Consider the following 56015-nt stretch of genomic DNA (forward strand, 5'->3'; position numbering starts at 1 on the left):
ACCGTCGCGGCCTTCCGGTAGGCCAGCCCCGCGTTGTAGAACTGCAGGAAGATCCACTGCGTCCAGCGGTAGTAGTCGGGCTCGCAGGTGGCGAGCTCACGCGACCAGTCGATCGAGATCCCCCAGCGCTTGAACTGCCGGCGGAACGACTCGATCGACTTCTTCGTGGAGTCGCGCGGGTGCTCGCCCGTCTTGATGGCGTTGTTCTCGGCGGGCAGGCCGAAGGCGTCGTAGCCCATGGGGTTCAGGACGTGGCGCCCCGTGCGGCGGTGGAAGTGCGCGACCGCATCCCCGACCGAGTAGACCTTCAGGTGCCCGATGTGCGGCTCGCCGCTCGGGTACGGGAGCATCACGAGGACGTAGGACTTGTCCCGGCCCTCGACGTCGTTGGAGACCTCCCAGGTGCGCTCGTCCGCCCACACCTTCTGCCAGCGCGGCTCGATCTCCTCGGGGTCATACCTGTACTCGGTGCTCACGGCGCCGGAGTCTAGGGTCTGGGACCGTGTCCGCCCCGCCAGACCCCGCCGCCTTCACCACCCACCGGGCGCTCCTGCCGAGCGGGTTCGAGCTCGCCTACGTCCACGAGGGTGTCGGCGGCTTCCCGTTGCTGCTGGTCCACGGCTGGCCGGAGTCCAAGCGGCTGTGGTGGAAGGTCGCGGCCGACCTCGCCGCCGCCGGCTTCGAGGTCATCGCCCCGGACCTGCGCGGGTTCGGCGAGTCCGACCCCGACCTGGACGGGTTCCATGACCTCGCCGCGCATGCGCGCGACCTGCACGCGCTGGTCCGCGACGTCCTCGGCCACGAGCGCTGCGCGACCGCCGGGGGTGACCTCGGCGGCGGCATCATCCAGGACCTCGGGCTGCGATTCGACGGCTTCGTGGCCCGGCAGGTGCTCTTCAACTGCGTGATGCCGATCCTGCCGGACGCCTACGCGGCGGCCGGCCTGACGAGCGAGACGGCGCCGGTCGTCCGCGCCGCCGCCGACTACTTCCTGCGGCAGGCGAAGGACGCGGACGGCCTGGCCGCTGAGCTCGACACGCCCGCGCGCCGGCGCCGCTACATCGAGCAGTTCTACGGATCGCGGTTCTGGGGGACGCCGGGCGGGTTCACGCGCGAGGACGTCGAGTTCATGACCGAGCCGTTCGCGTCCGCCGACCACCTGCGGGCCGGCTTCGGCAACTACGAGTCGACCCTGGGCCGGCGCCCGCTGTCCGAGCGGCCGATGTGGTTCGCGGTGTCGGACGTCCCCACCCTGGCGTTGTACGGGCCGGACGACCACGTCATGTACCCGGATTGGCCGGAGCGGTGCGAGGTCGCGTTCACCGACCTCGTCGGCCCGTTCGTCGTGCCGCGGGCGGGACACTTCCTGCCGTGGGAGCGCCCCGAGCTGTTCGCGCGGGCGGTGACGTCGTTCCTGCGGGACCTGTTGCCGGCCACCACCGCCGACACACCGCCGCCGCCGCCTTCATCGGTCTGACGTCCAATTTTGGTCGTCCCTGCGACCAAGACTGGTCGTCAGACGTGCGACGCCCCCGGAGTCCGGCATGGTCGGGGTCTTGCGGGTCGTGGCGCGGGTGGGTCCTACCATCGTGGGTCATGTCCGCCGAGCCCCGCCCGCCCGCCACCACGGCGTCGGCGATCCAGGTCGCCTCCGACAAGGTCGCCGCGATCGTCGAGGCGGCCGAGAGCGCCGCCGCCGACCTGCGCACCCAGACCGAGCTGCGCTCGAAGGAGCGCATCGCCGAGGCGGACCGCGCCGGGGCCATGCGCGTCGAGGCCGCAGAGGCCGAGGCCGCCGAGATCCTCGCCGCCGCACAGGCCGAGGCGCAGCAGGCGCTGACCGAGGCCCGGGCGCAGGCCGAGTCCGTCGTGATCGAGGCCCACGCCCGGGCCCAGGCCGTCGCGACCGAGGCCGAGCGGGTCAGGCAGGAGGCGGACAACCACCGGCTGGTCGCCTACCAGGAGTCCGAGGAGGCGGCCCAGACGCTGCGCAACACCGCCGAGCGCGAGTCGGACGCCGCGCTCGCCCGGGCCCGCGAGGATGCCCGGATCATTGTGCGTGACGCCCGCGAGGCCGCCGCGCGGGTCCTGCGGGAGGGCAACGAGCTCTCCGGCAACCTGCGCGACCTCGGCGCCTCGCTGCAACGCAACGCGGGCCGTCTGCTCGGTGACGTGCGCCTGGCCCACGCGGCACTCACCGCGGACCTCGATCAGGTCGCCGACAGTGCCAGCGGCGGACCGTTCGTCAAGGACGCCCGCCACACGGCGCCGTCCGACACGCGGCCGCGCGCACGCCCGGCCGCGGACGACGAGCTCGACGTGCCGGAGTTCATCCCGCGCCGTCGCTGACGCGGCGCGGCGACCCGCTACGACCCGCAAGGAACAACCAGCGCGCGTTCGTTATGATGGCCGGGCAGGACACATGCGGGGCTGTAGCTCAGCTGGAAGAGCGCTTGGCTGGCAGCCAGGAGGTCAGGGGTTCGAGCCCCCTCAGCTCCATGTGAACACGAAACCCCCGCACTGCGGGGGTTTCGTCGTTCCGGGGGCGGCCGCGTCAGCCGGCCGCCGTGAAGGTGAACCCGACCTCGACGCTCGCCCGGAGCGTGATCTCGGACGGACTCACGGCGATCGGCTGCTGGTCCGGGTCGCCGGCCATCCCGGCGAGGGCAGCGGCCGCCCGCACCTCGATCCCGCCGCCCGCCGACCAGCCGTGCGCGTCCCCATCCGACTGCGCCCGCAGCCCCGGCTCCGCCGCCCACGCCACGGCGTCGACGCGCAGCCCCAGCCCGGCGGCGTAGGCACCGGCGCGACGGCGTGCGTCGCGAGCGGCAGCCGTCCGGACCTCCTCGTGCGCCGGGTTGGCCGGGTCCAGCGCCCACTCGGGTCCCGTGACCGCACCCTCGGCCGCCGTGAGCTCGGCGATCAGCGCCCCGAGCGCGGCCAGGTCCGTCACCTCGACGATGGTGGTGCGTTCCGCCCGCCACCCGGTGCGCACCGACTCGCCCTTGCGCCAGCGCGTCTTCGGGTGCACGACGATGGCGGCGGCCATGACCCCGCCGGTCGCGGCCGCGCGCCCCTCCAGCACCGCGTCGACGGCGTGAGCATGCTCCGCCGCCGCTGCGTAGGCCGCCGCCTGCGTCCCCGCCTCGCCGTCGACGGTCACGCGCAGGGACGCATGGTCGGGCATCACGTGCACCTCGGCGGTGCCGAGGACCATCAACTCAGCCGGCATGCGCGCAGCCTACGCCCGCGATCGCCGGGGTGGCGGTGCCAGATCGCGGAAAACGGGACCACGCACTGCCACCCCCCGCGCGGACCCAGGGGGTGGCAGTGCCAGATCGCGGGAACCGGGACTGCGCACTGCCACCCCGTGCGCGAAAGGCCAACCCCGACCGGCCGGCCGGAGGCGTCCGGTCGGCTCCCGCCGCCGTAGAACGACCTGATGCTCCCCACCCCCGCCGACGACCCGCGCAGCGACACGACCGCGCTCGTCGTCGCCGTCAGCGGCGTGATCGGGCCGGTCCCGTACGTCATGGCCGTGGCCGCCCTGCGGATGGCGGGCAGCCCGCGGCGCTCCCGCAAGGCAGCCGCGGCGATCGGCGTCGCGTCCCTCACGATCGTGGCGCACACCGTCTTCCTGGCCTGGCTCGCGCACCACCTGCTCACCTGACCGGGCGCGCGCACGTTAGGACGGCCTAACGTGTGTCGCATGAGCACCTCCGAGTCCCCCGCCGCACCCCCACGTCCCGCCGGCCGCCGCAACCGGCGCGCGACGGTCCTCGCGACCGAGACCCTCACCCCCCATCTGACGCGCATCGTGCTCGGCGGACCCGACCTCGTCGACTTCGGCGCCGGGGCGTTCACCGACCACTACGTCAAGCTGCTCCTGCCGCCCCCGGGCGCGTCGTACGCCGAGCCGTTCGACGCGGACGACATCCGCGCCCGCCTGCCGAAGGACGAGTGGCCGCGCACCCGGACCTACTCCGTCCGCAACTGGGACGCCGACGCGCAGCAGCTCACGATCGACTTCGTCGTCCACGGCGACACCGGCGTCGCCGGTCCGTGGGCCGCGAACGCCAAGCCCGGCGACGAGCTGCAGTTCAACGGCCCGGGCGGCGCCTACCTGCCCGATCCCGAGGCCGCCTGGCACCTGATGGTCGGCGACACGTGCGTGGTCCCGGCGATCGCGGCCTCGCTGGGCCGGGTGCCGCCGGGCGTCCCGGTCCACGTGCTGCTCGAGGTCGACGGCCCCGACGACGAGCTCGAGCTGACGTCCACGGGCGACCTGCGCCTGACGTGGCTGCACCGGTCGGCCCGCACGGCGCCGGACCAGGACCAGCTGCTGGACGCGGTGACCGCGCTCGAGTTCCCGCCGGGCGTCCCCCACGCGTTCGTGCACGGCGAGGCGAGCATGGTCCGGGCGGTGCGCCGGCACCTGCTCGCCGAGCGCGAACTGCCCCGCGAGGCGCTGTCGGCCTCCGGGTACTGGAAGCAGACGCGTACCGAGGAGGGCTGGCGCGAGGACAAGGCCGAGTGGAACCGCCTCGCCGAGCAGGACGTCGCACCCGCCTGACCGTGCCGCGTGGGCAGCGCCAGTGGCGCTGGACGGACGGGTGTGGCAGCGCCACGTGTCGAAAGACGACACCTGACGCTGCCACGCCCCATGAGCCCTGCGGCCGCGTAGGCCGACGAGCAGACCCCCCGGCGGCCTCAGCAGGTCGGCAGCGGGCGGCCGTCCTGCGCCCGCTCGCGCTCCCGCGCCAGGACCGCCCCCGCGTCCAGCGCCACGCGATCCGGCCGAGCGGGCCCACCGTCCAGCGTGAGCGACCAGCACCGGGCCAGGAACCGCAGCCGCGTGCGGGTCACCGCGACCGGTGCCGTGGCGATCCGCCGACCATCCAGGTGCTTGTCGATCCAGGCCCGCAGGCGCGGATCGCCCGCCGTCAGGCGGGCCCAGGTGGCCTGCGGCACCTCGATCGCGCCGTTGTACTCGCGCGGGACGTCGTCCAGCCCGCGAGCGCGCGTCTCCTGCCGCATGCCGTCGCTCGTGTGCAGCGTCAGGTCGAGCGGCAGCCCTGGGGCGACCTGGACCCGCAGCGTGGCCGGCGAGCACTGCACCGTGAAGTCACGGACCTCCGCCGCGGCACCGTCGATCGAGCCGGCGAAGCGGTGCGCGGCCGGGGACGCGGGCACCGTGCGCGTCCGCCGGGAGAGCGGCGACCCGACGAGCGGGCCGGTGACCGGCACGAAGCGCCAGCGCGGCGCCGCGATCGGCTTCTCCCAGTAGCCCGTCCGCCCGCCGCGCGTGCGACCGGCGATCCGCAGGACGCGGGCACCCGCCCCCAGGCCGGTCTTTGCGATCGTCAGCCGGTCGGTGACGGTGCCCGGCGGCAGCGGCTGACGGACCCAGGCCGGCGCCGGAAGCTGCCACCGCGCGTCGGACGCGGGACGGTCCTGCGCCCAGCTGAACGCACCGAACACCGTGTTCGCACCGGACACGTCGAAGTCGTAAAGACGCGTGAAGAGCTCGGCGCGGCGACTGACCGCAAAGACCGTCGACCCGCTCGCCGAAAGCGACGCCAGCGCCGTCGTCCCCCGCCGCGGTCCGCACACCTCGCGGCTCTCGTCGGACGGCAGCCACGGATCGAGGTAGGTGATCCGGCGTCCGCCGTCGCGCAGCAGGTACACGGTCGCCACCCCGATCGGGGTGCGCTCGCGGCCGGCGCTGTCGAGGAACCGCTCGCTCGAGGTGAACTCGGACGCCGCCCAGTCGGTGACGTCGGCGAACAGGCGCACGCCGAGACCGGTCCAGAAGTACGGGCCCCAGCGCCACGTCCACCGCTCGGGCGACACGTCGTCGCCGGGCATGTCGTGGGCGTAGACCTGCCGCGTCGCGTCGATCGCCAGCAGCAGACGGTGGTCGGCGGAGATCTGCCGGACGCGACCGGTCAGGCACGCCGGCGTCCTCAGGACACGCCAGGGCCTCCCGGCCACGCCGCGACCCTCGGTGGCGGGCCGCAGGTAGATGACGCCGTCCCGGACCGCGAACGCGTGCGCTCCCGCGAAGGTCTCCGTCGCGGTCTTGAAGACGACGTCGTCGGGCAGCGTGGCCGCCACGGCCGGGGTCGCCACCGGCCCGTACCCGCCCGGTCGCCGCGCGAGCGAGTCGGCCGTCGGCAGGCTCCCGCCGACGACGAGCAGCCCGGTGCTGCCGCCCACCAGCCCCAGGCAGCGCGGGTCGGTCGGGGGCGCCGCCTCCGCCACCCCAGGCGCCGCCGCACCTGGCACGGAGACGAGCAGCGCGGCGGCCGCCACCAGGGCGCCCGCCCGCCGGCCCCTGACCCCCGGGACGTGTCGCCGCACCGGCATCGGCGGTGCTCAGCGCTGCTTCGCCGCCACCGCGATGTTCCTGCCGCCGACCGTGACGTCGACGCGGTACGTCCCCTTGCCGACCCGCGGCGAGAACACGACCCTGGACCCGCGCCGCACGATCGTCCGGGCGGTCTTCGCCCCGCGCACGCGGATGACCACCCGAGCCGCCTTGCCGCCGGGCCGGATCACGGTGATCCGCGGCCGCGCGGTGCCGCGGGCCTCCGCGACGGTCACGACGGTCGCGCCGCGATCGGCGGTCGTCGACCGCACGGCGGCCCTGTCCTTCTCGAGGTCGGCCGCGCAGAACGGCGGCTTGACCCAGCGCTTGGCGCTGAACTCCTTGGTCTGATCGCTCGAGTGGACGGATGCCGGGTTGGCGGACTCGCCGTAGGTCACGAAGGTCCGGATGTCCGGGCAGCCCCGCTTGAGGTGGACGGCCTGCATGTACGACGAGCCGTGCACGACCTCCGTGTAGCCCTTCTTCGGGTTCCACGTCGGGGTGATCACGTTGAAGATGCCGCTGCCGCCCGGGCCACCGTGGATGGGGATCTGCTCCCCGCGCCGGGTGACCGTCTGCCCCTGCCGCGGCGTCGCGTCGAGCGGCAGCCCGGCACCCTGCATGTCCGAGACCGCCTGCAGCAGCGACGTCTGCACCGTCGGGTTCAGGACGTTCAGCCCGGCCGGCGTGTTGACGGCGTCGTCCGCGCTGAAGGCACCGCTGAAGGGACTGGCCGGGGCCGGCAGCGGGATCGGCAGCAGGCCCGTGAGCCGCGTGACGAACCGCTGCCAGAGGATGGCCCCCTTCGAGTCCAGGTCGTTGCGCAGGTCCCACGCGCGCAGCACCTCGCAGGCGGCGCTCGAGCAGCCGCGGACCAGGTCGTCCCGCCAGATCTCCCCGCTGTAGACGCGGTTGGACAGGCCGACCGTCATCAGGTTCGCGAGCGTGAAGCCCTTCCCGGGCAGGCCGTCGGTGCCGTCCAGACGCTGCTCGAGCTGCTTGATGCCGAGGCGCGTGCGCAGGGACCGCGCCGTCCGCTCGTCGCCGATGATCCGGCTGAAGCCCTCGAGCGGCTGCTTCGGGTTGCTCAGCCAGTACGAGTCGTTCATGTTCGACACGTGATCGGTGCGGCGCAGCGACGGCAGGTTGCCGCGGCCCAGGATCCCGGGCACCACGGCGTCCGGATCGCTCCCCGGCTTGCAGCTGCCGCGTGAGCCGTCGAGGACGGGCAGGCGCTGCAGCTGGTCGGTGACCAGCCCGAGCGCCGTCTGGCACTCCGTGTACTTCGACCGCGGGATGTTCGGCACGTTGCCGATGTCCGCGTAATACGCGTTCCCGGCGGTGTCGGCGGCGATCGTGTTGACCCACGGGATGCCCTGGTACTTCTTCAGGATCGCTTCGACGTCGGACACGGTCTGCGCCTGGTTCATGTCGAAGAAGTGGTTGAACAGCCGCCCGAAGTTCTCCTCGTTGCCGTCGTGCAGCGCGTATGCGGTCACGACATTCCACGGGAACAGCGGCAGGCCCAGGATCTGGGTGAAGATGGAGCCGTGCTCGCTCGAGTACAGCGTCCGGGTCCGCGACCGCAGCGACCCGTCCGGGCCGGTCACCTTGACCGTGACCTTCTCGGCCTTCATCCGCTTGACCTGACCGTCCTCGATGTAGGACGTCGGCGAGCCCGGGACGAGGGTCAGCTGGTACGGCACGAACCGCCGCGCCGTCGACACGGTATGGCTCCAGGCCATGCCCTTGGTGCTGCCGATCAGGACGATCGGGACGCCGAGCAGCGACCCGCCCATGACGTCGGCCTTACCGGGGACGGTCAGGTGCGCCTGGTAGAAGCGCTCCGGTCCCTGCCACGGGAAGTGCGGGTTGCCGTAGAGCAGGCCGCGGCCATCCTGCGAGCCGTCCTTCCCGATCGCGTAGGCGTTCGAGCCGAGGCCGCCGAGACGCCGGTCGAGCTCGCCCGGCGCGACGGCGCGGGCGGCGGCGATCGCGTCGGGCTCCGTCCCGCCCAGCAGCGGCTTGGCGTTCGCGATGCCGTCGATGGCGACACCGGCCGACGCGAGGATCGAGAGCGAGTAGAAGCGCCGGTAGACGTCCATCGTCGTGATCGGGCGCACCCACTCCTCCCCGCGGCAGGTCGGATCGGGGACGCCGTCGGTCCCGCCGACGTCGCGCAGCCAGGCGTTCCAGCCGGCCACGTAGCCGACGACCGCGTCCTTGATCTCCTTCTTGGGCCCGATGGGCGCCGGGACGGCGAGCAGCCGCTCGATCGTCCCGCGGTCCTTGATGCGCTGGTAGAAGAAGTCGCTGTTGAGGTTGTTCGCGTTCGAGCCGTTGCCGCGGATCGGATAGGACTTGTCGGATCCGAAGTAGCGCGCGCGCTCGCCGTTCACGGTCACGTACGACTCGGCGACGATGCAGGCGTTGTCCTGCGCCAGCGCGTATGCGTACCCGTATCCAAGCGAGGGGAAGTCCTTCGCCTTGATGTGCGGTATCCCGAACGCGGTTCGGGCGGTGGTGACGTCGTAGCGCGTGGCGGCCCCGGCGGTGGCAGGGGCCAGCAGCAGCGCCGCGCCGACCCAGGCGACAGCTCTCCTCATCATGCGCGCGACTCTACGCGAAGCCGGCCATTGGTGAACGCGAACGTTCGTCCACAACGACCGGCGGCCCGGATCCCGTCGTCGAAGACGGGACCCGGGCCGCGGTCAGGCATTGCTGAGCGGTGGCTCAGACGCCGGCGGTCTCCTCGCGCAGCGCCTCGGCGAGGCTGCCCGGGAGGATCCGGTAGGAGTGGAACTCCATCGTGTACGAGCCACGGCCCTGGGTCGCTGAGCGGATGTCGTTGGCGTAGCCGAACATCTCCGACAGCGGGACCTCGGACGTCACGGCGATGATGCCGCCGGGACGCGTCTCACGCTCGCCGACCAGGCCGCGGCGACGGGCGATGTCGCCCATGACCCAGCCGAGGCCGTCCTCGGGCACCGTGACCTCGACGTTCATGATCGGCTCGAGGATGACGGGCTTCGCGCGGCGGCAGGCCTCCTTGAAGCCGAGGCTGCCGGCCATCTGGAAGGCGATCTCCGAGGAGTCCGTGTCGTGCGACTTGCCGTCCGTCAGGGTGACCTTGATGTCCTCCATCGGGTACCCGGCGACGACGCCGGAGCTCATCGCGAGCTCGCAGCCCTTGGCCACGGCGGGGATGTACTCCGTCGGGACGTTGCCGCCCTTGACCTTGGACTCGAACTCGAAGCCCTTGCCGGGGTTCGGCTCGACGTTCAGGTAGACGACGCCGTACTGGCCCGAGCCGCCCGTCTGCTTGACGAACTTGCCCTCGATCTTGTTGGCCTCGGCCGTGATCGTCTCGCGGTACGCCACCTGCGGGCGGCCCGTGTTCGCGTTGACCTTGTACTCGCGCTTGAGGCGCTCGACGGTCACCTCGAGGTGGAGCTCGCCCATGCCCGAGAGCACGGTCTGGCCGGTCTCGTCGTCGGTGCGCATGCGCAGCGACGGATCCTCGCGCACGAGGTACGCGAGCGCGACGCCGAGCTTCTCCTGGTCCGGGCGCGACACCGGCTCGATCGAGACGTGGACGACGGGCGGGGCGAACGAGATCGACTCGAGCATGACCGGGGAGCCCGGGTCGCACATCGTGTCGCCCGTCGTGGCGTTCTTCAGGCCGATGGCCACGGCGATGTCGCCCGAGTAGACCTCGGTGACGTCCTCGCGGTCATTGGCGTGCATCATCAGCAGGCGGCCGATGCGCTCGGTCTTGCCCGTGGTGGCGTTGAGGATCTTGTCGCCGGCCTTCAGCGTGCCGGAGTAGACGCGGAAGTACGTCAGCGGGCCGGCCTGCGGGTCGCGCTGGATCTTGAACGCGAGCGCCGAGAACGGCGCCGAGTCGTCGGGGGCGCGGGTCTCGTCGCCCTCGGCTGCGGTGACCTCACCGCGGTCGAGCGGGCTCGGCAGGAAGCGCGTGATCGCGTCGAGCAGCGGCTGGACGCCCTTGTTCTTGATCGCCGAGCCGCACATGACCGGCTGCACGCCGTTGGCGAGCACCGCGGTGCGGATGGCGTTGGCGAGCTGCTCGCCGGTGACCGAGTCCTCGTCCTCGAGGTAGGCCTCCATGACCTCGTCGTCGTACTCGGCGACGGCGTCGATCAGCTCGTGGTGTGCGGCATGGGCGGCGTCGGCGTACTCGGCCGGGATCTCGCCCGTCTCGTAGACCATGCCGTCGTCGGCGGCGTAGGTGATCGCGACCATGTCGACGAGGTCGATGACGCCGCGGAACTGGTCCTCGGCACCGATCGGCAGCTGCACCGGGATCGCGTTCGCGCCGAGGCGGGCCTTCATCGTCTCGATGGCCTTTGCGAAGTCCGCGCCCTGGCGGTCCATCTTGTTGACGAAGCAGATCCGCGGGACGGTGTACTTGTTCATCATGCGCCAGACCGTCTCGGACTGGGGCTCGACGCCGGCGACCGAGTCGAACAGCGCGATCGCGCCGTCCAGGACGCGGAGCGAGCGCTCGACCTCGGCCTGGAAGTCGACGTGGCCCGGCGTGTCGATGATGTTGATGCGGTGGTCGACGGCCTTCTCGACGTTGGACGGCTTCCAGAAACACGTCGTCGCGGCGGACATGATCGTGATGCCGCGCTCCTGCTCCTGGTCCAGCCAGTCCATCGAAGCAGCACCCTCGTGCACCTCGCCCATCTTGTGGACCTTGCCGGTGTAATAGAGGATCCGCTCGGTGGTGGTCGTCTTACCACTGTCGACGTGGGCGGAGATCCCGATGTTGCGGGTGAGTTCGAGGCTGATCTGGCGGCTCATGGTCTTTCGGCTTTCGGCTTGTGAAGGTGAGGGATGGGAGCGCGTGGCTCCGGTTCGCCGGGCGGCCCGGTGGGCCGCCTGTGGTCATCCCGTCCCTGGCGATCGGGGCGCGGGCGGCAGCCGGCATCGCGCGGGGCACGCGGGCGTGGCTGCGAATCGGACGAAGCAGGTCTGGGCGACCGGCGCGACGTCCGTTCAGCGAAGCGCTGAACGAGAACCCGAACGGGCCCGAGCACGTCCGAACAGCACGCGCGGCGCGTGCTGGCGGGAATGCTTCAGTGCTGCAGAGACGACCATCGCTGCTAATGGTAGAGCACGCAGGTGATTTCGCACCGTCTGGTCACGATCCGGACACAACCAGCGCACCAACAGAACGGTTGCTATGTTCGTGCGCGTGATGCCCGATGTGTTCGGCGCGGTCCTCCCCGCGAACGGTGTGCCCGACGCGTCGCAGCTGTCGCCGCCGGCGCGGGTGCTGTACGAGGGGACCGTCGTCTTCGACCTTGCCCTGCGGACCGGGCTGGCGTCCGTCCTGGCCGGCGCGATGCTGCCGGGGGTCGTGACCCAGGACCAGCGCCGCGAGCGGCGGCGCCTGGACTTCTACCGCGAGCTGGCGGCGGGCAAGGACGCCGGCGCCGTCTTCGCGCCGCCGGACGGCGGCATCGCGGTGAAGGCCGATCGCCGCGCGCGCAGCCTTCCCCGCCTGGCCGGGGGCCATGCGGAGCTGCTGCGGTTCCGCAGCCCGTTCGTCCCGCTCCAGCCCGAGCTGCGCGGCCCGTACGCGAAGTCCGTCCCGAACCGGACCGCCTGGGCGCAGCACTGGCGCCACGACGACGGCCCCCGCCCCACGCTCTGCGTGATACACGGCTTCGGCGCGTCCCCGGACTGGTTCAACAAGGTCTTCTTCGAGCTCGGGTGGTTCTTCCGCCAGGGCTACGACGTCCTGCTGTACACGCTGCCGTTCCACGGCCGCCGGCGCAGTCGCTTCGCCCCGGTCAACGGCGCGGAGCTCTTCAGCCACGGGTTCGCGCAGTTCAACGAGGCGATGATCCACGCCGTCCACGACTTCCGGGCGTTCGTCGACTACCTGGAGGGGACGGGCGTCGATCGCGTGGGCGTCACCGGGCTGTCGCTCGGCGGCTACACGAGCGCGCTCCTGGCCGCCGTCGAGCCTCGCCTGGACTTCGTCATCCCGAACGCGCCGGTGACGTACATCCCGCAGATCCTGGCGGAGTGGTTCCCGGTCAACGCGATGGTCGGCGCGGTCTCGCGGACGCGGCTCGTGGACATCGAGCACGTGACCGCGTCGATCGCGGTCCACTCGCCGCTGAACTACGCGCCGGTCGTCCCGAAGGAGCGCCGGATGATCATCGGCGGGCTCGGCGACCGCCTGGCACCGCCCGAGCAGGCGCGGCTGCTGTGGGAGCACTGGGACCGCCCGAAGCTGCGCTGGTTCCCGGGCAGCCACATCCTGCACGTGGGCCGCGGGACGTACCTGCGCGAGATGCGCGACCTGATGGCCGCCCCGCCGCTGGCTGCATAGCCCGCGCTGGTCGTTCGCGCTGGACGCGTGTGGGTGATCGGGTCGGAGCGCTGACGCCGGGGGCCCGGTGGTCGAGGGTCGGTGGCGCTGGCGCCGAGGACCTGGTGGTCGGGGGTCGGTGGCGCTGACGCCGAGGACCGCCCCGGTCGCGCGCGACATCGGGGTCCTCGGAGGATGTGACGGGGCTTGCCCCCCAAAGCCTCCACGCGTCCTAGCCACGGCCGGGCAGCAGTGCCTCCTCGGAGGGTTCGGCGGGGCATACCCCCCAAACCCTCCACGCGTGGCACGACGCCCAGCCTGAGGACGCCGCTCCCGCTTGGCTGCCACCGCGGCCCGCCCGCGGAACAAAGCCGGTCGCGCCGTCGTTGAGGCTGTTTCGCGTCCTACGAGAGTGCTCGCGTCATCGTTACGAGCAAGACCTCGCAAAGCGCCGGGACAACCAGCCTGCTCCGGCACTCAGGCAGCCGGCGCGCCCCGCGGGCCTGGGATGTTGCGGAAGCCGAAGGCGTCGCTCTCGCGGCCGGCCTGGACGAACCAGCACTCGCCCGTCATGTCCCCGTCCAGGAGGCCCAGCACCGTGTCGGTGACCTGCGAGACCGGGATGATTGGCAGGTCCATGTCCGCGAGCGCGCCCTTGATCGGCGCGATGATCGCGGTGTCCGCGAAGCCCGGGCAGACCGCGTTGATGCGGATGCCGTCCGCGGCCAGCGACGGCCCGAGGGACCGCACCAGCCCCACGACCGCATGCTTGTTGGCCGAGTACAGCGGATCCATCGGGACCGCGGTCAGCCCGGCGAGCGATGCGGTGCAGACGATCACGCCGCCACCGCGGGCCTTGAGGGCCGGGACGACGGCGTTGATCCCGAAGACGACGCCGTCCAGGTTCACGCCCATCGCGCGGCGGTAGGCGACGAGGTCGAAGCCCTCCCCCAGCCCGGTCCCGCTGACGATGCCCGCGTTCAGGAACGCGATGTCCAGGCCGCCGAACGCGTCGACGGCGGCGGCCACTGCGGCCGTGCTCTGCTCGGGATCGCTGACGTCGGTCCGGAGGAAGGTCGCACCGGTCTCGGCGGCCACCGCCGCGCCGCCGTCCTCGTCGACGTCGCAGGCCAGGACGCGGACACCGCGCCCGGTCAGGACCCTCGTCAGGTCGCGGCCGAAGCCGCTGGCCGCGCCGGTGATCAGGGCAACTTGCTCGCTCATCGGCCGAGCGTAGTGGCCCGGCACCGACCGCGCCCGCTCAGTCGGCGGACGGCGGGGCGATGCCCGACGCCACCGCGGGCGGCAGGTCCAGCGTGATCCGCGGCACGTCGCCCCACAGCTGCTCGAGCCGGTAGAACCCACGCGTGTCCGGCGTGAAGACATGCACGACGACGTCGAGGTAGTCGAGCAGGATCCACGTCGCCTCGCCCGTGCCCTCCACGCGGCGCGGCAGGATGCCGTGCTCCTTCTTCATGCCCTCGTTAATCCCGTCGTGGATCGCCTTCACCTGGCGGTCGGTGTTCCCGGAGCAGATCAGGAAGACATCGGTGTAGCCCGCGACCCCGCGGAGGTCCAGCGCGATGGGCTCGATCGCCTTCTTGTCGGCGGCAAATCCGGCGATCGCCTGGGTGAGTTCCTCGGGGTTCATCGCTGAGGACGGTACAGGCCGTGGCCGTCGACGTACTCCGCGACCGTGGCGGGGACGAGGTAGCGGACGCTGAGACCGGCCGCGGCACGGCGCCGGATCAGCGAGCTCGAGAGGTCCATCCGGGCGACGTCGAAGAACCGCACGCGCGTCCCGTCGGGGTCCAGCGGCGCGAGCCGCGCGAGGATGTCCTCCCGGCCGATGCCCTGGCGCTCGGCCACGCCCAGGCTCGCCAGCGCGAGGATCTGCTCCGGCTCGCGCCAGGTGGGCAGCGAGTGGGCCATGTCGCCGCCGACGAGGAACGTGAGCTCGTCCCCCGGCTGCGCGGCGGCCAGCGCCCGCAGCGTGTCGGCGGTGTAGGACGGGCCGTCGTGGTCGATCTCCCACGTGGAGACCTCGAAGCGGCTGTCGCCGGCGACCGCCATGCGGCAGAGCTCGGCGCGGACCGCCGGCCCCGGGTCGGCGTGCAGCTCCTTGTGGGGCGGCGTGTTGACCGGCATCAGGACGACGCGGTCGAGCCCCAGCTGGTCGTGCGCCTCCTGGGCGAGGATCAGGTGCCCGACGTGCGGCGGGTTGAACGTCCCGCCGAGGATGCCGATCCGTGCCACGGCGCCGCCTACGTTACGGACGCACGTGGCCGTCGCCGCGCACGACGTACTTCGTCGTGCAGAGCTCGCGCAGCCCGATCGGCCCACGGGCGTGGAGCTTCTGCGTCGAGTTCCCGATCTCGGCGCCCATGCCGAACTCGCCGCCGTCGGTGAAGCGGGTGGACGCGTTGACGTAGACGCAGGCCGCGTCGACGCTGCGCTCGAACGCTCGCGCAGCCGCTACGTCGTTGGTGACGATCGCCTCCGAGTGACCGGAGCCGTGACGGTTGACGTGGGCGATCGCCTCGTCCACGGAGTCGACGATCCCGACGGCGAGCGTCAGCGCCAGGAACTCGGTGTCCCAGTCCTCGGCGGTGGCGTCGACCAGGCCGTCGGTGTCGGCGCCGACCAGCGCACGGGTGCGGCCGTCGACCCGCAGCTCGACCCCGGCCTCGCGCAGCGCGTCGATCGCGCGCGGCACGAACGCCGGCGCGATCGCCGCGTGGACGAGCAGCGTCTCGGCGGCGTTGCAGACCCCGGGGCGCTGCACCTTGGAGTTGAGCGTGATCGCGAGCGCGGCGTCGAGGCCCGCGGACGCATCCACGTAGACGTGGCAGTTGCCGGACGCGGCGAAGATCACGGGGACGGTGGCGACGCCCTTCAGCGCGTTCTTCAGGCCCTCGCCGCCGCGCGGGATGATCAGGTCGACGACGCCGGTCTGCGTGGCCAGCTCCGCGAGCTCCTCGCGGCCACCGCCGGCGACCAGGGAGATGGCGCCTTCGGGGACGCCGGCGGCCGTGGCGGCGTCGGCGGCGATCCCTGCCAGCACGGCGTTCGAGTGCGCGGCCGACGAGGACCCGCGCAGCACGATCGCGTTGCCGGACTTCAGGCACAGCGCGGCGGCGTCGATCGTGACGTTCGGACGGGCCTCGTAGACGACGGCGACGACGCCGAGCGGGACGCGGACCTTGGTCAGGTCCAGGCCGTTCGGCAGGCGCTCGCCGCCGACGATCTCGCCGACGGGGTCGGCCAGCGCCGCGATGTCGCGGACCTGTGCCGCGATGGCGGCGATGCGGTCCCCGGTCAGCAGCAGCCGGTCGAGCAGCGCGCTGGAGAGATCGGCCTGCTCCCCGGCCTCCATGTCGCGCGCGTTGGCCTCGAGGATCTCCGGCGTGCGGCTGACGAGCGCGTCCGCGATCGCGTGCAGCGCGCCGTCCTTGACCGTCGCCGGCACCGACTGCAGCGCGCGGGCGGCGGACTGCGCCTGCAGGCAGATGTCCGTGACGGAGGCAGCGGTCGTGGCCATCTGCAGAGAGTACCGGCGACTAGTCTCCCGCACCCTCCATCGCCCGGCGCAGCGCGCGCAGCTCGTCCACGTGCAGCGTCGCCGGGGCCGGGACGGCGGTCAGTCCGGCGCGCTCCGCATCTTCGAGCGCGGAGTTGAACGCCTGCACCGCGGGCAGCTCGTCGGAGCTGCGGTACTCGCGGGAGACGTCGCCGGCCACCGCCACCACGTACTCCTCGCCCGTCCAGGTCAGCACGACGCGCCGCGCGCGGCCCGCGCCGCCGGCCGACCGCGCCCCACGCGGGATCAGGAGCGGGGAGCGCATGAGCTGGATGGGAGTCACGAGAGGACGAAGTAGTCCCGGTGGACGGCCTCGTCGGACGCCCGGGGAAGGACCTCGCGCACCTGCGCGCTCTTGAGGCCGACGACCTGCCGCAGCTCGTCCGCGGTGTAGCTCGAGATCCCCTTGCCGATGACGCGGGCGCCCTCGGAGACCTGGACCGCGTCGCCGGCGTCGAAGCTGCCGCTGACGTCCGTGATGCCGACCGGCAGCAGCGAGGTGCCCAGGTCGCGGAGAGCGCGGGCGGCCCCGGCGTCCACGACGATCGTCCCGCGCGTGGGCTTGGCGTACTTCAGCCAGAGCTTGAACGACGAATGGCGGGCCTCCGCAGGGGCGAACCGCGTCCCTTCCTGCTCGCCGGCGAGCACCGCGTCGAGCGCACCCGGCCGGACGCCGTTGGCCACGACCGTGACGATCCCGGCGGCGCTCGCCATCTCGGCGGCCACCACCTTCGAGCGCATCCCGCCGCTGCCCAGGGGCGACGTCGAATGGCCGATGTCGAGGGCGCTCAGGCCGTCGAAGTCGGTGACCTCGCGGACGATCTCCGCGCCGGCGTTCAGGCGCGGGTCGGCGGTGTAGAGGCCGTCGATGTCGGTGAGCAGGACCAGCCGCTCGGCGCCGATCAGCACCGCGACCTGGGCGGCCAGGAAGTCGTTGTCGCCGAAGGAGATCTCGTCCGTCGTCGTCGTGTCGTTCTCGTTGATGACCGGGACGACGCCCCAGGTCAGCACCCGTTCGAGCGTGGCGCGCGCGTTGAGGTAGTGCGTGCGGGCCATCAGGTCGAAGAAGGTCAGCAACACCTGCGCGCTCTTGACCTCGTGCGCGGCGAGCTGCTCGTCCCAGACCCGGAACAGCTTCCCCTGGCCGACCGCGCTCGCGGCCTGCAGGTCCTCGATGACGGACGTGCGCCCGGTCCGGCCCATCACGCCCATGCCGTGCGCGATCGCCCCGGACGACACGATGACGACGTCGTCCCCCAGCGCCCGGCGCGCGGCGACCGCGGCGCAGACCTGGCCGATCACGTCCACGCGCGGCTCACCCGTCCGCTCGACGACGGTGCTCGACCCCAGCTTGATGACGACGCGCCCCACGACGTCAGGACGCGTCGAGCTCGAAGACGATGCCCGCGATCTCCACGTCGTCGCCCGGCTGGAAGCCCGCATCGTCGAGGGCCCGCAGCACGCCCATCTTGCTCAGGCGATGCTCGACGTGGGCCATCGCGTCCTCGTTCTCGACGTCGTGGCGGGCGATGAGCCGCTCGACCTCGGGTCCGACGACCCGCCAGACGCCCTCCTCGTCCAGCGGCTCGACCTCCCAGCCCTTGCGCGAGCGGGGCGTGTAGGTCTGGTGGGCGGGCAGGTCGTCGAGCTCGCTGCCCGTCAGCTTGTCGCCCGCTGCCGCGATCCCCGCGGCCTCGCCGGCGGCCAGCAGCGGAACGCGCCGGAAGAGGGCGAGCGTCAGCTCGTCGAGGCCGAGCCCCGTCGCCGCGGACGTCACCAGCACGGGCGTGGCCGCGAACGGGTCGTCCGGCTCCCACTCCTCGCGCGGCGGGACCTCGGCGTCGAACCGCGCCTGCCAGCGGGCGCGGGCCTCCTCGGCCTTCTCGTCGCTGACGAGGTCCGCCTTCGACAACACCATGATCCGCGGCAGGCCCGCCAGGCGCGGGTCGTGCAGCTCGAGCTCGCGCTCGATGGTCGTGTAGTTCTCCTCGGGGTCGCTGCCATCGAGGGGCTCGAGGTCCAGGACGTGCACGAGCAGGCGGGTGCGCTCGACGTGGGCGAGAAAGTCGTGCCCGAGCCCGTGGCCCTCCGACGCCCCCTCAATCAGCCCGGGGATGTCGGCGAGGATCAGCTGGCGCTCGGCGCCGTCGAGCGTGCCGAGAACCGGCTCGAGGGTGGTGAACGGGTAGCCGGCGATCTTGGGCGCGGCGCGTGTGAGGCGCGAGAGCAGCGAGGACTTGCCGGCGTTCGGGACGCCGACCAGGCCGACGTCCGCGAGCAGCTTGAGGCGCAGGTCGATCCAGCCCTCCTCGCCGTCGATGCCCCGCTCGGCGAACCGCGGCGCCTGGCGGGTCGAGGACACGAAACAGCGGTTCCCGCGGCCGCCCGAGCCGCCGCGCGCGACGACCACCTTGCGGCCCGGGACGATCAGGTCATGGGTGGTGCCGTCCAGGTCGACGATCTCCGTCCCGGGCGGGACCCGCACGATCAGCGTCTCGCCGCTCGCGCCGTGCCGCTGGGCACCCTGCCCGTGCCGGCCGCGCGTCGCCTTGTAGTGCGCCCGGCGCTTGAAGGACTGCAGGTCGCGGACCGAGTCGTCGCAGACCAGGACGACGTCGGCACCGTGGCCGCCGTCGCCGCCGTCGGGCCCGCCCATCGGGACGTGCGCCTCACGGCGGAAGGACATGCAGCCGTCGCCGCCGCCACCGCCCTGCACGAAGATCCTGGCCTTGTCGTAGAGCATTGCTGCACTCCATGGTGGCAGGCGAACGGTCGAAACCGGCGTCGGGGCTAGGCTGACCGCATGTCCGACACCCCGCAGAAGGTCTTCCTCATCACCGGCGCCAGCACCGGGATCGGCGCCGCGACGGCCCGCCACGCCGTCGACGCCGGCTACCGCGTCGTCCTGGCGTCCCGGTCCACCGACAAGCTCGAGGCGCTCGCCGCGGAGCTCGGCGGCGACGAGCACGCGCTCGCCGTGGCCTGCGACGTCACCGAGTGGGACCAGGTCGAGGCACTGGTGGCGAAGACGATCGACGCCTACGGCCGCCTCGACGTCGCGTTCGGCAACGCCGGCTTCGGTGCCTCACGCGGGTTCCTCAAGGAATCGCCCGAGCACTGGAAGTCGATGGTCCTGACCAACGTCTACGGCGCCGCGCTCACGATCCGGGCGACGATCCCGCACCTGAAGGAGACGAAGGGCCACCTGCTCCTGACCGGCTCGGTGGCGGGCCGGCGGGCGCTCGAGGGGTCGCTGTACTCGGCGACGAAGTGGGCCATCACCGCGATGGGCGAGTCGGCGCGGCTCGAGCTGAACGACACCGGCGTCCGCGTGACGGTCATCGAGCCGGGCATGGTCGACACGCCGTTCTTCGACAACGGCGCCGGGGACGGGGCCCTCAAGCCGGACGACATCGCGAACGCCGTGATGTACGCAGTCGGCCAGCCGCCGCACGTGGACGTCAACGAGATCCTGGTGCGCCCGGTGTCCCAGGGCACCTGACCCGACCCGACCCGACCGGCCCGGTCGGGCCGGGCCGGGCCGACCCTGCGGCGCGGCGGCTCAGCCGGCGACGACCGTGATCGTCCCCTGCATCGAGGCCGCGTGGAACGTGCACAGGTAGGGGTAGGTGCCCGGCTTGGTCGGCGTGAAGCTGTCGGTCTCGCCCTTGTCGAAGTCCTTGGACGTGAACTTCTCCGGCGCGCCTTCCTTCGTCACGACGTTGTGACGGGTGGCGTCGGCGTTCGTCCAGGTGAGCTTGGTCCCGGCCTTCACGGTGACCTTCTCCGGGATGATCTCGTAGTCCTTGTAGGCGATCGTGACGTCGCCGCTCTGCGCGGGCGCCGCGTCCGCCGGGGTCGACGTCGCCGCGGCGGCCGGAGTCGAGGTCGACCCGGAGCCCGAGTCGTCGTCGGATCCGCAGCCGGCCAGCACCACGAGGCTGGTGAGCGAGACGGCGAGAAGGGTGCGCGGCGCAGCGAGGAAGGACATGCACCCACTTTCGGGCGCGCCGCCCGAGCGGATCATCGGCCGCCGCGCGGGCGGGCCGGCGTCAGGCGTCTTCGGCCGGCGGCGCGGTGCGCTTCAGCACGCCGGCGATGGCGACGCTGGCGACGACCGTGCCGCCCGCGAGGGCGACCGTGCCGGCGACGCCGCTGGACGGCAGCTCATCGCGCGCCTTGAGCGTCGCGACGAGATCGACCGCATCGTTGATCGCGCAGGTCGCGACCCAGCGGGGCCCGATCTGCGGGTGCGCGACCGTGTGCAGCGTCATCGCGCCCAGCATGAGGTCGCGGATGCCGAGCGCGCGGACCGCGACCTGGGTCCCTGCAGTGGCCGCCGATCCGCCGAGCCAGCGGCGGGTGGTCGCTTCCGGCTTGGCGACGAGCGCGATCCCGAACAGCACACGGCCGGCGGCGATGAGCCGGCCGGCCAGCAGTGCCTGGGATCGCGACACGGGCGGTGCTACTCGGCCGCGGCGGGGATGACGCTCACGACGCGGCCACGGCGGCCCTCGGTGAACGACAGGGTGCCCTCGGCCTTGACGTACAGCGTGTCGTCCTTGCCGATGCCGACGCCGGCGCCGGGCTTGAAGACGGTGCCGCGCTGGCGGACGATGATCTCGCCGCCGGTGACGATCTCGCCGGCGAACTTCTTCACGCCGAGGCGCTGCGCGTTGGAGTCACGACCGTTGCGTGAGGAGCCGAGGCCCTTCTTATGTGCCATGTCTCTTAGCTCCCAGCGGTGATGGTGGTGATCTCGATGCGGGTCAGCTCCTGGCGATGACCCGTCTTGCGCTTGTAGCCGCGCTTGGGCTTGAACTTGAAGACGGTGAGCTTCGGGCCGCGGAGGTGCTCGACCACGGTCGCGCCGACCTTCACGTTGCCCAGGCCGGCCTTGTCGAAAACGGGCGTGTCGCCGTCCCCTCCGTAGAACAGCGGCTCCAGGTCGAGGGTGCCGCCGGCTTCCACAGCGAGCCGCTCGACCAGGAGCTTCTGCCCCTGCTCGACGCGGTACTGCTTGCCACCGGTCTTGACGATCGCGTACATAAGGTCTGCTTACTCCGAGGAAGTTTGGTCAGGCGCCGCGCTTGCCGCGGCAGCCGAACGGCGCCGTCCGCCTCTGCGGCCGCGGCGCCGAGGCTTGGATTCTACGCCATCGGACCCATCGACGCGCTCCGGCGCCACGATGACCTCGCCGTCCTCCCCCACGAGCAGCGCCACGGCGGCCGTCCGGCCGGCGTCCTCGATGCGTACGAGGTGCTTCTGCCCGACGAACTGCCCGCCCCCGACGACGCTGATGATGTACCCGTCGACCTTGGCCACCGCGTCGTCCACGTTGTACATGTGGGGCTCGACGATCGTGACGAGGACCTCGTCCCCGACGTCGAACGGGATGGCCTCCTCGGAGACCTCGACCTTCGAGCCCTCGAGCACGACGTCGAAGTGCGAGAGCTTCAGCCCCTCGCTGCCGGTGAAGTGGAAGAGCTTGCCGGTCTCGGCCTCGAGCGCGTGCAGGACGCGGGCGCCGTGGCCGGTGAACTGGGCGCTGACGCCGGGGTGCACGCGGACGAGGAACGCCTCGACGGAGCGCGGTGCCCGGGTGGCGACCTCGCGCAGCTTGCGCTCCACGTCGATCGCGATCGTCTCCTCGGAGCGGATCACGCCCTCGCCGTCGCAGGTCGGGCAGGCGCGGGACATGATCTCGCGCACGCCCTCGGTGACGTTCTGGCGCGTCATCTCGACGAGGCCGAGGCGGGAGATCTCCGCGGTGAAGGTCTTCGTGCGGTCCTCGTCGAGCGCCTTGCGCAGCGTCTTCAGCACGGCGTCGCGGTTGCGCGCACGGGCCATGTCGATGAAGTCGATGACGATGATGCCGCCGATGTCCCGCAGGCGCAGCTGGTTGACGACCTCCTCGGCCGCCTCGAGGTTCGTCTTCGTGATGACGTCCTCCAGGCGGGCCTGCTTGCCCCGGCCGACGTAGGACCCGGAGTTCACGTCGATGACCGTGCCGGCTTCGGCGTAGTCGATCAGCAGGTAGCCCCCGGACGGCAGGTCCACGCGCTTGGCCATCAGGCCGTCGATGACCTCGTCGACACCGGTCGACTCGAACAGCGGCTTGGACTCCTGCCACAGCTCGACGCGCTCCACGAGCTCGGGTGCGGTGCGGCTGAAGAACGAGACGAGGCGCTGGTACTGGCCCTCGTCATCGACGATCGCCCGCTCGAAGTCGGCGGCGAAGATGTCGCGCACGACGCGGACCGAGAGGTCGGCCTCCTGGAACACGAGCCCGGGCGCGGGCGTGGAGTCCACGCGCGACTGCAGGACCTCGTGGAGTTTGAACAGGTACTGCAGCTCGCGCTCGAAGTCGGGCCGGGTGGCGCCGTGCGCCGCCGTCCGGACGATCGCGCCGCCGCCCTGCAGGTCCAGGCCCTTGGCCTCCTTGCGCAGCCGCTCGCGCTCCTTGTCGTCCAGCCGCTTGGAGACGCCGACGCCCTCGCCGGTCGGCGTGTAGACCATGTAGCGACCGGCGACCGTGAGGTCCATCGACAGGCGCGCGCCCTTGGACTTCAGCGGGTCCTTGACGACCTGGACGACGATCTCCTGGCCGGGCTTCAGCAGGTCGGAGATCTTCTTGCCGCCGTCGTCCCGGCCCCGCCCGCGGCGGACCGTCTCGACGCCCGGGAGCACGATCTCGTCGACGTGCAGGAAGCCGTTCTTCTCGAGGCCGATGTCGACGAACGCCGCCTCCAGGCCGGGCAGGACGTTGTCGACCTTGCCCTTGTAGATGTTGCCGACGATCGACCGGTTGCCCCGGCGCTCGAAGTACAGCTCCGCGACGCGGTAGCCGTCGACCCCGGTGGTGGTCGGGCGCGCCGCGGTGGCCGTTCCGCCGCCACGTCCGCGTCCCCGTCCGCCGCTCCCGGCCGACTTGGCGGTCACCTGTCCGGTGGCCTCCAGCAGCGCGATCCGGGTCTCGGCCCGGTCAACGCTGACCAGCACTTGCTTTCTCACGTCTCTCTCACTCTCTAAGAACTAAAAGCCCAGCACACGGCCCTTGCCGGCAGTGGAGGCGCGCCCTTGCGCGTAGACCGACTGCAGCAGGCCGATGGCCAGGAAGGTGGTGATGACCGATGAGCCCCCGTAGCTCATGAGCGGTAGGGGGATTCCGGTGACCGGCATGATTCCCACGGTCATGCCGACGTTGATGAAGACCTGGAAGAGCATCATCGCTGTGATGCCCCCGGCGATCAGTGCGCCGTAGAGGTTCTTCGCCATCGTCAGCGCCCGTAGTCCCCGCCATATGAGCAGGGCGTACAGCGAGAGCACCAATCCGGCGCCCATGAAGCCCCAGCGCTCGCCGACCACAGCGAAGACGAAGTCCGTGTGGTGCTCGCCGAGGAAGTTGTATGAGGTCTGCGTCGCCTTGTCGCCGCGGCCGGTCTTCTCACCGGACCCGATGGCGACGCGCGACTGGATCTGCTGGAACGCGGTGTCGTTCGAGTTGTCGTTCGGGTGCAGGAAGGAGGTGAGGCGGGCCTTCTGGTAGCCGTGGAGGACCTCGGTGCCGGCCATCGGCAGCACGACGAGGACGCACACCACGACGACGGCGAAGACCGCGCCCATGGCCGCGAAGTACCGCCCGGGGATACCCGCGACGAACAGCAGCGCCAGGGTGACCGCGCCGTAGACCATCGAGGACCCGAGGTCGGGCTGGATCAGGACCAGCGCAGCGGGCAGCAGGCCGAGCGCGATGATCCGGATCGTGGTCATCGGCTGGTGGAGCGCCCGCGAGCGGTCGACGACGAATCCGGCGAGCGCGACGACCAGCAGGACCTTGCCGAGCTCGGACGCCTGGAAGGAGAAGAACGGCAGCTGGATCGCGCGGCGGGCGCCGAGCACGTCGTTGCCGGCGAACCGGACGGCGATGACCGACACGATGATCAGGCCGAAGATGCCGTACTTCAGCTCGCGCAGGCGGGAGTAGTCGGTTCGCGCCAGGACGGCGGCGATGATCGTCCCGACGAGGAAGTAGATCCCCTGCCGCTTCATGTAGAAGCCGTCGGGGATCCCGCGCTCGCTGACCGTGTTCAGCGTCGCGAGGGAGCAGATGCAGATGCCGAGCACCGCGAGCGCGAGGACCGGGTCGAACGGCAGGGCCAGCGACATCGACCGCCGCGGCGGCGCGGCGGGACCGACCCGCGAGGTGCGCGAGCGGCGCGGCTCGGTGACGGACGGCGCCGTGCTCAAAACGAGACGTCCGTCCCGGCGGCGCAGGCGGCCGCGCGGTTGTTGTTGCGCTGGGCCGTGCCGCCGGTCGCGAACCACCGCTTCAGGATCTGGCAGGCGATCGGCGCGGCGGTCTCGGCGCCGAAGCCACCGTCCTCGACGGTCACGGCGACGACGATCGGGCGCTTCTTGTCGGGGCCGTCGTAGCTGTAGGCGAGGTACCAGGACTGGTCCAGCACACGCGTGGTGACCTGCGCGGTGCCGGTCTTGCCGAAGACCGGGAAGCGACTCTGATTCCAGCCGTCGAACACGGAGGTGGACGTTCCCCCTTCGGCGCTCGCGGCTAGATGGAGACCGTCCATGATGGCGTCACGGTACTCCGGATCGATCTTCACGGAGCGGCCGCCGCTCGCGGGCAGCGTCTGGATCAGCGCGCCGCGGTCGTCGGTGACCGCACGGCCCAGGCGGGGCCGCGGGATCCGGCCGCTCTGCGCGAAGCCGGCGTACGCGACGGCCATCTGCAGCGGGGTCGCCTGCAGGTCGCCCTGGCCGATCGAGAGCGAGACGTTGTCGCCGATCGACCATTGGCGGCCGTCGGAGATGGCGCAGCCGCCGGCGCCGGCGGTCGCGAGGCTCGCGTCCTGCGGGATCCCCTTGTCCCGCCGGCACTGCTTCTCGTCCTCGCCGACCTTCTTGCGCCAGGTCGGATCGGGGACCAGGCCCTGCGACTCGCTCGGGAGGTCGATCCCGGTCTGGCGCTCGAAGCCGAACTTGCGGGCGACGCGCTGGATGGCCCCGCCGTCCGGGTCGCGGGTGTTGGTCGACTGGCCCAGCAGGTAGAAGTAGATGTCCGAGGAGACCTTCATCGCGTCGCGCAGGTCGACGGGGCCGAATACCGCCTTCTTCGCGTTGCACCGCTCCTGGACGCCGATCTTCAGGCAGCCCTGGTCGTTGATCGTGTCGGTGGTGGAGATCTTCCCGTCCTCGAGCCCGGCCAGCGCGGTGATCGGCTTGAACGTCGAGCCGGTCGCGTAGTTCGCCCCCGTCGCCCGGTTGAACTGCGGCGTGGAGCCGTCGTTGAAGATCCGGTCGTACTGCTTCTGCGAGATCGGCTTGGCGAGCAGGCTCGGGTCGAAGCTCGGGAACGAGCCCATCGCGATGACGTCGCCGTTGCGCGGGTCCATCGCGACGAACGCCCCGGGCTTGCTGCCCGCGATCGACGCGTAGGAGACCTGGCCGGTGCGCTGCACGCCGAGGTCGAGCGTCAGCTGCAGGTCGTTGCCGGGCTTCGGCTCGATGCGCAGGCCCTCGCCGCGTGGGTTGCCCTGCGCGTCGACGAGGATCCGCTCCTTGCCGTCGCGGCCGCGGAGGTACTTGTCGTACTCGCGCTCGATGCCGGTCTTGCCGACGATCGAGCCGAGCGTGACCCCGGGGAACGTCTTGGCGTCGAGCTGCTCCTGCGAGACCTGGCCCACGGTCCCCAGGATCTGCGCGGCGAGCTCCTTGCCCGGGTACGTGCGGATGAACGCACGGTCCACCGAGACGCCGGGGAACTCCTCCTGGCGCTCGGCGATGTAGCCCTGGACAGACTCGTCGACGCCTTCGCGGACGGTGATCGGGGCGTACCCCGCCAGGAACAGGCCGCGGACGACGATCTCCTGGATCCGCCGCGTGGGCATGGCGAGCGTCGTGGCCAGGCGGCGGAACCGGGGTGCGAGGTCCTGCGGGATCTCCGGGATGACGATCGGCGCGCCCTGGCTGCCCTTCGGGCGCTGGGACCGGGCGATGACCGCGTCGCCGTAGTCGGCCGCGGCCTTCTTCTCGCTCGCCGGCAGCGAGTCGGGGCGGATCTTCACGACGATGGCGGACTCGTTGCCGACGATCGTGTCGCCGTTGCGGTCGACGATCGACCCGCGCGGGGCGGGCAGCGGCTGGACCCGCACCTTGTTGGTCTGCGCCTGCGCGAGGTACTGGTCCCCGGAGAGCACCTGCAGGTACCAGAGCCGGAAGAAGATGATCGCGAACAGCATGAACGCGACGACCCCGAGCGCGGCGACGCGGATCGCCAGCTGGGGCGAGACGGGCGGGCGGCGGTCGGAGACGGAATCGATCACAGGTGGCTCGGCGTCTTGCTATGCGCGGGACAGCGGGGACAGGCGGGTGGTCTGGGCCCGGCGACGGCGGCGGCGCGGATCGTCGGGCAGGACGGGCACGAGCCAGCGACGGACCCCGGCGTAGACGGGCAGTGACAAGAGGGTATTGACCAGGATGGTGACGATGATCTGGCCGATGAGCAGGCCGGTCACCGCGACCGGTGTCCCCAGCATGAACTGCATCAGGCTGTAGCCGACCGTGACGATGGCGGTGGCGGCGCCGCCGACGACGGCCGGGACCACGGCCGCCTGCGGGTCGCGGAGCTCGCGCAGGCGCCCGGCCCCGTAGCCGATCGACAGGTACAGCAGCGACGAGAGCCCCATCGTCTGGATCAGCGCGCAGTCGACGAAGAACCCGCACGCGAAGCCGATGACGGCGCCGGGGAGCGAGCCGAGCAGCAGCCCGCACAGCGCGACGACGATCGGGACGACGTCCGCGTGCGCACCGAACAGGGTGATCTGGGAGACCGCGGCGATCTGCGTGATGCAGACGACGACGCCCATGATCGCCAGGCGCGCGGTGAGCGGTCCGGTCGTGGGCCCCATCAGGGAAGCGGCCCCGCCTCGCGGGTGAGGATGATGACCTTCTCGAGGTCGCGGACGTTGACGAACGGCTTGAGGTGCACGCGCTGGGTGTCGGTGCCGGCGTCGTCGACGCGCGAGACCCGGCCGATGCCGATGTCCGGCGGGTACAGCGACGGCTGCCCGGGCCGTGCGTCGGGGGACGTGCCGCGGGTGACGATCGTCGAGCCGACCGGGACGGACGCCTTCGGCTCCGTGGTCTCCATCACGAGGTCCTCGGGGTTGCCGCCGGAGGCCGTGATCGTGCCCACCGTGCCGGTCCGCGCGGTGCGGGCCTGCACGCCGAACTTGCTGTCGGTCAGCAACGTGACCGTGGCCGAGCCGGAGAAGACCTCCTCCACCTTGCCCGCCAGGCCGCCGGCGGTGACGACCGCCTGGCCCTTGCGGAGCCCGTCCCCGCTGCCCTTGTTGATCGTGATCTTCTCGAACAGCAGCGTGCCGCCCGCGCCGATGACGCGCGCCTCGACGGGGCCGAGGTTCTGCAGTGCCGCGTCGTTGACGACCTTGGTGAGCTGGGCGTCGACCCCGGCCTTGCGCAGGTCGCTCTGGAGCTTGATGTTGCGGGCGCGCAGGCCGTCGCGGTCCTTCTCGAGGTCCTCGTTCTCGCCCTTGGCCTCCCACGTGTCCCCGAACCAGCCGAACAGGTCCCGGAACGGCTTCAGCGAACGGCTGGCGACGTCCTGGATCGGCGAGACGATCTCGAAGACACCGCGCTGGACGGAGCCCACGCCCCCGTTGCCGCCGAAGGAGGCGGTCAGCAGGACGACGGAGCTGACGACGAGCAGCGCAAGGACAGCGCGCCGGCGACGGATCGTCTTGGGGTCGTACACCTAGGGAAATACTCCAAAGCTGGGCGCAGGTCGCAGCCCGATCGGCTGATGATGACGCTGAGCGCCATCAGTAGCGCCGCTTGGTGCGACCGCGCGATGTCTTGTTGGCGCGGTGGATGACCTCGAACTCCTCCAGGGAGCGTCCGGAGCCGACCGCGACACAGGTGAGCGGTGACTCTGCCAGATGGGCTGGCATCTGCGTCTCCTCGCGGAGGCGCTCGTCGAGTCCCATCAGCAGCGAGCCGCCGCCCGCGAGCATGATCCCGCGATCCATGATGTCCGAGGCGAGCTCGGGCGGGGTGCGGTCGAGCGTCTCCTTGACGGCGTCGATGATCTGCGACAGGGGCTCCTCGAGCGCCTGCCGGATCTCCTCGCTCGTCAGGACGACGGTCTTCGGGAGGCCGGAGACCATGTCGCGGCCGCGGATCTCGGCCTGGACCTCCTCCTCCATGGGGTAGGCGGAGCCGATCTCGAGCTTCACCTCCTCCGCGGTCTGCTGACCGATCAGGAGCTTGTACTCGCGCTTGGCGTAGTTGATGATCGCCTCGTCGAGCTCGTCGCCACCGACGCGGATCGACTGGCTGACGACGATGCCGCCGAGCGAGATCACGGCGACCTCGCTCGTGCCGCCGCCGATGTCGACGACCATCGAGCCGGTGGGCTCCCCGACGGGCAGCCCGGCGCCGATCGCGGCGGCCATGGGCTCCTCGATGAGGTACGCCTGGCGCGCGCCGGCGCTGAGACAGGCCTCCTCGACCGCGCGCTTCTCGACGCCGGTGACGCCGGAGGGGACGCAGACGACGACCCGTGGGTGCGCGAAGCGGTTCTGGTGGACCTTCTGGATGAAGTGGCGGAGCATCTCCTCCGTCACGTCGAAGTCGGCGATGACGCCGTCCTTCAGGGGCCGGATGGCCTGGATCGTGCCGGGGGTGCGGCCGAGCATGCGCTTGGCCTCGATGCCGACGGCGTGCACCTCGCCCGTGCGCGAGTCGATCGCGACGACGGACGGCTCGCTCAGGACGATCCCCCGTCCGCGGACGTACACGAGCGTGTTGGCGGTGCCGAGGTCGACGGCCATGTCGCGGCCGCCGAAGCCGGTGAGGTAGGAGAACATGCCCATGCGCGCAGAGAGAAGGACGTGCGCTCGCGGATGCGTGCCACGCCCGGCGGCCCACTCTAGCGGGGAGAGGGCCGTCTCCTACCGATGGCGGCGGACTTGCAGCGCGGAATGTCGCTGCAATTCGCGGGCGCTGCCGCCGGGGCCGAGCCGGACGGCGTGCGGCCCAGAGCTGGGATGAGGAGCTCTGGACCGCACGCCGCCGCTGTCAGAGGCCCAGCAGGCCCGGGACGAGCTCCCGCAGGCGCGGGACCGGGAGGCCGACGACGTTGAGGTAGTCCCCCACGATCCCGTCCACCAGCGCCGCCCCGCGGCCCTGGATCGCGTACGAGCCGGCGCGGCCGCGCCACTCCCCGGTCGCCACGTAGGCGCCGATCTGCGCGGTGGTCAGCGGGGCGAACCGGACGAGCGTCCGCTCGACCGCCGCACGGGGAACCCCCGGTGCCGCGTCGTCGCAGACCGCGATACCGCTGAGGACCGCATGCTCGCGGCCCTGCAGGCGGAGCAGCATCGCGGCCGCCGCCTCGGGGGTCGGCGGCTTGCCGAAGACCTCGCCGTCGATCGTGACGAGGGTGTCGACGCCGAGGACCGTCCGGCCGGGATGCAGCCCGGCCACGACCGTCGCCTTCAGCAGCGCGTTGTCGCGGGCGACCGTCTCCGGATCGCCCGCGGCGGTCTCCTGGACGTCGGCCGGGCGCACCTCGAACGGGACGCCCAGCTGTTCCAGGATCGCGCGGCGCTGCGGCGAGGCGCTGGCCAGCACGAGCGGCGACGCCGCCCAACGGGCCTTGGCCGCGACGAGGTCCGCGAGCTGCACTGCGGTCAGCGGTCCGGACGGACCGGTTGCCTAGAGCTCCGGGAACCAGACGGAGATCTCGCGCGCGGCGGACTCCGTCGAGTCCGAGCCGTGCACCATGTTCGTGCCGATCTCGATCGCGTAGTCGCCGCGGATCGAGCCCGTGGCGGCCTCGAGCGGGTTCGTCGCGCCGATCAGCTGGCGCGCGGCCTTGATGGCGTCCTGGCCCTCGAGGATCAGCGCGACGAGCGGGCCGGACACGATGAAGTCGACGAGCTCCCCGAAGAACGGGCGCTCGGCGTGCTCGGCGTAATGCGTCTCGGCCGTCTCGCGCGGCGTGTTGACGAGCTTCAGCGCAGCGATCTTCAGGCCCTTGTTCTCGAACCGGGAGAGGATCTCACCGGTGAGACCGCGGGCGAACGCGTCGGGCTTGACGAGGATGAGGGTCTTTTCCATGTCGGTGGATCCTATGGACCCTCGCTGCGCGGCGGCGGGACCTGCCCGATCGCCCCGAGCACCGGGAGCGCCGGCCCCGGTGCGGCGGACGGCGACGGCCCCTTCGCGGAGGCAGCCGCGGCGGGCGGGAGGTCGGCGAGCTCGGGAGCGCTCACCGGCACGCGCCAGACCCGCCCGCCGTACTGCGTCCCGATGATCGAGAAGTCCGCGAGCGCGACCTCCTTCGTGCTGGTCCCGTCGGCGTTCAGGAACCGCGGGTAGGTGAGGCGGCTGTTCGCGTAGAAGTCGCAGCCGTCGAAGTCCGGGCCCTCCAGCGCCACCGGCTCCGACCAGTGCACCCTGTCGGTCGAGATCCGCAGCCGCATCGCGCTGCGCCAGTCCGCGCGGCCGTCCGCGGTGACGCACGGCCGCGTGTAGTCGCGGCCGAAGTCGACGCCGATGAGCCCCTTCCCGCCGGCGATCCGCGCGACCGCGAAGGTGCTCGAGTCCGACGCGAACAGCGGGGTCGACGCCGACGCCGGGCTCGGCTGGTCGAAGCCGTCGCGGCTCGAGTCCGGCCCGATCGCCGCGGCAGGCAGCGAGGCGACCCAGCGGCTCTCGGACTCGACCCAGGTCTGCCAGCCCTGGGCGAGGTCGTCCGCGGGTGCCCGCGCGACGCGGAACCCCGACTGCGCGTGGTCCGGGAGGAAGCCGTCGTCGTGGTAGTACATGTAGAGGAAGCCGTCGCCGCCGTTCACGATGTCCGGATGCCGGACGCCGTGCCCGAGCCGGGTGAGCCCGTCCTCGCTCGCGTACCCGGCGGCGGGCCAGATGACCGGGCCGAGGTCCGTGGGCGGCGCCTGTCCCGGGCTGCCGTCCGCCGCGTCCGGGGTGACGGTCAGCCCGATGAAGCCCGAGTACGCCGCGTAGCAGTCGGCGTAGACACCGGTCGCCGGGTCCGGTCCGCTCAGGCAGGATCCCGCGGGCGGCACAAGGGCGTCGCTGCCGGTGTAGACGGTGTTCTGGAACAGCAGCCCGCCGCTGGAGAGGTTCTTGTTCTCGCCGTGTGCCGCCCCGACCACGGCGGACCCGCCGTCCGGCGCGGCGACCCGGTCCGCCGAGTAGACGCCGTAGTAGTTGCGCCGGTGCTCGCGGCCCGGCGGCATCGTCTCGGGCGTGGCGGTCCGGTAGTCGGCGCCGACCTGGGGCACGGTCCGGCCCGGCACGGTGCAGTCCGGCGGCGTGGGCGCCAGCAGCGTCGCCGCGGCCGGCACGTCGCAGCGCGTGCTCGCCTCCGCCGTCAGGACGTAGGACAGCCCCGCCGGACCGGCCAGGACGTCGGGCGGGGTCTCGGTGAACGACCCCTCCGCGAGCTTCATGGGCGCGGCGACCGGGTCCCCGACCGTCACGGCGGCAGCGGCGGGCGCGGCCGCGGCCGTGAGCACGACGGCCGCAAGGACGATGGGCGGAAGACGGCGGCGCATCGCCCTGCCCTACCCGTGGCGCACACCCTGCGACCCGGGCCGGCGGCGCGTTGTGCGTCCCGGAACGGGGGCCGGCTACCGCTTCGGCGCCCGCAGGACGCGCGTCGACACGCGGCCCTTGGCGACCACGTTCCCGCGGCGACCGACCCGCAGGGCCTGCACCGTGACCGTGTAGGTCGGCCGCGCCGTCGCGGCACGGGCGCTCCAGCGGGCGCCGCAGGCGATCGTCGTGAAGCGGCCGCCGTAGACGATCCGCACGCGGGTCGCGCGGACGTTGCAGCGCCGCACGACCACCTCCAGCCGCGGACGCCGCGAGCCGGCGACGCGGGCGGCGCGCGCGTCGACCTTCGCCCCTGGCCGAACGGGCATCGGCATCGGCGTCGTGGTCCCGACCGACGACGTCGTACCGGTGGCCAGGTTCGGGGCGCCGACGACCGGCAGGACCGGAGTCGGGACCTTCGGCCCGGTCGCCATCACGGCCACGGGTGCCGTCGTCGGCAGGCGGCTCGCGAGGTCCGGTGCCTTCACCGCGACGCGCCAGACGCGGCCGCCGTACTGCGTGCCCTCGATGAAGAAGTCCTCGAGCGCGACCTCCTTGGTGGTGGTGGCGGTGGCGTTCAGGAATCGCGGATAGGTCAGCCGGCTGTTGGGATAGAAGTCGCAGCCGTCGAAGTCGGGCCCCTCCAGCGCCACCGGCTCGGACCAGTGCACGCGATCGGTGGAGACGCGCAGGCGCATCGCGCTGCGCCAGTCGTCGCGGCCGTCGGCGGTGACGCACGGTCGCGTGTAGTCGCGGCCGAAGTCGACGCCGATCAGGCCCTTGCCCCCTGCGATGCGCGCGACGGCGAACGTGCTCGAGTCCGACGGGAACAGCGGCGTCGATGCGGAGGACGGGCTCGGCTGCGGGAGGGCGTCGCGGCTGGACTCCGGGCCGACCGGGGCGGACGGGAGCGAGGTGACCCAGCGGCTGGCCGACTCGACCCAGGTCTGCCACCCACGGCCGAGGTCGCGCTCGGGGGCGCGCGCGACGCGGAAGCCGGCGCCCCGGAAGTCCGGGAGGAACCCGTCGTCGTGGTAGTACATGTACAGGAACCCGTCGCCGCCGTTGACGACGTAGGGATGCCGCACGCCGTGCCCGAGGCGGACCAGCGTGGCCGTCGACGAGTATCCGGCGGCCGGCCAGATGACGGGGCCGAGGTCTTCCGGGGGCGTCCGCCCCGCGGCGCCGTCGGGCTCGTCGGGCGTCACGGTCATCCCGATGAAGCCCGAGTAGGCCGAGTAGCAGTCGGCGTAGATGCCGGTCTCCGGGTCGGGGCCGCTCAGGCAGGTCCCCAGCGGCGGACCGAGGGCGTCCGGCCCCAGGTAGACGTTGTTCTGGAACAGCGAGCCGTCGCGCACCGCGTTCTTGTTCTCGCCGTGGGCGGCGCCGACGATGTAGGACCTCCCAGCCGTGTCGCGGACCCGGTCGGCCGAGTACACGCCGTAGTAGGTCCGCCGGTGCTCGCGTCCGGCGGGCATCGTCGCCGCGGTGTGCGCGAGGTAGTCCGCGCCGACCTGGGGCACCGTGCGGCCCTCCGCCTGGCAGTCCGGCGGCTGGGCCCGCAGCATCGTCTCGGCCGCGGGCGTGTCGCAGCGGGCGCTCTGCTCGGCGGTGAAGTAATACGACAGGCCGCGCGGGCCCGAGAGGACCTCCGGCGGGACCTCGGTGAAGGCGCCGGCCCCGAGGAGGATCGGCGAGGCGACCGGCTCGCCGACCGTGACCGCCTGTGCCGGCGCGCCGAGGGCGCACGTCACCGCGGCTAGCGCGACGACGCGGCCGATGCGTCCCCTCACCCGGTCATCGACGAGTCCCCGTGCCCCCACGGGCCGACCCTACGGATCCGGGCGAGGCCGGGTGCCTGTCCGTGCGTGTCGGTGTCGCTAGGCCTCGACGCCCGGCGGCGGCGAGGACGTCCCGCCCTCTTCGCGGCGGCGCCGGCGACGCCGGGGCATCGAGGTCTGCTGCACGACCTCGGTCTCGCAGTACGGGCACAGCCGCCACTCGGGATCGAGCGGCTTCGCGCACGTCACGCATGGGTCCTTCAGCTTGCGCGTGCAGGACGGGCAGCGCAGGAAGTCCTTCTCGACCTGGTAGTCGCAGTGCGGGCACAGGAAGTAGTCCAGGCGCTGGATGCGGGCCTCCGCCGCCTGCATCTCGAGCTCGCGCTCGCGGATGTCGTCCAGGTACTCGGCCGGCCGGACGATCATGTAGATGATCGTGCCGACGTACGGGAAGAAGCTGGCCAGCGTCGCGCAGCCGATCAGCATCGGGTCGGCGATCCGGCGACGGGCGTCCGCGTACGTGTAGTACACGAGCGCGAGCCAGATCACGACCAGGAAGAGGATGAGCAGCTTGATGGCCGTGTTGAGGCCGCTGCTCTCGATGCCGAAGACGCCGAGGTGGAGCATTTCTGCCGGGGACTCTAGAGCTTGGGGCGGGGGACCGATGGACCGCCCCTTGCACGCCGTCCGGCGGGAGTATCAGTCCAGCAGGCCCTTGCGCGTCAGCAGCTCGACGACGGCGTCCCCGGCGATCCGCTGCCCGACCCCGCTCAGGTGGATCCCGTCGGGGGCGCGGACCCGCACCTGCTCGCCGTCGAGATCCTGGTTGTCGCGGTAGACGCCACCGGGCGTGAAGAGCGGCCCGAGGTCCAGGAGGTGGACATACGGGAGGCCGACCGCGGCGATGTACGCCGCCGTGTTCACGGCCGCCTGGACCCGGGCGCGAGCCGGCGAGCGCGGGGTCGGCTGCAGCAGCCACACGACGGACGCGTTGCCGCTGCCCTGGCGGTAGACCTGCATGAGGCGGCGCTGCGCGGCGGCCATCCCGATGATCCAGGCGGCGTCGCAGCAGTCGACCTCCTTGCCGGTGTCGACGCGCTCGACGGGATACCCCTCGTTGGCGCCGAGCGAGATGACGACCACGCGCGGTGTCAGCTTCTGCTCCTGCTCGGTGGCCCACTTCAGCCAGTCGAGCGCGCCGCCCCCGCTGAGCTTCGCCCCCGGCTTTGATTCGGCAAGGACGCGTGCGGCCGACCCGAGCGCGTCGTCGAGGACGCTGTCGATGCCCTCGATCGTCGAGTCGCCGGTGGTCAGCAGCCCGAAGCCGGCGGTCGACGGAAGCGGCTTCGCGCGGCCGACGGCGACGCGCTCGGTCACCTTGCGGCCCGCGATCTTGAGCGCGATGCGCAGCTGGCCGTCCGCCTTCGGCCGGTAGCGGCGCACCACGCGGCCGTCGCCCTTCGCCAGCGACACCTTGCGGCACGAGTGCGTCAGGCCGGCACCGCCGGCGCACAGGTCGACCACGCGGTTGCCGAGTCCCCAGCGGTCCACCAGCGCGACCTCGACCAGCTCGCCGCGCTTGGCGCGATCGGCGACGATCATCGACACGCGGTTGTCGCAGCCCGGCGTCCGGATGTCGGCGATCGCGGTGCGCTGGGTCCCGTCCTGATCGGTCACCGTGGCGCTGAAGTGCCGCAGCGGACGACCGCAGCGCCAGGCGACGGCCTTGTAGACGTGCGCCTTGCCGTCGACGAGCGGCAGCGTGACGATCGGTCCGGTCCGCTTGCCGACGACCTCGGAGAAGGTGACCGACCGCCCGCGTGCCTGCCCGGCCACGCTGACCGCGACGTAGCCCGTCTCGTAGCGGGTGACGGTGAGGAATCCGGTGGGGCTCGGGGCCTCTTCGACAGGGCCGGCGCCGAGGAGCGTCGCGGCCAGCAGGGCCAGCGCGCCGGCGCGTCCTGCCTTGCGGCGGAGTGAGGTCGAGGGGGAAGGAGCTGACATACGAGACGGGAGCGGCAACGCTCCCGTCTCTCTTCGGCGCCGCCCCGGCCGATCATTAGCTCGGAACTCGACCCACCTGGGTCAGTCGAGCAGCCCGTCCCGGGTCAGCAGGGCGACCGTCGCGTCCGCGGCGATCTGCTGGCCGGCCGCGCTCAGGTGCAGCCCGTCCGGCGCGCGCACGCGGACGGTGCGCCCGCCGCGGCGGATCGACTCCCGGTAGACCCCGTCCGGGGTGAAGATCGTCCCGAGGTCCAGGACGCGCACGTGGCTGCGGCTGCGCGCAGCGCGCGCCACGCCGCGGTTCACCGCCGCGACGATCGTCGCCTGGGCGGCCGACCGCGGGACCGGGATCGTCAGCCACACGACCGCGCCCCGCCCCGCCTGGCGGTAGGCGTCCATGAGCCGTCCCTGGCGCGCGGCGATCGCCCGGACCCAGTCCGCGCCGCAGCAGGCGACCTGTGCCGTCGTGCCGCGGGGCGTGATCGGGAAGCCCTCGTTGCCGCCGAGCGACAGGACGACCACCCGCGGCTGCAAGCGGCGCACCTGGCCCGCCGCGCGCCGCAGCCAGTCGGGCTCGCCCGTCCCGCTCAGTCGCGTCCCGGCCGCCGACTCGGCCCGCACGCGGACCGCCCGCCCGAGCGCGTCCTCGATGCCGCTGTCGATGCCCTCCACGGTGGAGTCGCCGGTGGTCAGGACGACAGGCCCGGTCCGGCGCGGCCGCGGGGTCACCCGGCCGACGGCGACCTCGGCGATGCCCGCGTGGCCCGCGAGCGTCACCCGGACAGCGACGCGGCCGTCAGCGGGCGGGCGGACCCGGCGGGTGACGCCGCCACCGCCGGGCACGAGCCGCACGGAGCGGCAGACGCGGGCCAGGCCCGCCCCGGACGTGCACAGCCGGGCGGCGACGTCGCCCAGCGCCCAGCGGTCGACCAACCGGATGCGGAGGAGGCGGCCGCGGCCCACGCGATCGGGCACGTCGAGCGCGATCCGGGTCGCGCAACCGGGCGTGCGCAGGTCGGTGCTCGCCTGCCGGACGCCGCCGTCCGGGGCCGTGGCGACGGCGGTGAAGCGGCGCACGCGCCGGTCGCAGCGCCAGCGGGCGGCGTTCGGGAGCGGCGCGCTGCCGGCGGGCCCGGCGGTGACCGTCGCCAGCGCGGTCGACGCCTTGCCGACCACTTCCGCGAACTGCACCTGCGAGCCGGGGACCAGCCCGAACGCGCCGATCGCGATCTGCCCGGGCTGTTCGCGGGAGGCGAGCAGGAAGCCCCCGTCGGCCGGGGCCGGGGCCGGGGCCGGGTCCGGGGCTTCGGCCCGGGTCGTCGCAGCTACCGTGCGCGCGGCCGTCGGCGCTGGACCCGCCACCGCCGCGCTCGCGAGGCCCAGACCGGCCAGGACTGCGGCCAACCGGGCCCGGCGCATCCCGCTACAGGTACTGCCGGCCGAAGATGTAGCCGCCCGCGAAGAACACGAGGATCACCAGCGCCACGATGACCGCGACACCCACGATCATCAGGAGCACCGACGGCCCGCTGTCGTCGTCTTCGTCGTTCACAGCGCTGAGGCCGCACGGCCGTCGTCGGGACGCAGCAGGTCGGCGATCAGGTACAGCGAGCCCGTCGCCAGCGCCAGGCCGTCCGGCCCGGCGAGCTCACGCGCCAGCGCGAGGGCTCGCGCCGGGTCGCCCTCGAGGCGCGTGATCGGCCAGCCCAGTTGCGCGGCCAGCGACTGCAGGGTCGCGGGCGGCAGCGCACGCGGGTTCGCGCTGTGGGTGCAGACGACCTCGGCGCACAGCGGCAGCAGCTCCCCGAGCATCGCGGCGGCGTCCTTGTCGTCCAGGATCGACAGCACCGCGACCAGCCGACGGCCGGCGAGCACCTCGCGGAGGGTGTCGGCGAGGACGACGAAGCCGGCGGGGTTGTGGGCGCCGTCGATGATGGTGTCCGGAGCGCTGTCGATCTGCTGCCAGCGGCCCGGGACGATCGTCGACGCGGCGGCGGCCCGGACCGCGTCCGGGTCCAGGGCGCGGCCCAGGTAGGCGGCGGCCGCGGCGCAGGCCAGCGGGAAGTTCGCGCGCTGGTAGGTCCCGCCGGCGAGCAGCTCCACCGGCACGGGCGGGTCGGCAGGGGCCTCGATCAGCGTCGCCCCGCGCTCGGCGCAGACCTGCTCGGCGACCGCCAGCGCGTCGGCGTGCAGCCCCGCACCGACCACGAGCGTGCCGCCGGGACGGACGACGTCCAGCTTCTCCCCCGCGATGTCCGTGATCGTCGGGCCGAGCCAGCGCGTGTGCTCGAGGCCGACGTTCGTGAGCACCTGCACCGCCGACGGGAGGACGTTGGTGGCGTCGTAGCGGCCACCGAGACCGGCCTCGATGATGGCGACGTCGACGCCGGCCTGCCCGAGCTCGTCGAGCGCGGCCGCGGTCAGGAGCTCGAACTGCGTGACATGGTCGTCGGCGGACGCCTCGGCGTCGACGACCGCCGCCGCACGGACGGCCCGGGTCACCGCCGCGGCGAAGGCGCCGTCCGGCAGGTCGGCGCCGTCGACGACGATCCGCTCGCCGAAGCGGACGAGGTGCGGCGAAAGGTAGGCGCCGGTGCGCAGGCCGTGGTGCGCGAGCAGCGCCGCGATCATCCGCGTGGTGGATGTCTTGCCGTTGGAGCCGACCACGTGCACCGAGCCGTAGGTGTCCTGCGGCGTGCCGAGCGCGTCCATCAGGCGCCGCATACGGCCGGTCCCGAACCGCATGCCGAAGAGCTCGAGGCGCAGGAGGTGCTCCTCGGCCTGCTCGACGGTGAGGGTGATGCCCGTGGGGGCCTCCGTCATGAGGCGGCGCCCTCCAGCCGGGCGAGCTCGGCCTCCAGGCGGGCGAGCTTGTCCCGCTCCTGCTGGACGACCGCAGGCGGAGCCTTGTCGACGAACCCTGCGTTGCCGAGCTTGCCGCCGGCCCGCTTGATCTCACCGCGGAGCTTCTCGATCTGGCCCTGCGCCTTGCGCGCAGCCTCGGCGGGGTCGAAGGCGCCGGACGCGAGGACGTTCACCGTGCCGCCGGGGATGACGATCTGTGCCGCGGTCGCCGCGTCCTCGCCGTCGAGCGTGAGGCGCGCAAGGCGGGCCAGCACGGGCAGCGTGGCGTCGTAGCCGGAGGCCTCGACCCGCGCGTCGAGGAAGGCGCCGGCGGCCACCCCTGCCTCGTTGCGCCACGAGCGGACCGTGGTGACTGCCTCGATCAGGGCGGCGATGGCGGCCTCCGCCTCGGGGTCCGTGAGCGCGTCGTCGACGGGCGCGATCTCGGACTGCGCCAGCAGCCGGCCGTCGTGCCCGGGCAGCTCGGCCCACAGGTCCTCGGTGACGAACGGCATCACCGGGTGGACGAGCGCGATGGTCTCGCGCAGGACGTGCAGCAGCGTCGAGGCGAGGTCGGCGTCCACCTCCCGGCCCTTGATGAGCTCCAGGTACCAGTCGCACAGCTCGCCGTAGACGAAGTCGTAGAGCGCGAGCGACAGCTTCGAGAAGTCGAACTCCGCGATCCGCTGCGCGGCTTCGGCCTTCACGGCCTGTAGGCGGCTGAGGATCCAGCGGTCCTCGACCGTCGTGGGAGTCGGTCCCACCCGCCCCGCGGCGACGGCGTCGTCCCCCACCTTCAGCAGCGCGAACCGCGTGGCGTTGAAGAGCTTGTTCCCCAGCGCCTGGCCCTGGGCGATCTTCTCCTCGTTGAACTTCACGTCCTGCGTGGACGACATCGCCAGCAGCCCGAAGCGCACCGCGTCCGCGCCGTACGCGGGGAAGTCGCCCCCTTCCTTGAACACCGGGGGCCGCGGGCCGCCCTCGATCAGGACGAGCGGGTCGATGCCGGTGCCGAGCGACTTGCTCATCCGGCGGCCGTCGGGCGCCTGGATGACCGAGTGCACGTAGACGTCGGTGAACGGAACGTCGCCTGCGAACTCGAGCCCCATCATCACCATGCGGGCGACCCACAGGAAGAGGATGTCGCGGGCCGTGGAGAGGACGTCGGTCGGGTAGAACGCCTCCAGCTCGGGCGTGCTGTCCGGCCAGCCAAGGGTGGCGAACGGCCAGAGCGCGGAGCTGAACCACGTGTCCAGGACGTCGGGGTCCCGCTCCCAGCCGTCGCCCTCGGGTGCCGTCGTGCCGCAGTAGACCTCGTCGTCGCCGCGGTACCAGACCGGGATCTGATGTCCCCACCAGAGCTGGCGGCTCACGCACCACGGGCGGATGTTCGACAGCCAGTCGTCGTAGCGGCGGCGCTGGGACTCGGGGTGGATCCGAACGCGGCCGTCGCGGACGACCTGCAGCGCCGGCGCGGCCAGCTCGTCCATCCGCATGAACCACTGCAGCGAGATCAGCGGCTCGATCCGCGAGCCCGAGCGGTGACTGAACGGGACCGTGTGCGTGTACGGCTCCTCCGAGCGCAGCTGCCCGACCCCGCGGAGCGCCTCCACGACCTTCGCACGCGCGTCGACGACCGACAGCCCGGCGTACTCGGGGCCCGATTCGGCGTTCATCAGGCCGTCCTCGCCGATGACGCTCAGCTCGTCCAGTCCGTGGCGGCGGCCGATCTCGAAGTCGTTCGGATCGTGGCCCGGCGTGATCTTCAGACAGCCGGTGCCGAAGTCGGTCTTGACGTAGTCGTCGGCGATGATCGGCAGCTCGCGCCCGACCAGCGGCAGCGTCACCGTCTTCCCGATCAGGTGGGTGTAGCGCTCGTCCGACGGATTCACCGCGACCGCGGTGTCGGCCAGCATCGTCTCCGGCCGGACCGTGGCGACGACGACCTCGCCGGAGCCGTCGCTCAGCGGGTAGGCGATCTCGAACAGCGCGTCGACCACCTCGCGCTCCTCGACCTCCAGGTCGCTGATCGCCGAGCCGCTGCCCGGGTCCCAGTTGACCATGTAGTTGTCGCGGTAGATGTAGCCCTTGTCGTAGAGCCGGACGAAGACCTCGAGGACGGCCTTGACGTAGCCCTCGTCGAGGGTGAAGCGCTCGGCCTCGAAGTCGCACGTCGCGCCGAGGCGCTTGAACTGCTCGACGATCGTCCCGCCGTACTGGGCCCGCCACTCCCAGACGCGCTCGGTGAACGCCGCGCGGCCGATCTCCTCGCGGCCGGAGCCCTCGGACTTGAGCAGCTTCTCGACCTGGGTCTGCGTGGCGATGCCCGCGTGGTCGGTGCCCAGGATCCACTTGGTGCGCTTGTCGTGCATCCGGTGCCAGCGGGCCAGGGTGTCCTGGATGGACCCGTTGAGGGCGTGCCCCATGTGCAGCGCGCCGGTGACGTTCGGCGGCGGGATGGCGATCGAGAAGTTCTCGGCGGCCGTGCCCTCCGGTGCGGGGTGCACGAGCCCGGAGGCCATCCAGGCCTCGGTGATTCGCGGTTCGACCTCGGCGGGTTCGAAGCGTGAGCGGTCCTGCAGCGACATGCGCCGCAGTCTATGGACGCGGCTGTCGGCGTGGCCCGTCCCGGCGGCCTAGAAGTCCTCGGGCAGGACCAGATCCGCGGCGAGCGCGGCGACGAACTGCTCGACGTCGTCCATCATCTGATCGCGCTGGAGCTGCAGGAGGGAGACGAACAGCTCCTCGGTGCCCTGCTCGAGCTCGAGGTCGAACGCGGCGCAGACCTCGTCCGTGGCGGTGCCGGCCGAGAACGTCTCGCACTCGGGGCAGTGGAGCGTGAGGTGCCAGTGGCCCTCGCCGGCGTCCTGGTACTCGACGAGCTGGACGAGCGAGGAGGAGCAGCAGCGGCACTGGTGCAGCGGCGCGTCGCCGATGATCGGGAGCGTCGCGGTCTCGTGCTGGCCCATGTGCTCGAACATGGGTGAATCATCGGTCCGCAGCGCTCTCGCGCCCATGACCTGTTCAGACGGAAAAGTGGACGATCCCCAACTCCGGCCGGGTGACCCCGAGGTCCCCTGATCGGATGACCCCGCCGACGGCGATCAGCGCCGGCGGCCCTTGCCGAGCCGCTTGCCGACCGGCGCCAGCTTCCAGACCGCGCCCTTGGCGTCGAGCTCGCCCACGATGCGGCGGACCTCCGCCTTCTCGTTGGCCGTCAGGTTGCGGGGCAGGCCCCGGGACTTCGTGACGAGGTCCTTCAGCAGGACGCGGTCGGCGGGCGTGAGCTTCTGGAAGTGCTCACGGGCGATGAAGCCGGCCTGCAGGGCGGCGATCCACGGGGTCAGCTTGGGAAGGCGGGGCATCGCCGCCCAGGATACGACCCGGCGGGCCGGTCAGCGCTCGCGGTGCAGCCAGTGGTCGACGAGGTGGCGCGCGATGGCCAGCTTCGGCGGCAGCAGCAGCGGGACGTCGGTGCGCTGGGTCTTCTCGGCCTCCACGGCGTCGAGCAGCTCGGCGCGGCTGAACCAGCGCACGTCCTCGAGCTCGTCGTCGCCGATGGCGGCCTCGCCGCCCGCCCAGTCGGCCTCGAAGCCGAGCATGAGGGACGCGGGGAACGGCCACGGCTGCGAGGCGACGTAGCGGACGGCGGAGACGCGGACCTGCGCCTCCTCCATGATCTCGCGGGCGACGGCGGCCTCGAGCGCCTCACCGGGCTCGACGAAGCCGGCCAGCGCGCTGTAGCGGCTCGGGGGCCAGGACGGCTGGCGGCCCATGAGCACGCGGTCGGCCGCCGGGTCGGGGTCGACGACGAGCATGATCACGACGGGATCGGTCCGCGGGTGCTGCTGGTGGTCGTCGGGGCACGCGCGCATGTGCCCTGCCTCGCGGCTCTCGGTCGGCTGGCCGCAGACCCCGCAGAAGCGGGTCATGCGATGCCAGTGCAGCAGCGCGTTCGCCTGGGCGAGCAGTCCGGCGTCGGCCGCGGGCAGCAGCGCCGCGGCGGCTCGCAGGTCGAGGGGCGCGACGTCGTCCGGGCGCACGGCGGTGTCGGGCAGCCGGTCGACGGCGAAGACGCCCTTGCCGCGGTCGTCGAGCCCCAGCAGGACGGCGTCGTCCGGGATCCCGTCGGCGACCGCCAGCCGCGCCGCAGTCAGCGCACTGCCTTGGGCGCCGTACCAGTCGTCCGGGCCCATCCCGGCGACGTCCCCGTGGACAAGCGCGCCCTCGCGGGCGAGGACGACGACCCGGCTGGCGGGATCGACGCGCGCGGCCTCGATCCACTCGGCGTCGATGCGCTGCAGGCCGGCGCGGTCGTGGACCGCGCCGCCGAACGGAATCTCGATCTTGAAGTCGCTCAAGGCGGGCTGCTGCAGACGCGCGGCGGCCTAGCCGGCTTCGGCAGCGGTGGCGTCGTCGCCCTCGTCGGGCGTGGCCTCGGTGACGAGCGTGGGCTGACGGCCCTGCTCGATCGTCTCCTTCGTCACGACGCACTTCTTCACGTCGCGGCGTGAGGGCAGCTCGAACTGCACATCCAGGAGCGTCTCCTCGATGATCGACCGGAGGCCGCGGGCGCCCGTCTCCCGCTCGAGTGCCTTGTCGGCGATGGCCGCGAGGGCCTCGTCGGAGAAGACGAGCTCGATGCCGTCGAAGCTGAAGAAGCGATGGAACTGCTTCACCAGGGCGTTCCGCGGCTCCGTGAGGATCGTGATGAGGTCCTCGCGCGTGAGCTGGTTGACCGCGCTCATGACCGGCAGGCGCCCGATGAACTCCGGGATCAGGCCGTAGTTGACGAGGTCCTCCGGAAGGGTCTTCGAGAAGACCTCCGCGTCGTCCTGGATCGGCTCGACGAGGGTCGAGCCGAAGCCGATGCCGCCCTTGCCGATGCGCCGCTCGATGACCTTGTCGAGGTTCGCGAACGCGCCGCCGCAGATGAACAGGACGTTCGTCGTGTCGATCGACAGGAACTCCTGGTGCGGATGCTTGCGCCCGCCCTGCGGCGGGACGCTGGCCGTGGTCCCCTCGAGGATCTTCAGCAGCGCCTGCTGCACGCCCTCGCCGGAGACGTCGCGCGTGATCGACGGGTTGTCCGCCTTGCGGGCGATCTTGTCGACCTCGTCGATGTAGATGATGCCCGTCTCGGCCTTCTTGACGTCGTAGTCCGCGGCCTGGATGAGCTTCAGGAGGATGTTCTCGACGTCCTCGCCGACGTAGCCTGCCTCGGTCAGTGCCGTCGCGTCCGCGATCGCGAACGGGACGTTCAGGATGCGGGCGAGCGTCTGCGCGAGCAGCGTCTTGCCGCAGCCCGTCGGGCCGAGCAGCAGGATGTTCGACTTCTGCAACTCGATGTCGCTGTCGGTCGCCTGCATCATCTGCACGCGCTTGTAGTGGTTGTACACCGCCACAGAGAGCGTGCGCTTGGCGTCGTCCTGCCCGATGACGTACTCATCGAGAACGCCGTAGATCTCCTTCGGCTTGGGCAGGTTGTCGAGGTCGAAGGTCGGCGGTGCCGTGAGCTCCTCGTCGATGATCTCGTTGCAGAGATCGATGCACTCGTCGCAGATGTAGACGCCGGGACCGGCGATCAACTTCTTGACTTGTCGCTGTGACTTACCGCAGAAGCTGCAAAGCAGCTGCTCGTTGGAGTCCGTGGGCCGCGCCATCTCCCTCTCCTCAGTGGGGTGCGATGCGACCTCGGAGCTTAGTGCTCCGAGATCACCCGGTCGATGATGCCGTATTCGGCAGCTTCCGCAGCGGACATGAAGTAATCGCGCTCCGTGTTGCCCTTGACGTCCGCTACGTCCTTGCCCGTGTGCTTGGCCAGGATCTCGTCGAGCTTGGCCCGCAGCTCGATGACCTCGCGGGCGTGGATCTCGATGTCGGTCGCCTGACCCTGGAAGCCGGAGCTCACCTGGTGGATCATGACCTTCGCGTTCGGGAGCGCCATGCGCTTGCCCTTCGCGCCACCGGAGAGCAGGAGCGCGCCCATGCTCATCGCGATGCCGACGCAGATCGTCGACACGTCGGGCTTGATGAAGTTCATCGTGTCGTAGATCGCGAGGCCTGCGTACACCGACCCGCCGGGCGAGTTGATGTAGATGCTGATGTCCTTGTCGGGATCCTCCGACTCCAGGTGCAGCAGCTGCGCTACGACAAGGTTCGCGATCTGGTCGTCGATCGGCGTACCCAGGAAGATGATCCGCTCGCTGAGCAGTCGGCTGTAGATGTCGAACGCGCGCTCTCCGCGCGACGTCTGCTCGACCACCATGGGGACAAGGGGACTCATGTTCCTCGCTTCGTTTCGGTTCGGGGCGCCGGGTTCCTGCCGTGGCTACGACAACGGGTGCTGCCGGCGTGGGGCAAGCCTAGCAACGGGCCTGCTCCGGCCCCGCCCCTGATCATCGGCGTCCGGGTCGCGGACTTCAGCGGGCGAGCGCGGGCCTGGCCGGATTGCGCGGCGTCAGGGGGCTGACGGGGTCGGCTGCGTACGCAGCCCGTCGAGCAGCAGCGCCAGATGCCGGCGCCAGTCCCATTCGGAATGGGCCATCGACGCGGACACGCCGCACATGAGCATCCCCATGTCGTCGACCGAGAAGTCCTGGCGCATCGTCCCTGCCGCCTGCGCCCGGTCGATGAGCTGCTGGACGAGGCCGTGCATCTCGTCGAGGACGTCCTGCGCCTGGTCCCAGACGTGTTCGGCCGCCCGCATGAGCGCATCCTGGGCGGCAGCGTCGTGCGCGGTCGCCTCGCAGTTGCGGTAGAGCACGGAGGCAAACACCTCGAACGGCTCGCCGTCCTCCTCGAGGCCCTCACGGGCGTGCTCGGCGATCAGCGCGAACTTCTGGCGGACCATCTCCCCCATCAGCGCCTCCTTCGTCGGGAAGTGGCGGTAGACCGTCCCCACTCCGACGCCGGCGCGGGTGGCCACGTCGCCCATCTGGGTCTCGGTGCCGTGGGCGCTGAACGCCTCGCGTGCCGCGACCAGGATCCGCTCGCGGTTGCGCGCCTTGTCGGCGCGGACGCGGGGCGGAGCGGGCTCGGTCTGGGTATCGATTGGCGCCATGTGACTGATCGGTGTCGCTTCCTTGACAAACGGAACCATAGCTCCGTATTTTCAGGATGACAAAACGGAACCGGAGTTCACTTTCACATGCCCAGTCTGGAAACACCGCGCGAGAAGAACCGCGCACTCGTCCTGCTCGCGATGACGCAGTTCATGATCGTCATCGACGCATCGATCACCAACGTCGCCCTGCCGTCGATCGGCGCGGACCTGAAGATCGCCCAAGCGGACCTCTCGTGGATCGTCAACGCGTACACGCTGACCTTCGGCGGCTTCCTGCTGCTCGGCGGCCGGCTCGCCGACCTCGTCGGCCGCCGCCGGATGTTCATCGTCGGCATGGGCGTGTTCGGATTGGGCTCGCTGCTCGGCGGCCTCGCCGGCAGCGAGAGCTTCCTCGTCGGTGCGCGTGCGCTGCAGGGCCTCGGCGCGGCCCTCGTCTCGCCGGCGGCGCTGTCCCTGGTGACGACCATCTTCAAGGAGGGTGCCGAGCGTAACCGGGCCCTCGGCGTCTGGGGCGCGGTCGCCGGCGCCGGCGGTGCGGCGGGCGTGCTGCTCGGCGGCGTCCTGACCGAGATCGACTGGCGGCTGGTCCTGTTCGTGAACGTCCCCGTGGCGGTCGCCGTCATCGTCGCTGCTCCGCGGGTCCTGCTCGAGTCGAAGGCCGACACGGACGTGACGAGCTTCGACATCCCCGGCGCCGTCACGGTCACCGCCGGCCTGGCGCTGCTGGTCTACGCGCTCGTCGACGCCGAGACCGCGGGCTGGGACTCGTCGACGACCATCCTGCGGATTGCGGCCGCCGTGGTCCTGATCGTGCTCTTCATCGGCATCGAGTCGCGGACGAAGCACCCGCTGATGCCGTTCTCGATCTTCCGCCTGCGGACCCTGCGCGGCGCGAACATCGCCGGGATGCTCACCGGCATGTCGCTGTTCTCGATGTTCCTGTTCATCTCGTTCTACCTGCAGTACGTGCTCGGCTACTCGGCCCTCAAGACGGGCCTGGCGTACCTGCCGCTCAGCGTCGTGATCATCATCTGCGCCGGCGCGGCCTCGCAGCTGGTGACGAAGGTCGGCTTCAAGCCGACGCTGATCGGCGGCCTGATGCTGGTGGCGGGCGGGCTGTTCTGGTTCGCGCAGATCGACCCCGACGGCGGCTACGTCACCCACGTCCTCGGGCCGTCGATGATGGCCGGCGCAGGGCTCGGGTTCACGTTCGTGCCGGTGACCATCGCCGCGGTCACGGGGACCACGGGCGAGGAGGCCGGGCTTGCGTCAGGCCTCATCAACACGTCGCAGCAGATCGGCGGCGCGCTCGGCGTCGCGATCCTGGTGTCGATCTCGACGTCGCGCATCGGCGAGTTCGCACCGGCCGCCCAGCGCAGCCACGAGGCGCTCACGGCCGGCTACTCGCGGGCCTTCACCGTCGGCGCGTGCTTCGCGGTGGTGGCAGCGATCCTGTCGCTGATCATCATCTCCTCCAAGGACTCGAAGGAGCAGGTGGAGGCGGCAAAACGCGGCGAGGCGATCCCCGCGGCGGCGTAAGCGCGGCTGACTCGCCGCGCCGGCCGTGCGGCAAACGCGGCGAGGCGATCCCCGCGGCGGCTTGAGGGTCCGGGCGGTCCGGGGCGGTCCGGGGGAACGAAACGGTTGCTGAGCAACCGTTTCGTTCGCCGCCTGCGGCCTATTCGGTCTCGGCGTCCGCGTCCGCGTCCGCGTCGGGCTCGGGCGGGGCCGGGACGGCCGTCGCGTTGTCCACCAGGAGGTCCATCGCGAGGCCCTGCGCGAGGTCGTCGAGCAGCTCGCTGAGGCGCCCGTTCTTCTCGAGGCGGGCGCGCAGCTTCTCCGGCGTGGTGTTCTCGCGGACCGCGGTCGCCTGCAGCGCGTCCAGCACGTCGCCGTCGCTCGGCTTGATGTCCTCGGCGGCGATCACGGCGTGGATGACGGCCTCGCGGCGCAGGGCCTGGTCGGCGTCGGGCTTGGCCTCCTCGAGGATCTCGTCCTCGGACTTCTGCGCGATGCCGAGGTAGGCCTCCTTGGAGATCCCCTGCTGCGCGAGCGAGCCGAGCATGCGGTCGTAGAGCTCCTTGGCGCGGGCGACGATCAGCGCGTCCGGGACCTCGACGGTCGCGTTGGCGGTCACGGCGTCCAGGACGGCCTCGCGGTACTCGCCGTCGACGCGCTTCTCGGCGTCCTCGCGGAGCTTCGCGGCCAGGTCCTCGCGCAGCTCCTCGAGCGTGTCGAAGCCGGCGCTGTCGGAGGCGAAGTCGTCGTCGAGATCGGGGAGCTCCTTGGCCTTGACCTCCTTCACCGTGATGTCGAACTGCGCCTCCTGGCCGGCGAGGTGCTCGGCCTGGTACTCCTCGGGGAAGGTGACGTCGATGCGCTTCTCGTCGCCCGCGGAGGCGCCGACGAGCTGCTCCTCGAAGCCGGGAATGAGGGTGCCGGTCCCGAGCTCGACCATCTGGTCGCGCCCCTCGCCGCCCTCGAACGCCTCGTCGTTCAGGAAGCCCTTGAAGTCCATGACCACGAAGTCGCCGGCCTCGGCCGCGCCCTCCTTGGTCTCCAGGCGGGCTGCACGCTCGCGCAGCTGCTCGACCTGGTCGTCGATGGTCGCGGGGTCGGGCTCGACGTCCTTCTTGGGCGCCTCGACGCCCTTGTAGTCGCCGAGCGTGGCGATCGGGCGCACGCCGATCTCGAAGGTGAAGGTGAGCGGCGCGCCGGCCTCGGGCATCTCGCCGAGGTCGAGCTCGGGCTCGCCGACGGGCGCGATGCCGGCCGCGTCGATGGCCGTCGTGTACCAGCGGCCGATCTGCGTGCGGATCGCCTCGTCGAGCACGGCCTCGCGGCCGACCTGCTTGATCACCACCGGCGGCGGCACCTTGCCCTTCCGGAACCCGGGCATGCGCAGGTCGCGCCCGAACTGACGGGCGGCCTCCTGCAGGCGGCGCTCCAGTTCGGCGGGGCTCACCTCGGCGGCGACGCGCACGCGCGACTCCGGCAGCTCGGTGACGGTGGTGGTGATGGGGTCGGTGACAGCGGCCATGTGGCAGGTGACGATACCTTGGGGCAGTGTCCGAGCGGATCCTGACGCGCACCGAGCGCGCGACGGCGCGGCTCGCCACGGGCGCGGTGGCGCACTTCGTCTGCGGCCTGATCGACTGGGTGGTCCTGCTCGGCCGGTTCGCCCGCGCGAAGCTGCGCGGGGGCGACTGGGGCTGACGGCGGTCCCCCGGACGACCCGCCCCACGGAAGGTCGCCGGTCCAGCCGGGCCCTGGCTGGCCGGAGGGTCCCGCGGGCCTGACCCGTCGAATCCTCCGCGGACCCGCCGCTGACCCCGCAGCGGCGGCCAATGGCGTTCCACCCGGCGGGGAGCCGTGCGATCCTCCGCTCGCCCCGCCCGGCCCGCGGCCAATGGCATTTCACCCGGCCGGGAGCCGTGCGATCCACCACTCGCCCCGCTGGCCGGCCGCCCGCCCCGCTCCGCACCCGAGACCCCGCACCCGCCAGCGCCCACCCCCGTCTCCAGCCCGCAGTTCCCAAAGCCGGCACGACCACGAGGTCCTCGGCGTCAGCGCCGCAGACTCCCGACCACCAGGCCCTCGGCACCAGCGCCACCGACCCCCGATCACCAGGCCCGCGGCATCAGCACCACCGACCGCCCGACCACCTAGGCCCGCAGCGCCACCCACCCCCACGACGTCTGACCAAGACCCACTTCCAGCGCGAACAGCCGGTCAGCCGCGCAGCGCGAAGATCGGCCAGCTGCCCGGGACGCCCTTCAGCGGGTGGTGACCGCGGTCCTCGAACGAGAGGCCGCTCCCCACGACCGTGCCGAACGTCGTCCCCGAGACCAGCACCTCCCCCGGTGCCGCCATCGCACCGACCCGGGCCGCGATGTGGACCGCCATGCCGCCCACGTCGCCTCCGATCCGCTCGCATTCGCCGGTGTGCATCCCCGCACGTACCGTGAGACCCAGCGACGCCACCGTGCCGACGATCGCGTCGGCGCAGCGGACGGCCTGCGACGGCGGACCGGCGAACGTCGCCAGGAACGCGTCCCCGATGGTCTTGACCTCCTCGCCGCCGAAGCTCGAGAGCGTCGCGCGGACGGCGGCGTCGTGGGCGGCGAGCAGGTCCCGCCAGCGCGCGTCGCCGAGGGACGCCGCGCGCTGGGTCGCGTCCACGATGTCGGTGAACAGCACGGTCAGCAGCTCGCGTTGCAGCCCCCCGCCGCGGCGGCCGCCGGTGAGGAACGCCTCGATCTCCCCAAGGATCGCCTCCGTGTCGCCGACCATCGGCAGGTTGTCGACGCCGGGCAGCTCCACGAGCTTCGCCCCGCCGATGCGCGCCGCGACGTAGCGCGAGTGCCGCACGTCGATCATCGCGTCGTCGGTGCGGTGCAGGATCAGGGTCGGGACGCGGATGTTGCCGAGGTGCTCGCGGACATCGACCTGGGCCAGTGCGGCGGACATGCGCTCCAGGCCGGACGGGGTCATCGACTGGCGCTCGAGCCGGGCGAGCCACGCACGGATGCGCTCGTCGTCCGCGACCGAAGGGGCGATCCGCGCGATGTTCGCCCCCGTCCCCCACCCCTCGACGAGGGTGGCCACGCGGGCGGCGCGCTCCTCCTCGGTCGACGTCCAGTCGACCTCGGCGTCGCGCAGGTTGCGCACGATCGGCGCGTAGAGCATCAGCGCGAGCGTGCGCTCCGGGTGGATCGCGGCGAAGGCCAGCGCCTGCGACGCGCCGCCCGTGTAGCCCATGAGCACCGCGCGGTCGGTGCCCAGCGCGTCGAGGACCACCTGCACGTCCCCCACGTCGAGCTCGTCCGTGAAGGCCCCGTAGTGCGGATCCGACAGGCCGCTGCCGCGCCGATCCATCAGCACCACGCGGCAGGTCTGCGCCAGCCGGCCGAAGAAGCGCATGACGCCGGGCTCCTCCAGGAGCGCCTCCACGTGCGAGATCAGCCCGCTGAGGAAGACGATGTCGACGGGCCCGTCCCCGATCGTGCGGTACGCGATCGACGCGTCGCCGTTGCGCGCCCAGCGCGTGGTGCTCGGGACGGGCGACGTCCCTCGTGCGCTGGCGGTCATGGCGCCCCGAGCCTACCGCCGCGTCTGCGGATCCCACCAATCGCGCCGGCCCGCGATGGTGGGTTGCCCCTTGCGGCGCCACCGCCGGATCGGGGAAGGTCGGCTCATATGCGCGGACTCATGCAGGACTACCCACTGACCCTCGTCCATGCCTTCGAGCGCGGGGAGCGCCTCTGGGGCGACAAACGCCTCGTGACCGTGACCAAGAGCGGCCGCGAGCGGACCACCTACGGCGAGTGGGCCAAGCGCACGCGTCGCCTGGCCGGCGCCCTCGACGAGCTCGGCGTCTCGGCCGACGGACGCGTCGGCACGTTCGCATGGAACTCCGCGCGGCACCTCGAGCTGTACTTCGCTGCGCCCTGCACCGGCCGCGTGCTGCACACGCTCAACATCCGACTGTTCCCCGAGCAGGTCGTCTACGTGGCCAATCACGCCGAGGACGAGGTCGTCTTCGTCGACCGCTCCCTGCTGCCCTTGTTCTGGCCGCTCGTCGACGAGCTGAAGACGGTCAAGAGCGTGATCATCATGGACGACTGCGGCGACGGCGGACCGGACATCCCCGACGACCCGCGCGTCCTGGACTACGAGGAGCTGCTCGCGCGGTCGACCCCCGTCGAGCGCTTCCACGTCGCCGACGAGAACACCGCCGCGGCCATGTGCTACACGAGCGGGACGACCGGCAACCCGAAGGGCGTCGTCTACTCGCACCGCTCGATGACGCTGCACGCGATGGCGACGATGCTGGCGGACACCTTCGGCCTGCGCGAGTCCGACGTCGTGCTCCCGATCGTGCCGCAGTTCCACGCGAACGCCTGGGGCCTCGCTCACGCCGCCGTGATGACCGGTGCCGAGCTGGTCATGCCCGGTCCCGACCTCTCCGCGCCATCCGTCGCGAAGCTGATGGTGGAGGAGGACATCACGGTCGCGGCCGGCGTCCCGACCATCTGGATGGGCGTCCTCCCCGAGCTCGAGGGCAAGGAGCTGCCGTCGCTGCGCGTCATCCTGTGCGGCGGCTCGGCCGTCCCGAAGTCGCTGTCCGAGGCGTACCGCGCCCAGGTCGGCATGCCGATCCTGCAGGCCTGGGGCATGACGGAGACGAGCCCGATCGGCTCGGTCGCGAACATCAAGTCGACGATGGCGGACCGGCCGGAGGAGGAGCTCGCGAACCTCCGCGCGACCGTCGGCATCATCAGCCCGCTGGTCGACGTGCGGATCGTCGAGCCCGGCAGCGCCGACGACCTGCCGTGGGACGGCAGCGCCCAGGGCGAGCTGCAGGTCCGCGGGCCGTGGATCGCCTCGGCGTACTACAACGACGACCGTGCGGATTCGTTCACCGACGACGGGTGGCTGCGCACCGGGGACATCGCGACCATCGACGCCGAGGGCTACATCCGGCTCGTCGACCGCACCAAGGACGTCATCAAGTCCGGCGGCGAGTGGATCTCCTCGGTCGAGCTCGAGAACGAGATCATGGGCCACCCGGACGTCGCCGAGGCGGCCGTCATCGGGGTCCCGGACGAGCGCTGGGGCGAGCGCCCGCTGGCCTGCGTCGTGGCCAAGCCCGGCACGTCGCTCGACGGGGACGCGATCAAGCAGTACCTCGACGGGCGGGTCGCGAAGTACTGGATCCCGGAGCGCGTCGAGCTGATCGACGAGGTGCCGAAGACGTCGGTCGGCAAGTTCTCCAAGAAGGACCTGCGCGAGCGGTTCGTCGGGGACGCGAGCGGCGCGACGAAGGCGGTCGAGACGGCCTAGAGCGGGCGAGGCGCAGTTCCTGGCCGAGGCGCCGCGGGTTCTGTCCGCGGGCCTCTGACCGGCGACTGCGCGTTCGCTGTGCCAGCACGTGCGCCGGTGGCATGTGGTGGCACATCGAGCATCGTCCGCCGGCGGATGGCAGGGGCCGTCAGACCGCGCGGCAGCCCGTCGGCGCGGCGGACGTGTCCGGCAGCCAGGCCGACAGGTCGCGGTCGTCGTCCAGGGGCTGCCAGGCGCCGTCGACCACCCCGTACTGCGCGTGCGCGCGCCCGCCGACCAGCTCGTGGAGGGCGAACAGCAGCCGGTCGACGTCGGCCGCGCTGCTGCCGACCCCGAGGCTCGCACGCAGTGCGCCGCCGGGCAGCCCGAGGCGCGTGAGCAAGCGGTGCGCGCAGAAGCGCCCGTCGCGGACACCGATCCCGTGCTCGGCCGACAGGTACGCGCCGACGTGCCCCGGCGCGTAGCCGTCGACGGTGAAGGCGACGACGCCGATCGCCTCGTCGCTGTCGGACCAGATGCGGTGGACGCTCACGCCCTCGAGCTCGGCCAGACCGGCGAGCAGCCGGTCCTTCAGCGCCGCCTCGTGCGCCTCGAGCGCGCCGGCGGGCAGCCCGCAGAGCGCGTCGCAGGCGGCGGCGAGGGCGACCGCGCCCAGCAGGTTCGGCGTGCCGCCCTCGTGCCGCTGGGGTGCCGGCAGCCAATCGGTCCCGTCGTCGCGGACGTCGTGCACCGCCCCGCCACCGAGCAGGTACGGCGGCGCGGCGTCGAGCCAGTCGCGGCGGCCGATCAGCGCGCCGGCACCGAAGGGCGCGTAGAGCTTGTGCCCGGACAGCGCGACGTAGTCGACGCCGCTCGCGGCCAGGTCGATCGCGCGGTGCGGCGCGAGCTGCGCGGCGTCGACCGCGACCCGGGCGCCCGCGTCGTGCGCCAGCGCGACGACCCGGTCCAGCGGCAGCAGCTCGCCGGTGACGTTGGACGCACCGGTCACCGTGACGAGCGCGGCCGGAGCAGCGTCGAGCGCCGCGGCCAGCGCGGCCAGGGTCCCTGCGACTGTGGTCTTGCCGGCCAGGCAACGGTGCGGGCCGGCCGTCCAGGGCAGCAGGTTCGCGTGGTGCTCGACGTCCAGGACGATCACGTCACCCGCGCCCGCCGGGACGCTGCGCGCCAGCAGGTTGAGCGAGTCGGTGGTGTTGCGCGTGAACACGACGACGTCCTGCTCACGCGCGCCGACGAACGCGCCGACCGTCGCGCGGGCCACCTCGTAGCGGGCCGTCGACGACTGGGACGGCAGCCCCGCGCCGCGGTGGACGCTGCCGTAGCCGGTCAGCGCGGCGGTCACGGCGGCGACGACCGACTCCAGGGCCGGGGCCGTCGCGGCCCAGTCGAAGTTCGCATAGCGGACGGCGTCCCCACCCAGGACGGGGACGTCCAGGTCGCGGCCGACGGTCGGCAGCAACGGGCCTCGGGTCGCGGCGGCGACGGGCGCGTCGGAGAACGGGCGATGCTCGATCAACGTCATGTGGGTCCTCGATCTGGTTCCGGGACCCGCTCGTGCAGGACCCGCGCTTGCCACAGGGACCGCTTGCGCGGCCTGTGCGACCTGGTCGTTCACCCGGGGCACCCCACCGCGGTGGAGGGTTGCCGGCCAGCGAGCCGGGGCTTGACGCTGGCACTCTTGACCGCGACGAAGGATGACGGGACGCGCGCCGGCTGTCAATACCTGATCGGGTTAGTGGACATTCGGGCGGGCGACCCTCAACCACGGCCTGCTGCGGCCGATCAGACGTCAGGTGCCGCGCAGCAGACCGCCGTCGACGGGGACGGCCGTCCCCGTGACGTAGGCCGCCTGCGCGCTGCAGAGGAAGGTCGCGACCGCCGCGATCTCCTCGACGCTGCCGACGCGGCCCACCGGGACGTCACGCGCGGCGGCGTCCTGCACCTGCGCCTCCGTCGCCCCGCTCGACAGCAGCCGCGCGGTCATGATCCGCCCCGGCAGGACCGAGTTGATCGTCACGCCGTCGGGCGCGACCTCGGTCGACAGCAGCTTCAGCGCGGCGAGCAGCCCGGAGCGCTCGGCGGTCGACAGCATCAGGTACGGCAGCGGCTCGCGCACGGAGGTCGACGCGACGTTGACCACCCGTCCCCAACCCTGCGCGCGCATCGACGGCAGCACGGCGGTCAGCAGCGCCAGCGGGGCGAGGACCAGGGTGCGGTGCGCGGCCTCCCACTGCTCGCGGGTGAACGCGAGCGGGTCCGCACCGGCGGGCGGCCCGCCGGTCGACGCGACGAGGACGTCGACCGGACCACCCAGCGCCGCGCCGGCGCTCGCGACCAGGCCGGCCGCGGCATCGACGTCGTCGCTGTCCCAGACGAGCCCGGCGACCGCACCCACGTCGGCGGCGGCGGCGGCGATGCGGTCCTGCGACCGGGAGCTGACGACGACCCGCGCGCCCTCTGCCACGAGCCCGGCGGCGATGCCCTTCGCGATGCCGGCCGACGCGCCGGTCACCAGCGCGCGACGGCCCTGAAGTCCGAGATCCACGCCGACGAGCGTACCCGCGGCCACGACCGTGGCCGGAGATGCAGTCGTATGTCGCCCGGCCTCGTCGCCCGTCTGACGACCAATTCTGGTCGTGGCAGCAACCAGAATCGGACGTCAGACCGTCTGGTGGTGAACGACGGCGCCCGGGATCGACGGCCGGGTGACCGCGGCGGCTCGCGCCTCAGGCCGCTGCCGCGTCCGCCGCGGGCCGGCGGACTGCCGGGCGAGCCGCCGGGGCGGCTATAGCCGCGGCCGCGGGCACACCGCGGACCGCCGGGACCGCCGGGACCGCCACCGGCACGCGACGCCGGGCCCGCGCGGCGGAGAAGCGCAGGGCCGGCCGCTCGAGCAGCGTCCACGACGCCCAGGACACCGGGATCGTCACGGCCAGCACGACGGCGAGTGCAGCCACGGGCCGGCCCTCGGGGAACAGGCCGAACCCGCGCAGGCCCAGCATCACCGGCATGTGCCAGAGGTACATGGGAAAGCTCAGGTCGCCGAGCGCGCGCACCGACCGCGAGTGCAGCACGCGGCTCGTCGTGGGCCGCGCGGCCACGAGGACGATCGCGGCGAACCCGACGGCGGCCGGGAGATCCCGCCAGATCCGGCCGGCCACTCCGGCGTTGCCCTCGTGCCAGATCCCGTTGAGCACGACGAGCCCCGCGCCGCCGGCGAGCAGCGCGGCGCTGACCCACCGCGACCGCAGCAGGCCGCTGCCGAAGACGACCGCGGCGGCCATCCCGGCCGCGAAGCACGGCACGAGCGCGGGCAGCGAGTTGGCGACCACCAGGTTCGCGGGCCGGCCGGCCGCCACGACGTTGAACGCGATCCCCGCCGCGAGCAGGAGCGCCGGCGGGACGATCAGCAGGGCAGGCCGCAGGCGAACCGGCGTCCGGCTGAGCACGAGCGCGGCGACGAGCGGCAGGACGACGTAGAACTGCACCTCGACGGCCAGGGTCCACAT

The 56015-nt window shown here is 72.1% G+C and carries 52 protein-coding genes, 1 tRNA gene and 1 riboswitch (2 of these 54 only partly in view); of the genes, 10 read left to right on the plus strand and 43 right to left on the minus strand.

From position 1 onward, the window contains the following. Window positions 1-476, minus strand: the beginning of a protein-coding gene (gene leuS, locus DSM112329_RS16310; RefSeq protein WP_354697613.1) for a leucine--tRNA ligase. It extends 2011 nt beyond the left edge of the window; the window shows 476 of its 2487 coding nt (coding positions 1-476); the start codon lies at window positions 474-476; the stop codon falls past the left edge of the window. Window positions 477-502: 26 nt separating this feature from the next. Between leuS and DSM112329_RS16315 the strand changes: the two genes are divergently transcribed. The 3 genes from DSM112329_RS16315 to DSM112329_RS16325 all read left to right on the plus strand — a co-directional run bounded on the left by DSM112329_RS16315 (window position 503) and on the right by DSM112329_RS16325 (window position 2499). Next, window positions 503-1477, plus strand: a complete 975-nt coding sequence (locus DSM112329_RS16315) for an alpha/beta hydrolase (RefSeq protein ID WP_354697614.1) — start codon at window positions 503-505, stop codon at window positions 1475-1477. A gap of 119 nt (window positions 1478-1596) precedes the next feature. Beyond that, window positions 1597-2349 carry a hypothetical protein gene (locus DSM112329_RS16320; RefSeq protein WP_354697615.1) on the plus strand — a complete coding sequence of 251 codons (753 nt, stop codon included), beginning with the start codon at window positions 1597-1599 and terminating at the stop codon, window positions 2347-2349. Window positions 2350-2426: 77 nt separating this feature from the next. Further along, window positions 2427-2499 (plus strand) — tRNA-Ala (locus DSM112329_RS16325). Window positions 2500-2554: 55 nt separating this feature from the next. On the opposite strand, the gene DSM112329_RS16330 is transcribed toward DSM112329_RS16325, so the two are convergent. Continuing rightward, the gene (locus tag DSM112329_RS16330) at window positions 2555-3232 is read right to left on the minus strand and encodes an SIMPL domain-containing protein (RefSeq protein ID WP_354697616.1); all 678 of its coding nucleotides are present in this window, start codon (window positions 3230-3232) and stop codon (window positions 2555-2557) included. A gap of 210 nt (window positions 3233-3442) precedes the next feature. Between DSM112329_RS16330 and DSM112329_RS16335 the strand changes: the two genes are divergently transcribed. Then, window positions 3443-3670, plus strand: coding sequence for a hypothetical protein (locus DSM112329_RS16335; protein WP_354697617.1), 228 nt, complete (start codon window positions 3443-3445; stop codon window positions 3668-3670). 39 nt (window positions 3671-3709) lie between these two features. Further along, on the plus strand, window positions 3710-4573 hold the full coding sequence (locus tag DSM112329_RS16340; protein ID WP_354697618.1) for a siderophore-interacting protein: 864 nt from the start codon (window positions 3710-3712) through the stop codon (window positions 4571-4573). 137 nt (window positions 4574-4710) lie between these two features. Here the strand turns inward: DSM112329_RS16340 and DSM112329_RS16345 are convergent, their stop codons facing one another. The 3 genes from DSM112329_RS16345 to fusA form a co-directional block, all read right to left on the minus strand. Further along, the gene (locus tag DSM112329_RS16345) at window positions 4711-6369 is read right to left on the minus strand and encodes a hypothetical protein (RefSeq protein ID WP_354697619.1); all 1659 of its coding nucleotides are present in this window, start codon (window positions 6367-6369) and stop codon (window positions 4711-4713) included. Window positions 6370-6378: 9 nt separating this feature from the next. After that, complete coding sequence (locus DSM112329_RS16350; RefSeq protein ID WP_354697620.1) at window positions 6379-8979, minus strand: penicillin acylase family protein; 2601 nt, start codon at window positions 8977-8979, stop codon at window positions 6379-6381. 124 nt (window positions 8980-9103) lie between these two features. Then, window positions 9104-11200 (minus strand): elongation factor G, encoded by a 2097-nt coding sequence (gene fusA, locus DSM112329_RS16355; RefSeq protein WP_354697621.1) that lies wholly within the window; start codon window positions 11198-11200, stop codon window positions 9104-9106. 397 nt (window positions 11201-11597) lie between these two features. Here fusA and DSM112329_RS16360 point away from each other — a divergent pair, with 397 nt between their 5' ends. Then, complete coding sequence (locus tag DSM112329_RS16360) at window positions 11598-12743, plus strand: alpha/beta fold hydrolase (protein ID WP_354697622.1); 1146 nt, start codon at window positions 11598-11600, stop codon at window positions 12741-12743. 456 nt (window positions 12744-13199) lie between these two features. On the opposite strand, the gene DSM112329_RS16365 is transcribed toward DSM112329_RS16360, so the two are convergent. The 7 genes from DSM112329_RS16365 to obgE are packed head-to-tail and all read right to left on the minus strand — an operon-like array spanning window position 13200 to window position 19045. Beyond that, a complete protein-coding gene (locus tag DSM112329_RS16365; RefSeq protein WP_354697623.1) occupies window positions 13200-13946 on the minus strand; it encodes an SDR family NAD(P)-dependent oxidoreductase in 747 nt (248 codons plus the stop codon). A 37-nt stretch (window positions 13947-13983) separates the two neighbouring features. Beyond that, window positions 13984-14373, minus strand: coding sequence for a ribosome silencing factor (rsfS, locus tag DSM112329_RS16370; RefSeq protein ID WP_354697624.1), 390 nt, complete (start codon window positions 14371-14373; stop codon window positions 13984-13986). Beyond that, window positions 14370-14978 carry a nicotinate-nucleotide adenylyltransferase gene (gene nadD, locus DSM112329_RS16375; protein WP_354697625.1) on the minus strand — a complete coding sequence of 203 codons (609 nt, stop codon included), beginning with the start codon at window positions 14976-14978 and terminating at the stop codon, window positions 14370-14372. Before nadD ends, rsfS begins: the two co-directional genes overlap by 4 nt. A 13-nt stretch (window positions 14979-14991) precedes the next feature. Beyond that, window positions 14992-16263 carry a glutamate-5-semialdehyde dehydrogenase gene (locus DSM112329_RS16380; protein WP_354697626.1) on the minus strand — a complete coding sequence of 424 codons (1272 nt, stop codon included), beginning with the start codon at window positions 16261-16263 and terminating at the stop codon, window positions 14992-14994. A 19-nt stretch (window positions 16264-16282) separates the two neighbouring features. After that, window positions 16283-16585, minus strand: coding sequence for a hypothetical protein (locus tag DSM112329_RS16385; protein WP_354697627.1), 303 nt, complete (start codon window positions 16583-16585; stop codon window positions 16283-16285). Beyond that, on the minus strand, window positions 16582-17673 hold the full coding sequence (gene proB, locus DSM112329_RS16390; protein ID WP_354697628.1) for a glutamate 5-kinase: 1092 nt from the start codon (window positions 17671-17673) through the stop codon (window positions 16582-16584). Before proB ends, DSM112329_RS16385 begins: the two co-directional genes overlap by 4 nt. Before the next feature lie 4 nt (window positions 17674-17677). Next, the gene (gene obgE, locus DSM112329_RS16395) at window positions 17678-19045 is read right to left on the minus strand and encodes a GTPase ObgE (protein ID WP_354697629.1); all 1368 of its coding nucleotides are present in this window, start codon (window positions 19043-19045) and stop codon (window positions 17678-17680) included. Window positions 19046-19105: 60 nt separating this feature from the next. On the opposite strand from obgE, the gene DSM112329_RS16400 reads away from it, so the two are divergent. Then, complete coding sequence (locus DSM112329_RS16400; protein ID WP_354697630.1) at window positions 19106-19804, plus strand: SDR family oxidoreductase; 699 nt, start codon at window positions 19106-19108, stop codon at window positions 19802-19804. Between the two features lie 60 nt (window positions 19805-19864). Here the strand turns inward: DSM112329_RS16400 and DSM112329_RS16405 are convergent, their stop codons facing one another. The 26 genes from DSM112329_RS16405 to DSM112329_RS16530 form a co-directional block, all read right to left on the minus strand. Then, entirely contained in the window at window positions 19865-20293 is a 429-nt protein-coding gene (locus DSM112329_RS16405; protein ID WP_354697631.1) for a cupredoxin domain-containing protein, read from the minus strand. Window positions 20294-20354: 61 nt separating this feature from the next. Continuing rightward, window positions 20355-20759 carry a hypothetical protein gene (locus DSM112329_RS16410; RefSeq protein WP_354697632.1) on the minus strand — a complete coding sequence of 135 codons (405 nt, stop codon included), beginning with the start codon at window positions 20757-20759 and terminating at the stop codon, window positions 20355-20357. A gap of 8 nt (window positions 20760-20767) precedes the next feature. Continuing rightward, a complete protein-coding gene (gene rpmA, locus DSM112329_RS16415; RefSeq protein WP_354697633.1) occupies window positions 20768-21028 on the minus strand; it encodes a 50S ribosomal protein L27 in 261 nt (86 codons plus the stop codon). Between the two features lie 5 nt (window positions 21029-21033). After that, window positions 21034-21351, minus strand: a complete 318-nt coding sequence (rplU, locus tag DSM112329_RS16420; protein WP_354697634.1) for a 50S ribosomal protein L21 — start codon at window positions 21349-21351, stop codon at window positions 21034-21036. A 9-nt stretch (window positions 21352-21360) separates the two neighbouring features. Then, window positions 21361-23316 carry an Rne/Rng family ribonuclease gene (locus DSM112329_RS16425; RefSeq protein ID WP_354697635.1) on the minus strand — a complete coding sequence of 652 codons (1956 nt, stop codon included), beginning with the start codon at window positions 23314-23316 and terminating at the stop codon, window positions 21361-21363. 21 nt (window positions 23317-23337) lie between these two features. Next, window positions 23338-24552 carry an FtsW/RodA/SpoVE family cell cycle protein gene (locus DSM112329_RS16430; RefSeq protein WP_354697636.1) on the minus strand — a complete coding sequence of 405 codons (1215 nt, stop codon included), beginning with the start codon at window positions 24550-24552 and terminating at the stop codon, window positions 23338-23340. After that, window positions 24549-26645 carry a penicillin-binding transpeptidase domain-containing protein gene (locus DSM112329_RS16435; protein WP_354697637.1) on the minus strand — a complete coding sequence of 699 codons (2097 nt, stop codon included), beginning with the start codon at window positions 26643-26645 and terminating at the stop codon, window positions 24549-24551. The genes DSM112329_RS16430 and DSM112329_RS16435 overlap by 4 nt, the downstream gene beginning before the upstream one ends. Before the next feature lie 18 nt (window positions 26646-26663). After that, entirely contained in the window at window positions 26664-27230 is a 567-nt protein-coding gene (locus tag DSM112329_RS16440) for a hypothetical protein (RefSeq protein WP_354697638.1), read from the minus strand. Further along, window positions 27230-28096: a rod shape-determining protein MreC gene (gene mreC / locus DSM112329_RS16445; RefSeq protein WP_354697639.1), complete on the minus strand. Its 867-nt coding sequence runs from the start codon at window positions 28094-28096 to the stop codon at window positions 27230-27232. Before mreC ends, DSM112329_RS16440 begins: the two co-directional genes overlap by 1 nt. Window positions 28097-28163: 67 nt before the next feature. Beyond that, a complete protein-coding gene (locus DSM112329_RS16450) occupies window positions 28164-29216 on the minus strand; it encodes a rod shape-determining protein (RefSeq protein ID WP_354697640.1) in 1053 nt (350 codons plus the stop codon). 205 nt (window positions 29217-29421) lie between these two features. After that, on the minus strand, window positions 29422-30030 hold the full coding sequence (locus tag DSM112329_RS16455) for a nucleoside triphosphate pyrophosphatase (RefSeq protein WP_354697641.1): 609 nt from the start codon (window positions 30028-30030) through the stop codon (window positions 29422-29424). Window positions 30031-30060: 30 nt separating this feature from the next. Next, window positions 30061-30465: a nucleoside-diphosphate kinase gene (gene ndk, locus DSM112329_RS16460; protein WP_354697642.1), complete on the minus strand. Its 405-nt coding sequence runs from the start codon at window positions 30463-30465 to the stop codon at window positions 30061-30063. Window positions 30466-30476: 11 nt separating this feature from the next. Further along, window positions 30477-31928 (minus strand): hypothetical protein, encoded by a 1452-nt coding sequence (locus DSM112329_RS16465; RefSeq protein ID WP_354697643.1) that lies wholly within the window; start codon window positions 31926-31928, stop codon window positions 30477-30479. A 75-nt stretch (window positions 31929-32003) separates the two neighbouring features. Next, the gene (locus DSM112329_RS16470; RefSeq protein ID WP_354697644.1) at window positions 32004-33791 is read right to left on the minus strand and encodes a hypothetical protein; all 1788 of its coding nucleotides are present in this window, start codon (window positions 33789-33791) and stop codon (window positions 32004-32006) included. Window positions 33792-33848: 57 nt separating this feature from the next. Continuing rightward, a complete protein-coding gene (locus DSM112329_RS16475) occupies window positions 33849-34376 on the minus strand; it encodes a zinc ribbon domain-containing protein (protein WP_354697645.1) in 528 nt (175 codons plus the stop codon). A gap of 72 nt (window positions 34377-34448) precedes the next feature. Further along, on the minus strand, window positions 34449-35753 hold the full coding sequence (locus tag DSM112329_RS16480) for a hypothetical protein (protein ID WP_354697646.1): 1305 nt from the start codon (window positions 35751-35753) through the stop codon (window positions 34449-34451). A gap of 81 nt (window positions 35754-35834) precedes the next feature. Next, a complete protein-coding gene (locus DSM112329_RS16485; protein WP_354697647.1) occupies window positions 35835-37172 on the minus strand; it encodes a GDSL-type esterase/lipase family protein in 1338 nt (445 codons plus the stop codon). 4 nt (window positions 37173-37176) lie between these two features. After that, window positions 37177-37305 carry a hypothetical protein gene (locus tag DSM112329_RS16490; protein ID WP_354697648.1) on the minus strand — a complete coding sequence of 43 codons (129 nt, stop codon included), beginning with the start codon at window positions 37303-37305 and terminating at the stop codon, window positions 37177-37179. Further along, entirely contained in the window at window positions 37302-38576 is a 1275-nt protein-coding gene (locus DSM112329_RS16495) for a cyanophycin synthetase (protein WP_354697649.1), read from the minus strand. Before DSM112329_RS16495 ends, DSM112329_RS16490 begins: the two co-directional genes overlap by 4 nt. Further along, a complete protein-coding gene (locus tag DSM112329_RS16500; protein ID WP_354697650.1) occupies window positions 38573-41185 on the minus strand; it encodes a valine--tRNA ligase in 2613 nt (870 codons plus the stop codon). The genes DSM112329_RS16495 and DSM112329_RS16500 overlap by 4 nt, the downstream gene beginning before the upstream one ends. 48 nt (window positions 41186-41233) lie before the next feature. Beyond that, on the minus strand, window positions 41234-41578 hold the full coding sequence (locus DSM112329_RS16505) for a hypothetical protein (protein ID WP_354697651.1): 345 nt from the start codon (window positions 41576-41578) through the stop codon (window positions 41234-41236). 123 nt (window positions 41579-41701) lie between these two features. Next, window positions 41702-41962, minus strand: a complete 261-nt coding sequence (locus DSM112329_RS16510; RefSeq protein WP_354697652.1) for a hypothetical protein — start codon at window positions 41960-41962, stop codon at window positions 41702-41704. 30 nt (window positions 41963-41992) lie between these two features. Next, window positions 41993-42958: an NAD(+) diphosphatase gene (gene nudC, locus DSM112329_RS16515; RefSeq protein WP_354697653.1), complete on the minus strand. Its 966-nt coding sequence runs from the start codon at window positions 42956-42958 to the stop codon at window positions 41993-41995. Window positions 42959-42985: 27 nt separating this feature from the next. Then, window positions 42986-44260, minus strand: coding sequence for an ATP-dependent Clp protease ATP-binding subunit ClpX (clpX, locus tag DSM112329_RS16520; protein ID WP_354697654.1), 1275 nt, complete (start codon window positions 44258-44260; stop codon window positions 42986-42988). Between the two features lie 38 nt (window positions 44261-44298). Continuing rightward, entirely contained in the window at window positions 44299-44883 is a 585-nt protein-coding gene (gene clpP, locus DSM112329_RS16525) for an ATP-dependent Clp endopeptidase proteolytic subunit ClpP (RefSeq protein ID WP_354697655.1), read from the minus strand. 174 nt (window positions 44884-45057) lie between these two features. Next, window positions 45058-45660, minus strand: coding sequence for a helix-turn-helix domain-containing protein (locus DSM112329_RS16530; protein WP_354697656.1), 603 nt, complete (start codon window positions 45658-45660; stop codon window positions 45058-45060). A gap of 87 nt (window positions 45661-45747) precedes the next feature. Here DSM112329_RS16530 and DSM112329_RS16535 point away from each other — a divergent pair, with 87 nt between their 5' ends. Next, window positions 45748-47202, plus strand: coding sequence for an MFS transporter (locus DSM112329_RS16535; protein WP_354697657.1), 1455 nt, complete (start codon window positions 45748-45750; stop codon window positions 47200-47202). Window positions 47203-47341: 139 nt separating this feature from the next. Here the strand turns inward: DSM112329_RS16535 and tig are convergent, their stop codons facing one another. After that, window positions 47342-48703: a trigger factor gene (tig, locus tag DSM112329_RS16540; RefSeq protein WP_354697658.1), complete on the minus strand. Its 1362-nt coding sequence runs from the start codon at window positions 48701-48703 to the stop codon at window positions 47342-47344. 26 nt (window positions 48704-48729) lie between these two features. Between tig and DSM112329_RS16545 the strand changes: the two genes are divergently transcribed. Next, window positions 48730-48879: a hypothetical protein gene (locus DSM112329_RS16545; protein ID WP_354697659.1), complete on the plus strand. Its 150-nt coding sequence runs from the start codon at window positions 48730-48732 to the stop codon at window positions 48877-48879. 516 nt (window positions 48880-49395) lie between these two features. Here the strand turns inward: DSM112329_RS16545 and DSM112329_RS16550 are convergent. Continuing rightward, entirely contained in the window at window positions 49396-50754 is a 1359-nt protein-coding gene (locus DSM112329_RS16550; RefSeq protein ID WP_354697660.1) for an adenylate/guanylate cyclase domain-containing protein, read from the minus strand. 120 nt (window positions 50755-50874) lie between these two features. Between DSM112329_RS16550 and DSM112329_RS16555 the strand changes: the two genes are divergently transcribed. After that, on the plus strand, window positions 50875-52509 hold the full coding sequence (locus DSM112329_RS16555) for a long-chain fatty acid--CoA ligase (RefSeq protein ID WP_354697661.1): 1635 nt from the start codon (window positions 50875-50877) through the stop codon (window positions 52507-52509). Window positions 52510-52657: 148 nt separating this feature from the next. Here DSM112329_RS16555 and DSM112329_RS16560 read toward each other — a convergent pair whose 3' ends face one another. From DSM112329_RS16560 to DSM112329_RS16570, 3 genes are all read right to left on the minus strand, one after another. Beyond that, window positions 52658-54028 carry an aminotransferase class V-fold PLP-dependent enzyme gene (locus tag DSM112329_RS16560; protein ID WP_354697662.1) on the minus strand — a complete coding sequence of 457 codons (1371 nt, stop codon included), beginning with the start codon at window positions 54026-54028 and terminating at the stop codon, window positions 52658-52660. Window positions 54029-54066: 38 nt separating this feature from the next. Beyond that, window positions 54067-54190, minus strand: a riboswitch (SAM riboswitch). Between the two features lie 105 nt (window positions 54191-54295). Next, complete coding sequence (locus DSM112329_RS16565; protein ID WP_354697663.1) at window positions 54296-55051, minus strand: SDR family oxidoreductase; 756 nt, start codon at window positions 55049-55051, stop codon at window positions 54296-54298. A 181-nt stretch (window positions 55052-55232) separates the two neighbouring features. Next, window positions 55233-56015: the 3' portion of an acyltransferase gene (locus DSM112329_RS16570; protein WP_354697664.1), read on the minus strand. Its footprint extends 423 nt past the window's final position; 783 of the gene's 1206 nt are visible here — the last part of the coding sequence; the start codon falls outside the window, past its right edge; the stop codon is at window positions 55233-55235.

The sequence above is a fragment of the Paraconexibacter sp. AEG42_29 genome, assembly GCF_040581415.1.
GTDB lineage: Bacteria > Actinomycetota > Thermoleophilia > Solirubrobacterales > Solirubrobacteraceae > Paraconexibacter.

Excerpts from the sequence above, each read along its gene's own strand:
- tig (WP_354697658.1), bottom strand. The coding sequence starts at position 48,703 with ATGGCCGCTGTCACCGACCCCATCACCACCACCGTCACCGAGCTGCCG.
- DSM112329_RS16535 (WP_354697657.1), top strand. The coding sequence starts at position 45,748 with ATGCCCAGTCTGGAAACACCGCGCGAGAAGAACCGCGCACTCGTCCTG.
- rsfS (WP_354697624.1), bottom strand. The coding sequence starts at position 14,373 with ATGAACCCCGAGGAACTCACCCAGGCGATCGCCGGATTTGCCGCCGAC.
- rpmA (WP_354697633.1), bottom strand. The coding sequence starts at position 21,028 with ATGGCACATAAGAAGGGCCTCGGCTCCTCACGCAACGGTCGTGACTCC.
- DSM112329_RS16505 (WP_354697651.1), bottom strand. The coding sequence starts at position 41,578 with ATGTTCGAGCACATGGGCCAGCACGAGACCGCGACGCTCCCGATCATC.
- fusA (WP_354697621.1), bottom strand. The coding sequence starts at position 11,200 with ATGAGCCGCCAGATCAGCCTCGAACTCACCCGCAACATCGGGATCTCC.
- DSM112329_RS16405 (WP_354697631.1), bottom strand. The coding sequence starts at position 20,293 with ATGTCCTTCCTCGCTGCGCCGCGCACCCTTCTCGCCGTCTCGCTCACC.
- DSM112329_RS16350 (WP_354697620.1), bottom strand. The coding sequence starts at position 8,979 with ATGATGAGGAGAGCTGTCGCCTGGGTCGGCGCGGCGCTGCTGCTGGCC.
- DSM112329_RS16340 (WP_354697618.1), top strand. The coding sequence starts at position 3,710 with ATGAGCACCTCCGAGTCCCCCGCCGCACCCCCACGTCCCGCCGGCCGC.
- DSM112329_RS16400 (WP_354697630.1), top strand. The coding sequence starts at position 19,106 with ATGTCCGACACCCCGCAGAAGGTCTTCCTCATCACCGGCGCCAGCACC.
- DSM112329_RS16480 (WP_354697646.1), bottom strand. The coding sequence starts at position 35,753 with ATGTCAGCTCCTTCCCCCTCGACCTCACTCCGCCGCAAGGCAGGACGC.
- DSM112329_RS16345 (WP_354697619.1), bottom strand. The coding sequence starts at position 6,369 with ATGCCGGTGCGGCGACACGTCCCGGGGGTCAGGGGCCGGCGGGCGGGC.
- DSM112329_RS16560 (WP_354697662.1), bottom strand. The coding sequence starts at position 54,028 with ATGACGTTGATCGAGCATCGCCCGTTCTCCGACGCGCCCGTCGCCGCC.
- DSM112329_RS16500 (WP_354697650.1), bottom strand. The coding sequence starts at position 41,185 with ATGTCGCTGCAGGACCGCTCACGCTTCGAACCCGCCGAGGTCGAACCG.
- DSM112329_RS16485 (WP_354697647.1), bottom strand. The coding sequence starts at position 37,172 with ATGCGCCGGGCCCGGTTGGCCGCAGTCCTGGCCGGTCTGGGCCTCGCG.
- DSM112329_RS16530 (WP_354697656.1), bottom strand. The coding sequence starts at position 45,660 with ATGGCGCCAATCGATACCCAGACCGAGCCCGCTCCGCCCCGCGTCCGC.
- DSM112329_RS16320 (WP_354697615.1), top strand. The coding sequence starts at position 1,597 with ATGTCCGCCGAGCCCCGCCCGCCCGCCACCACGGCGTCGGCGATCCAG.
- DSM112329_RS16510 (WP_354697652.1), bottom strand. The coding sequence starts at position 41,962 with ATGCCCCGCCTTCCCAAGCTGACCCCGTGGATCGCCGCCCTGCAGGCC.
- DSM112329_RS16465 (WP_354697643.1), bottom strand. The coding sequence starts at position 31,928 with ATGCGCCGCCGTCTTCCGCCCATCGTCCTTGCGGCCGTCGTGCTCACG.
- clpP (WP_354697655.1), bottom strand. The coding sequence starts at position 44,883 with ATGAGTCCCCTTGTCCCCATGGTGGTCGAGCAGACGTCGCGCGGAGAG.
- DSM112329_RS16440 (WP_354697638.1), bottom strand. The coding sequence starts at position 27,230 with ATGGGGCCCACGACCGGACCGCTCACCGCGCGCCTGGCGATCATGGGC.
- DSM112329_RS16380 (WP_354697626.1), bottom strand. The coding sequence starts at position 16,263 with ATGGCCACGACCGCTGCCTCCGTCACGGACATCTGCCTGCAGGCGCAG.
- DSM112329_RS16450 (WP_354697640.1), bottom strand. The coding sequence starts at position 29,216 with ATGGGCATGTTCTCCTACCTCACCGGCTTCGGCGGCCGCGACATGGCC.
- rplU (WP_354697634.1), bottom strand. The coding sequence starts at position 21,351 with ATGTACGCGATCGTCAAGACCGGTGGCAAGCAGTACCGCGTCGAGCAG.
- DSM112329_RS16550 (WP_354697660.1), bottom strand. The coding sequence starts at position 50,754 with ATGACCGCCAGCGCACGAGGGACGTCGCCCGTCCCGAGCACCACGCGC.
- DSM112329_RS16365 (WP_354697623.1), bottom strand. The coding sequence starts at position 13,946 with ATGAGCGAGCAAGTTGCCCTGATCACCGGCGCGGCCAGCGGCTTCGGC.
- DSM112329_RS16495 (WP_354697649.1), bottom strand. The coding sequence starts at position 38,576 with ATGACGGAGGCCCCCACGGGCATCACCCTCACCGTCGAGCAGGCCGAG.
- obgE (WP_354697629.1), bottom strand. The coding sequence starts at position 19,045 with ATGCTCTACGACAAGGCCAGGATCTTCGTGCAGGGCGGTGGCGGCGGC.
- DSM112329_RS16330 (WP_354697616.1), bottom strand. The coding sequence starts at position 3,232 with ATGCCGGCTGAGTTGATGGTCCTCGGCACCGCCGAGGTGCACGTGATG.
- DSM112329_RS16475 (WP_354697645.1), bottom strand. The coding sequence starts at position 34,376 with ATGCTCCACCTCGGCGTCTTCGGCATCGAGAGCAGCGGCCTCAACACG.
- DSM112329_RS16360 (WP_354697622.1), top strand. The coding sequence starts at position 11,598 with ATGCCCGATGTGTTCGGCGCGGTCCTCCCCGCGAACGGTGTGCCCGAC.
- ndk (WP_354697642.1), bottom strand. The coding sequence starts at position 30,465 with ATGGAAAAGACCCTCATCCTCGTCAAGCCCGACGCGTTCGCCCGCGGT.
- clpX (WP_354697654.1), bottom strand. The coding sequence starts at position 44,260 with ATGGCGCGGCCCACGGACTCCAACGAGCAGCTGCTTTGCAGCTTCTGC.
- DSM112329_RS16555 (WP_354697661.1), top strand. The coding sequence starts at position 50,875 with ATGCAGGACTACCCACTGACCCTCGTCCATGCCTTCGAGCGCGGGGAG.
- DSM112329_RS16335 (WP_354697617.1), top strand. The coding sequence starts at position 3,443 with ATGCTCCCCACCCCCGCCGACGACCCGCGCAGCGACACGACCGCGCTC.